The following is a 57,671-nucleotide window of genomic DNA, read 5'->3' on the forward strand; positions in this document are numbered from 1 at the left end:
CCTGCTGAGAATAAACCATATTGCCGATGAAGTAGCCCGGCGGCCCCACCAGCTGCGGGACGATAAAGTCCCCAAGAGTCAGCGAGAAGGTGAAGATAGACCCCGCCGCAATCCCCGGTATCGCCAGCGGCAGCACGACATGGCGGAAAGTCTGACGCGGCAATGCGCCGAGGTCAGCGGATGCCTGCAACAACGAGCCGGGGATCCGCTCCAGCGCAGCCTGTACCGGCAGGATCATAAACGGCAGCCAGATGTATACAAACACCAGAAAGCGCCCCAGACCGGAGGTCGACAGCGTATTTCCGCCAACGCCCGGCACGCTCAGTATCGCCGCCAGCAGCGGCTGTAGACCCAGGTGATTTAAAAACCACTGGGCTACACCGTCTTTGGCCAGCAGCAGCGTCCAGGCGTAGGCTTTGACAATATAACTGGCCCACATCGGCAGCATGACCGCCACGTAGAAGAAGGCCTTTTTCTTGCCGTGGGTATAGCGCGCCATATACCACGCCATCGGAAACGCCAGCAGCGCGCTGGCGACCGTCACTGCCAGCGCCATCACCAGCGTACGGACAATAATGTCGTAGTTAGCCGGGTTAAAAAGGGCGTACAGGTTTGCCAGCGTCAGCGTCGGGGTAACCGACATGGTGAAATCATCAAAGGTGTAAAACCCCTGCCACAGCAGCGTCAGCAGCGAACCGAAATAGACAATACCGAACCACATCAGCGGCCCGAGCAGCAGCAGAAAAAGCCCCAGCGTCGGCTTACGCCAGAACAGGCTGGCTATCTTTCCGCCGCCGCGGGAGGAAGGTACCGGCGTCATGCTCATCTCCATTTACCTCCCTCCATCCAGCGCGATCATGGCATCGCGCGGCCAGGAGGCCAGAACATCCCGGCCCACCGCAGGTCCTTCCGCATCCAGCCCGACGGCAAAGTTCGCCTAGCTCACCAGTAGCTTATCGCCGCTTTCAAGCAGCAGCTCATAGCGCGTCGCCGCGCCCTGATACTGCACCGCCTGTATCCGCCCTTTCACCTGCACTTCGCCACCTTCATTCAGGCGGATGTGTTCAGGTCGCAGCGCCCAGTTCCCCGTCATGCCGCATAGCGTCTCCGACATCGCCGGGTCGAACACGTTAGAGGTCCCGACAAAGCTGGCGACGAACGGCGTTCGCGGGCGCAGATAAAGCGCACGCGGCGAGTCCACCTGCTCAATGCGACCGTTGTTAAAGACCGCGACACGGTCCGACATCGATAGCGCCTCGCCCTGATCGTGGGTGACGAAAATAAAAGTGATCCCCAGCGACTGTTGCAGCTTTTTTAATTCGAACTGCATTTGCTCGCGCAACTTCAAATCCAGCGCACCTAGCGGTTCGTCGAGCAGCAGCACCCGGGGTTCATTAACCAGCGCGCGGGCAATCGCCACGCGCTGACGCTGGCCGCCGGAAAGCTGCGACGGCTTGCGCCCGCCGACGAAACCCAGCGCCACTTTCTCCAGCGCCTGCGCCGCCCTGGCCTGACGCTCTTTCTTGCCAACGCCCTTGACCATCAGCCCGTAGGCGACGTTATCAAGCACTGACATGTGCGGAAACAGCGCGTAATCCTGGAAGACGGTGTTAACGTCACGCTCCCACGGCGGCAGTTCGCTGGCGTGACGGCCAAAAATAGAGATAGCGCCGCCGCTCAGTTGTTCAAATCCGGCGATCAGCCGCAGACAGGTGGTTTTGCCGGAGCCAGACGGCCCCAGCATCGAAAAGAACTCGCCGTCATGGATGGCGATACTCACGCCATCCACCGCCCGAACGTCACCATAAAGTCGCGAGACGTCATGAAACTCTACTGCATACGTCATAATGGACTCCTGGGTAATCAACGGCCGCCCATAATGGCGATATAGTCCTGCGTCCAGCGGCTGTAAGGCACATACTTGCCGCCCTCGGCAATCGGCGTTTTCCAGAAGGCAATTTTGTCAAAGAAGCTGTAGCCGTTGGTTTCACAACCTTTGTCGCCCAACAGCGCGCTGGCTTTACACCCTTCAGCCACCACCGGCAGTGAGCCAAACCACGCCGCCACATCACCCTGCACCTTCGGCGTCAGCGACCAGTTCATCCACTTGTAGGCGCAAACCGGATGCTTCGCTTCGGCGTGCAGCATGGTGGTATCCGCCCAACCGGTAACGCCCTCTTTCGGGAAGACGGTCGCAATCGGCTGACCTTCACCTTTCAGGCCGTTGGCCTGGTATGGCCAGGCGCTGGACGCCACCACGCCTTCATTTTTGAAGTCGCTCATTTGTACGGTCGTGTCATGCCAGTAGCGATGAATCAGGCTATGCTGATCGCGCAAGACCTTCAGTACCGCCTGGTACTGTTCTTCGGTCAGCTGGTACGGGTCGCTAATGCCGAGCTGCGGCTGTGTCGCTTTCACAAACAGCGCCGCGTCCGCGATGTAGATTGGGCCATCGTAGGCCTGCACGCGGCCCTGATTGGTTTTGCCGTCCGGCAGATCCTGTTTCACAAAGACCACGTTCCAGGAATCCGGCGGCACAGGGAAGGTTTTAGTGTTGTACATCAGAAGGTTAGGTCCCCACTGATACGGGGTGCCATACACTTTGCCGTCGACGTTAAACCATGCACCTTTCTCAAGTCGCGGGTCGAGGGTTTTCCAGTTTTCGATAAGTGCGGTATTAATCGGCTGCACGCGCTTACCCATGATCAAACGCAGCGAGGCATCGCCGGAAGCCGTCACCAGATCGTAGCCGCCTTTCGCCATCAGGCTAACCATTTCGTCAGACGTCGCCGCCGTTTTGACGTTCACCTGGCAGCCGCTCTCTTTCTCAAACTGCGTGACCCAGTCGTACTGCTTGTCGGTCTGACCGCGTTCGATATAACCCGGCCAGGCAATAATATCCAGTCGTCCTTCGCCTTTTCCCAATGACGTTGGCGGCTCGGCGGCATTGGCGGTGGCAACCGTCATCACCAGCGCGCACAGGCTGCTGCGGGCAAATGTCTTGCTCATAAAGTTTTACTCCTGTCACAATGAATTTGAGCGGCAGCCGTGCCGTTAAAAATATCTCCCTGTTTAAAAATAGACGGCGCCATGACAACCACCGTTGCGGCAGATAAAAATTTGCACAGGTTGTGACAAAGTGCGCATTCCGCAAAAAAGCAATAATCAATGCAGATAATATGGATTATAGACAAGGAGTTACTGGCCGCAGGTGCTATGCGAATTTCCTATGACCAGCCAAAATGAAAAGCCCCCGAATAACCGGGGGAATAATTAAATACAGAAGCTGAAAATAAGCGTTGGTGATTAACTCAGCATTTGTCGAATAAGTTGCCCCAGGGTTTCGACCGCTTTATCTTCTCTTTCCCCCCAGCCCCACGCGGTATTAAAGCGGAAAAATGACGACCAGCTGTCGGTCGTCGAAAACATTTTGCCTGGAGCAATACTAATGTGGTGTTCCAGCGCTTTCGCACTCAGCGTGCCCGCATCCATCCCGGCCGGCAGCTCCAGCCAGAGAAAATAGCCGCTATCGTTATGGTGTATGCGCACCTCAGGCGGCAGCGAACGCAGCAGCGACTGCCACGCCAATTGCTTACGTTCGGCCAGCTGGCGGCGCAAGCGGCGCAGGTGAGCGTCGTAGCGCTTCGTTGCCAGATAGTCGACCAAAGCGAGCTGCATCGGCGAACTGGTCGACAGCGTGCTCATCAGCTGCAAATGCTGAATGCGACGCGCATGTTTACCGGCCGCCACCCAGCCAATACGGAACCCAGGAACCAGGCATTTGGAAAACGAACTGCAGTGCAGCGTCATATCCTGCTTATCCCACGCCTTCGCGGGCAGCGGCTTCTCTCGGCCAAAATAGAGCTCGCTGTAAACATCGTCTTCAATCAGGGTCACATTGTGGGCGGTAAGGATCTGAATAAGCTTCGCTTTCTTTTCCGGCGTCAGCGTAAAACCCAGCGGGTTCTGGCTGTTAGTCATCAGCCAGCAGGCTTTCACCGGATAGTTCTGTAGCGCCTGCACCAATGCGTCGAGATCAATCCCATCCTTCACGTCGGTGGCAACCGACAGCGCTCTCAGCTTCAGGCGTTCCAGCGCCTGAAGCGCCCCGTAAAAACAGGGGTTCTCCACGATCACCCAATCGCCCGGCTCCGTTACCGCCTGAAGGCTCAGGTTCAGCGCTTCCAGCGCACCGGCGGTAATCACAATCTCATCAGGGGATATCGTCATACCCTGTAACGCATAGCGGCGGGCAATAGCATGACGCAGCTCATCGTTACCCGGCGGCAGGTTTTCAATCACGCTCATGGCCGTGGCGGTTTTACTCACCTGTGCCAGCGAACGGTTCAGCTGCGGCAGCGGGAACAGTTTAGGGTCGGGAAACGCCGAGGCAAACGGCAGCACCGCCGCGTTGCGGCTGGCCTGCAGTACCTCAAAGATGTAGGTATTGATATCGACGGCGTTATCCGGCATTACCTGTGCGGGGGCCGCCGCGCGCGGTGCTACCGGATGCGGCGCCACGTAATAACCGGACTGCGGGCGTGCAACAATCCGCCCCTGGCTTTCCAGCAGCTGATACGCATGGCTGACGGTCATAAAGCTCATACCGCTATTGGCCACCTGCTCGCGCAGCGACGGCAGCTTATCACCCGGCTGCCACACCCCGTGGGCGATCTGTTCCGTCATCTGCTCGGCAAGCCGCTGGTACTTTTTCATGGTCGATCCCAATCGCGCAAACTGTGCGAATATATTATATCAGCGTTACAATTTTTGCATTTTTATGTAACTGATATATTCACTCTATCGCCATGATTGAATTAGCTTTGTCGGAAAAACGGGCAAATAAAAAAGCAAAACTGTTATCATTTAAAAGGCGGCGACTGTTTCTGCAACCCATTCACGCCGCTGCGTAAAATCACCGGGAGTTATTCTATTTTCCGGAGTCTGCATGTTCGGTCTTGATGCGTTTCACCTCGCACGAATTCAGTTTGCCTTTACCGTGTCGTTTCACATTATCTTCCCTGCTATCACTATTGGGCTGGCAAGTTACCTGGCGGTGCTGGAAGGTCTATGGCTAAAAACCCATAACCCGCTCTGGCGTTCGCTGTATCAGTTCTGGTCGAAGATTTTCGCCGTCAATTTTGGCATGGGCGTCGTCTCCGGCCTGGTGATGGCCTACCAGTTTGGCACCAACTGGAGCGGTTTCTCGCAGTTTGCCGGCAGCATTACCGGCCCGCTGCTGACCTACGAAGTGCTGACCGCCTTCTTCCTCGAAGCCGGTTTTCTCGGGGTGATGCTGTTTGGCTGGAACCGCGTTGGGCCAGGGTTGCACTTTTTCGCCACCTGCATGGTGGCCCTCGGCACGCTGATCTCAACGTTCTGGATCCTCGCTTCCAACAGCTGGATGCAAACGCCGCAGGGCTACGAAATCGTCAATGGTCAAGTGGTGCCGGTAGACTGGTTTGCGGTGGTATTTAACCCATCATTCCCTTACCGCCTGCTGCATATGTGCATCGCTGCGTTTCTGAGCAGCGCGCTGTTTGTCGGCGCTTCGGCAGCCTGGCATTTACTGCGTGGCAACCCCTCACCGGCAGTACGCGTGATGTTCTCCATGTCGCTGTGGATGACCCTGATTGTCGCCCCTATTCAGGCGATGGTAGGCGATATGCACGGGCTGAATACGCTGAAGCATCAGCCTGCAAAGATTGCAGCGATTGAAGGCCACTGGGAAAATCCGCCGGGAGAACCGACGCCGCTGCTGCTGTTTGGCTGGCCGGACATGAACCAGGAGCGTACCCGCTACGGGTTGGAAATCCCGGCGCTGGGCAGCCTGATCCTCACCCACAGTCTGGATAAACAGGTGCCTGCACTCAAAGACTTTGCCAAAGAAGACCGGCCAAACTCGACGATCGTTTTCTGGTCGTTCCGCATTATGGCCGGATTAGGCATGCTGATGCTGTTGCTAGGCGTCGTCGCGCTGTGGCTACGCAAAAAACAGACGCTTTATACTTCACGCCCGTTCCTGTGGTTCGCGCTGCTGATGGGGCCATCGGGGCTCATCGCCATTCTCGCGGGATGGGTGACCACCGAAGTCGGTCGTCAGCCGTGGGTGGTCTACGGCTTGCAGCGTACGGCGGAAGCCGTCTCGGCCCACGGCGATCTGCATATGAGCATCAGCCTGCTGGCCTTCTTTGTGGTGTACAGCGCGGTCTTCGGCGTCGGCTACAGCTACATGGTACGACTGATTCGCCAAGGGCCTCAGCCGTTTAATCCACCGCCGCACGGTACGCCGTCGCGTCCACTTTCCGCCGCGATCACCGCACAGTCGTCCCAGGAGAAGCGAGCATGAATGTCGATCTGTCTATTGTCTGGTTTGTGATTATTGTCTTTGCCACCCTGATGTATATCGTCATGGACGGCTTTGATTTAGGTATTGGCATCCTGTTTCCCTTTACCCGCAGCGCACAGGAGCGTGACGTAATGGTCAACAGCGTCGCTCCGGTATGGGACGGCAATGAAACCTGGCTGGTACTCGGCGGTGCAGCACTCTTTGGCGCGTTCCCGCTGGCCTACGCGGTCATTATTGATGCGTTGACGATTCCGCTTTCGCTGATGCTTATCGGGCTGATTTTCCGCGGCGTCGCCTTCGAGTTTCGCTTCAATGCCACGCCTTCACATCGCCCGTTCTGGGATAACGCCTTTATGGGCGGCTCGATGCTGGCCACCTTCTGCCAGGGCGTAGTTGTCGGAGCCGTCATTAACGGTTTTCCCGTCAGCCAGCGCGCCTTCAGTGGTGGCCCATTCGACTGGCTGACGCCATTCTCGCTCTTCTGCGGCGTAGGGCTGGTCATCGCCTATGCGCTGCTGGGCGCAACCTGGCTGGTCATGAAAAGCGAAGCCGCTCTGCAAAGCCGTATGCGCCGCGCTGCGCGTGGACTGCTGCTCGCGCTGCTGGCGGTGATGGCGATTATCAGCGCGTGGACGCCGCTTCAGCATGCCGCAATCGCAGCGCGCTGGTTTAGCCTGCCCAATCTCTACTCTCTGCTGCCGGTCCCGCTGCTGGTGCTGGCCGCAAGCGGCGCGCTATGGCATCAACTGGCGCTGCGTGAAAGCCATGTGCCGCCGTTTATTCTGACGCTCGCGCTGGTATTCCTGGGCTTTAGCGGGTTGGGTATCAGCATCTGGCCCGCGATTATTCCACCGTCTATCACGCTGTGGCAGGCCGCCGCGCCGCAACAAAGCCAGGAGTTTATGCTGATTGGCGCCATCTTTATTATTCCCGTCATTCTGGCGTACACCTTCTGGAGCTATTACGTGTTTCGCGGCAAAGTGCCGCAAAATGAGGGATATCACTGATGAAAAGCCGCTGGATATCACGCCTGTTCTGGTTAATTGCGCTGTGGGGCGGCAGCGTGCTGGCGCTGGCAACGGTGGGCGGCTTATTTCGCATGCTGATGACCGCTGCCGGTTTTAAAGCCTGAAAGAACAGCTGCCTGGGTATTGAATCGTACTGGCCAAGAGAAATCCTAATTGCTCTGGCCTTCACATTTCCTCCACTTTTTGTTGGTGAACTAACGCCATTGCACCAAAGCAATGTCTGGAGTACATGATGAAAAAACGTATTGCACTGTCTGCGATTCTGGCGCTGGGCCTGTGTTCAACCGCCTTTGCCGCCGATCGTCAGGATCCGCCGAAAAAGCCGCCTGTAGAACAACAGCATCAGGGTCAGCACGATAACAAAGGCCCGCAGCACGATGGCAAAGGCCAGCCGCCGCGTGATGAAAAAGGTCAGCAGCACGATGGCAAAGGCCAACCGCCGCGCGACAACAAAGGTCAGCAGCATGATGGCAAAGGCCAACCGCCGCGCGATAACAAGGGTCAGCAGCACGATGGTAAAGGTCAGCCGCCAAAACATGACGGCGACAACAAACTGCCACCGCCGAATGACCAGCGTAATTAATTAAAAAAGGCCGGAGAGCACACTCGCTTTCCGGCCTTTTACTTTATATGCCCCCGCGCTGGCGAGTGGCATTAGCGTCAAGCTTTCCGCTTAGGCAGCGTTTTCAGCAATTCGTCCGGGCTTACCGAGGCCACCACGCTCCCCGGTAGCGGCATCTTCAGTATGTGATTTTTAATCTTGCCAATCACGTGCATTTCGCACGGACGACAGTCAAACTTCAGCGTCAGGACTTCATCACCGTTGATGAGCTGCATCGGCGTCGCTTTCCAGCTTTTAATCGACCCTTTCGCCTGCTTCGGGCACAGATTGAAGGCAAAGCGCAGGCAGTGCTTGGTGATCATCACCGGCACGTCGCCCTTCTCTTCGTGCGCTTCATAGGCTGCATCAATCAGCTGAACGCCATAACGGTGGTAAAATTCACGCGCTTTATGGTTATAAACGTTAGCCAGGAAACTCAGATGGCTTTCGGGGTACACCGGCGCCGGTTCGGCAACCGCTTTACGACTGCCGCGAACATAGGCATCCAGCCGCGCCTGGTCGAGCAACGCCACGGTTTCACGACGCAGCTGGTTAAGCAGACTGTTCGGAACAAACAGCGCTTCCGGCAGCAGCACTTCAACGTTGCGTGCGTAGTACAGCGTTTGCCCCAGTTTAGCGATCCCGTCTTGCAGCTGGCTCAGCGCTTTCTCTGCGTTATTCGCCGCTGCAAATTCCCCGTCTAAAGTGTGGGTCACCGCCACGCCGTCTTCGCTGGCTAGCGTCAGCACCAGCTGTTCCTGCCAGCCAGACAGCTCGATATCCACGGCGATGCGGCGCTCGCTGGAGGTTTTCAACAGCGCCTGCTGCCAGTTGTGATCGAGGTTCCGGTTGAGCACCTGATGCGGACGCACCTTATGCAGGTCAGCCGGCATCTCGTTTGGCCAAACGCGGTAGCGATTTTCAGCAATCTTCTCCACCGTATTGGCACGAAAACCGACAACTTCGCGTTTGATGAGCACGTTGAGACCGTCGCCGTTGGCCAGCGGCTCGCTCACTTCAACATCCAGCGTCTCTTTGTTAACCTTCAGCACTTCCCCTACCGGCAGACCGACGAACTTCGGCGAGTCAAACGCACCAATGTTCATCTGACGCTGATTGACGAAATAATCCGTGCTGCCGCGGTGGAAGGTTTTATCGGTCGACGGCACAAAGAAATGCTCAGTACGGCCAGCGGAAGCCCGGGCCAAATCGCCGCGTTCTTCAATAATGGCGTCCAGCATCTGGCGATAGTGTGCAGTGATATTTTTCACATAGCTCATATCTTTATAGCGCCCCTCAATTTTGAAGGAGCGCACGCCTGCATCAATCAACGCGCCAAGGTTGGCGGTTTGATCGTTGTCTTTCATCGACAGCAGGTGCTTTTCAAACGCGACCACGCGTCCCCGATCGTCTTTCAGCGTATACGGCAGGCGACAGGCCTGGGAGCAGTCACCGCGGTTGGCGCTGCGCCCGGTTTGCGCATGAGAGATATTACACTGGCCGGAATAGGCCACGCACAGCGCACCGTGAATAAAGAATTCAATGGTGGCGTCGGCAGCATCGTGAATCGCTTTGATCTGCTGCAAATTCAGCTCACGCGCCAGAACGATCTGGCTAAAACCAACGTCAGAGAGGAATTTAGCTTTCTCCACGCTGCGAATATCGCATTGGGTGCTGGCATGCAGCTCTATCGGTGGGATATCAAGCTTCAGGATGCCCATATCCTGCACGATCAGCGCATCCACGCCGGCATCATACAGTTGGGTGATCAGCTTCTGCGCCGGCGCCAGCTCATCGTCATGCAGGATGGTATTGAGCGTGATAAAAATCTTCGCGCCGTAGCGGTGAGCAAACGGCACCAGCGCGGCAATGTCCTGAAGACTGTTGCTGGCGTTATGGCGTGCGCCAAAACCCGGGCCGCCGATATAAACGGCATCGGCACCGTGAAGTATCGCTTCCCGGGCTATCGCCGTGTCGCGGGCCGGGCTGAGGAGTTCGAGAAGAGCGTTCTGCTGGCGCATACGGTCTGAGTTATCCAGTAGAGTCACAAAATGGCGGCTATTGTAGCCAGAAGCGGCGAGAGACGAAAACAGTTTCCACCGCTTCTGCGCCACCGTTAGCTTAATTTCGAAAACCGATTGCCAGAATTCTCAGTTCCGAAGCCGGGAGCAACGCGTTACAGTCGCTAGCGTGTTCGGGATTTCCTCGTAACGGCCACATCAGGATTGATTGTCGCGATTTGCCGCAGGGTTTCCTGCGGCTTTTTCTTTGGGATAGTGAATCAGCGAGTGAAAATGCACGGTCTGCTCTGCGCTGTTGCGATATGCATGCGCAAGATCGCCAGCGAACCGTAGCCCTTCCCCTGCCGACAGCGTGCGCCATTCGTCCATCACGTGCATATCCAAACGCCCTTCAATCACCACCACATGTTCAATCACCCCTTTTTCGTGCGGAGTCGATTCGCTCAGCGCGCCGGGTGCCAGCGTAATGGAAAAATGGTCAAAACACAGTTCCGGATCCCACGGAAACACCGGCGTGACCACCATCGCCTGCTGCTGAGGATCGAACGCCTGTTCAAGACCGGGCGACGGCGGCGTGATAAACACCGAGAACGGCACGTTCAGGCCCGTGGCAATTTTCCACAGCGTTGCCACCGTCGGGCTGGACTCATTACGTTCAATCTGCCCGAGCATTGCCTTGGAAACGCCCGTCTCTTCGGCGAGCTTAGACAGGCTCCATGCCCGCTGCTGACGCAGGTGTTTTAGCGTTGTCGCCAGGTGTTGTGCAATATTCATTCAGCCTCCATGTCGTTGCCTTTTCGCAGTATACCCCAGCCAGCGCGTGTTTTCGCCCGTCGCACGCCACTTGTGCGCTATAGCGCACAATGATACATTCAATGTACGTTATAACGCACAAAGGTCTACAATGCGATCCTATCTTATTCCTTTCCCCTCGCTGCTGGCGGGGTTTGTAGCCGTTCTGGTCGGCTATGCCAGCTCGGCGGCAATTATCTGGCAGGCCGCCGCTGCTGCGGGTGCAAGCCCGCAGCAAATTTCCGGCTGGATGACGGCGTTAGGGTTGGCCATGGGCCTCAGCACGCTGGTTCTGACGCTGTGGCGTAAAGTCCCTATTCTGACCGCGTGGTCAACGCCCGGCGCGGCGCTGCTGGTTGGTGGCCTGCAGGGCGCGACGCTCAACGAAGCCGTAGGCATTTTTATTTTCGCTAACGCGCTGATTGTCATCTGCGGCCTGACCGGCTGGTTCGCCCGTCTGATGAGGCTGATCCCGCATTCACTGGCCGCGGCGATGCTGGCGGGGATTTTATTGCGTTTCGGCCTTCAGGCGTTTGCCACCCTACAGGGGCAACTGCTGCTATGCGGCAGTATGCTGATGGGCTGGCTGCTGTGTAAAGCGCTGGCGCCACGCTATGCGGTGGTGGCCGCCATGGCCGTGGGGATCGCGGTGGCATGGCTTAAAGGTGACGTTGTCACGAAATCACTTAACCTGGCTTTCGTTGCACCTCAGTTTGTCACGCCTCATTTTTCACTCACCGCGTTACTGAGCGTAGGCATTCCCTTTTTCCTCGTCACGATGGCCTCGCAAAATGCGCCCGGCCTTGCCACGCTACAGGCGTCGGGCTATCGGGTGCCGGTCTCGCCGCTGATGGTGATCAGCGGCGCCTTTGGCCTGCTGCTGGCGCCGTTTGGCGTTTATTCGGTGTGCATTGCCGCCATTACCGCCGCCATTTGCCAAAGCCCGGATGCCCACCCCGATCCGCAAAAACGCTGGTTGGCCGCAGCGGCGGCAGGCGTGTTTTATCTTCTGGCAGGCATCTTCGGTGGTTCGATCACCGCGCTGATGGCAGCGCTTCCCGTCGCGTGGATTCAAATGCTGGCGGGGCTGGCGCTGCTCGGTACGTTGGGCGGAAGTCTGTTTCAGGCTCTGAATGCGGAACGTGAACGCGACGCCGCGCTGGTCACTTTCCTGGTGACCGCCAGCGGCATAACCCTCGCGGGTATCGGCTCCGCATTCTGGGGCTTAGTGCTGGGTGGGGTGAGCTTCGCGCTGTTAGCCAGCAAGGCTCGCGCGTAGCTGCGATGGCGTCACGCCGATTGCCGTTTTGAAACGGTTGCTGAAGTGGCTCGCGGAGCTAAAACCGCAGCGTAGCGCAATGTCGGTTAATGGCAATGCGCTATAGCGCACCATCTGCTGAGCCGTATCCATCCGCTGCTGCATCACGTACTGATGCGGCGCCAGGCCCACGGACTGACGGAACATGCGCGCAAAGTGATACTCGCTCAACGATGCCTGCGCGGCGAGGTCGGCCAGCGTTAACGGCTCGCTGAGATGCGCGTCAATATAATCCAGCGTATTTCGTAACACCCCCGGTGCCAGCCCACCGGTGACCGTCGGCAGACGCCACTGGACGTTGGCATAATTTTGTAGCAAATGGGTCAGCAGCAGCGTGCTGGCGCTGCTTAACGTCAGTTGATTCGCCGGCTGCTGCCAGTCACAGCCGAGCAAAAACTGGCGGTAGAGCAGCGTAATTTTCGGGTCATCGCCAAAGATTTGTTCATCCAGCGTCACGCTAGCCGGACTACGATCCCACACCTGCTCCCCAACGTGGCGCAGGTGTTCATCGGTGCAGTAAAGATGCACGAACGACAGATCGCCACGAATATCCCACGTCGATTCACTGTCCTCCGGCATCAGGCAAAAACGGTTAGGCCCGCCGCCGTTTTTCCAGCCGTGTGGCGTTTTCTGGTAGCTTTCATAGCCGTCGGCGACGTACAGGCTTAGGGTATGATGATCGCTTTGCACCGTCAGCGTATCGAGTTTGTTGTACCACGCGGCAAGCTGAATGCCGGAATTGAGCGCGACGGTTTCCCGCAGAATAGCTTTCTGACTCCGTAGTCTTTCAAACGTCGCGTAGGTGTGGGTCATTACGATTTCTGTCACGATTAACGATAGCCCTAGTCTAGGGGCTGTCGCGGGTGGATGCTACTTTTCTGCGCCGCTATACGGCAAAAAACCGCAAGAATATGCAAGTCATCCGCAACCTTCTGCAAGCGGCGACGACACGCGTGCGGCAGACTGGATCTCTGTCGCGATAACCGTTGTGAGGAAAAATGAACGCGCTGCTCTATGCTTTAGTTGTCGTTATTTGGGGTACCACCTGGATTGCCATCTTTTTACAGCAGGGTCCGGTGCCCGAAGCCGTCTCTATTTTCTGGCGCTTCGCCATCGCCAGCACCACCATGCTGACCATTCTGCTGTGCCTGCGCCGCCTGCGGCCGCTAGCGCTGCGTGACCACCTGTTCTGCATGGTACAAGGCTGCTGCGTATTTGGTTTTAACTTCCTCTGTTTTTACACCGCCGCGAAATGGATCAATACCGGTCTGGAATCGGTTATTTTCTCGATGGCGGTTCTGTTTAACGCGATTAATAGCTTTATTTTCTTCCGCCAGACGCCGCCCAAACGCTTTTACGCGGCGGCGCTGTTGGGGTTGGCCGGGATTGTGACGCTCTTCTGGGACGATCTGCAGGCCGTGGGGATGAGCAGTACGTTGCTGGCCGGTATTCTCCTCAGCGCGCTGGGCACCTACGGTTTCTCACTGGGCAATATGCTCAGTCTGCGTCACCAGCGCCGCGGGCTAGAGACGCTCACCACTAACGCCTGCGCGATGCTCTACGGCACGATAGTCATTGGCCTTGTCGCCCTGCTGCGCGGCGATGATTTCACACCGCAGTGGACCCTCAGCTATATGGGCGCGCTGTTCTATCTGGCGCTGTTCGGCTCGGTCATTGCCTTCGGCGTCTATTTCACGCTGGTTGGCCGCATCGGCGCCAGCAATGCCGCCTACAGTACCCTGCTGTTTCCGCTGGTTGCGCTGACGCTGTCAACGGTCTACGAAGGATACCAATGGCACGCAAACGCCGTCGTCGGGCTGGTGCTGATTCTGCTGGGCAATCTGGTGATGTTCGCCAAACCGCTGGCCTGGCGTCTGCCGTTTCTCAGCCGCGCCTAGTCCTTCACGCAATGTGCTGTGGAAAATAAATCAACCGTGCCGTTCGAGAGTAAAAGTCATGACGCGAACATGCTGACGGCACGATATTTTCTCTGACAGGGAAAATAAGCGGCCACAAAATCGGAATAATGTATTCATCAAAAATATAATACCATCATAAATAAAGGGGCTACCTTATCGGTGCCCCTTTATTCATGATGGGATATTTTTTATTTCTGCGACGGATCGAATTTCACCGCATCAATCGCCATATCATCAATCACCTGTTTCAGCGTATCCAGCGTCAGCTTCGCATCTGAGTTCGACAGGTCTTTGCCTTCCCCTTTACGCACCACTTTGATAACCGGTTTGTTGGTGGCCGCATCAATCAGTTCGCCTTCAAAATACAGGTTGGTGTTCATGGTGCGATGGCCGGTGGCCGCCTGCGTACCGGCAACGACCATCGCAATCGGGATCACCTCGTAGAACTGCAGCCCTTCTTTGCTGGAGTCAACAGCAGTAATCGCACCGCGGAAAATCAGGCTATGCGGACCGGCGGTGGTCGCCAGCGGCTTGCGCTCGCTGATGGCTTTTTTCAGCTCGGTATTGGTATAGGCCAGAATGTCGTTCAGCGCTTTTTCACCCACCTGCGTGGTCGGTTTCGGCACCGGATAATAGGTAACAGGGTTATAAACAACGTTCGCGTAGTTGGCCGGTTTGTAGTCCGGAGAGATCCAACGCAGCTCGGTTTTCCCGGACGCCGTTGTCGTTTGTTTGAGGCCAGAATAATCTTTCAAAAAGCCGGAATACTGCTCGGGCGTGGTGGTCTTAGATGCACAACCGGCAAGAGCCAGAACGCCGACAAGAACCGCCGCTTTAAAAAACGTTTGAGTACGCATGAGATAATCCCTGAGAAATGCACAGATGCCAGTAAGTTATAGCAAAGGAATCAGGAGATTGTCGCGACAAAAATAGAGGAGACACGCAATATTAATAAAAAGAATTCACCATATAACGGGCTCTTCGCCCGTTATATAAATACTAATTATGATTTCTTACGCGCCAGCAGGGTGGCAAAGCGCAATTTAATTCGATTACCCTGCTCGTCCGTACGGTGAAGCTCGCCAACGTCTTCGTTATATTTCAGCAGATCCCACCCCGCATAATATGCCTTCAACTCGCCGGCCTTAAACGCGAACGGGAAACCCACCGTGCACGGAAAATCATCGGTATCCATCGCCGCAACGATCAGGTTATAGCCCCCTGCAACGGTGCAGCGCTGCATGTTGGCAATCAGACGCGGGATCGTCCCCGGCTCAAGGAACATCATCACCACGGTAGACAAAATAAAGTCGTACGCGCCATCAAAGCTCAGCGTATTAAGGTCCTTGACCGCCGCCTGCAAAGAGGTCAGCCCTTCAGCCTCGCGAATCGACAACAGATTCTGGATGCTCATCGGGTTTTTATCCCACGCCGTTACGTCATAACCGTTCGCCGCCAGATAAAGACTGTTACGCCCGTTACCGCAGCCCAGATCGAGTGCCTTACCCGGCTTAACGATCGTCGCCGCATGCACGACATCGGAATGGGTACGGGTCAGGCCGTATTTTTCGGTGAAGTAGTTTTCATCACGCATGGTCATTAGTCATCCTTCGGTTTCATCAGTGTCGACGCAGCAGCTCGCGTCAAAAATTTACCCTGAAGCAGCAACAGCAGCGTTTTAATCAGCAGCAGGCCGATCACGATATTCGTGAAGATAAACAGCGGCAGCGCCAGGTAGTGGAAAAAGCCGGAGCCGCTGGCATGCCCGAGATGCAGCCCGGTAGAGGCCAGCGCGGAGATACCGAACGAGAAGCTCCAGAACGAGGCGTTAAACGCCTGGCGCAGATACCACGGCATCAAACGCAGCATAAACAGCAGCTGAAGCAGCCCATAGCCAAACAGCATTTTGGCGAACACGTCCGCGTGGCCGCCGTTGACGCTCAGCCATGCGTTACAGGCCACCAGCGCGGGGGCCAGCTGAATGCCGAGCGAAGTACGCAGCGGAATCGATAGCGCGCCGCCGCTACGCAGGCGCTGTACAATCGCGGGTTCCAGCGTTATCCAGGAAATCACCCCGGCCCCCAGGAACACCAGCCCGGCGTCGTTAAAGCCCAGAGCACCGCAGGCCATGGCGCTGATAAAGTTATTCGCCACCGTCGGCAGATACAGCCCCGGCGTGGTGGCGTCTGCCGGATGTTCGCCGCGCCACAGCCCGGCGGTTTGCCAGGCAGCATAGCTCAGTTGAAGCACAACCCCGATGATAAACAGCGCCAACGCCAGCGGCCGCAGCCACGGCGTTACGCCAATCGCGACCAGCATGGTGGTCGCCGGGAACAGGCTCACAAAGCTGCTGGCGATAGGATGGCGCATTTCCAGCCAGACGCTATACGGAAAGCGGACTGCGCGCACAATAAACGCCAGCGCCAGCAGCGCCCACATCACAATTGCCAGTATCACCAGCCCGTCGCCGATGGCGTGGCTCAGCGGCCAGATAGTGCTGGCGTAGCGCCAGGCGAAGCCCATCCCGATGGTGCCGAGAACCATGCCAAAATAGCCGGCGGGCAAATTCAGCACCTGGCGTTCGTCGTTTTTATTATGCATTTTGTTTATTTATTCAAATTTATTTAAGTTGCATTTTAAATGATTCTTTAGCGCGGCGCTAGCGTGAAAAAGAAGTATAGATAAGCTTCACGCCCAGCGGCCCCAAAATGGTCGCCGAGACCCTGTCTACCGCCCCTTTCATACGCAGATAAACACGACGCGGCTTCTCCGCCGACAGCAGCAGCGCCACCAGCGCGTACCAACCGGCGTCAATAACAAAGCTCATCAAGGGGATCAGGTAATAAAACACGGTAGGAATATGCGCGGGCAGCAGCGCAGTGAAAATTGAGGCAAAAACAATAGCCGTTTTCGGGTTGCTGAGCTGGGTGAACAGCCCATCGCGAAACGCGTTCCACAGTGAAATAGAGACCGTTTCTCCCCCCACGGCAATCGCCATCGGCTGACGTGCGCCGCGAAAAATTTTAATACCTATCCAGATAAGATAAGCACCGCCCGCCAGCTTCAGGCCGATAAACAGTTCCGGTACCGCATTCAGCACCTTTTGCAGCCCCAGCATCGCCATCAGCGCAAACGTCGCGGCTCCTGCCCCGGTGCCCAGCGCGGTCACCAGGCCGTGGGCGCGGGAGTGCACGACGGCCGTTCGCGCCACGTAGATAAAGCTGGGGCCGGGGCTCATTACCCCCATAATCAGCACGGCAGCAATGGCAAGCAGACTCGATAACAGCATATTTTCTCCTGAAGATGGACGTTAGCTAAGGTAAACGGTCTTTCCGTTATACGGCATTTTTCTGTCTTGCATAGAGATAAGCGGTAGCGCGCGAGATCCCAAGATGTTGGGCCACGGTGTCCATCGATTTACGTACTTCCAGCAGCCCTTCCTGACCCAGGGCCTGTATCAGCGCTTTGCGGTCGTCAACGCTCAGCGCTCGTGCGGTAGTCGCCCTTGTTGCCGCATAGCGGTCGATATAACGACGGATAGCCTCCAGGCCAGCAGGCTCAAGGTGCTCGACCAGGGGCGCGCTGGCCACTGCGGTAAACTGAGATAACGCGCTTTGCATACCGCGAAACAGCGTCATATCAACGTTAAGGCACAGTGCTGCGACGTATTCGCCATTGGCGTCTTTAATACCGATGGAGGTGCTTTTTACCGGGCGGCCATCGGCAAACTGATTGGCGTAATTCGCCACAATTTGCGGAAATTCCGCCGATGCAATGCGCGCCAGCCCCATTTCCGTGGCCGGCTGCCCTACCGTTCTGCCGGATAAATTGTTGTGTATCGCCAGAATGGCGTGATCCGGGTGCGTAAGGTCGTGAACCACCACCTCACAAAAGGGTGACAACGTTGCGCTCACCCCTTTCGCGATGTTATCGAGCTGCCGGAGCAGCGTATTATCATCCTGCATCAACTTTCCCTTTCACCGGCCAGAAAACGGGCATAGCGGTGGATATCCACATTACCGCCGCTGATAATCACACCGACCTTTTTGCCCCGCAGCGAGGATTTTCTTGCCCGCGCCGCGGCAAAGCCGAGGCATCCGGTCGGCTCGACGACCATTTTCATACGCTCGGCAAAAAACGTCATCGCCGCGATCAGCTCATCATCACTCACGGTCAGAATATCCTCCACCGTATGCTGGATAATGGGAAACGTGTAGTGGCCCAGATGCTGAGTCTGTGCACCGTCGGCGATGGTTTTCGGCGTCTCAATGTGGACAATTTGACCGCTGCGCAGCGACTGCTGCCCATCATTGCCCGCCTCGGGCTCAACGCCGTAGATAGCGCACCGCGGCGAAAGATGCCGCGCGGCCAGCGCCGAACCCGACAGCAAACCGCCGCCGCCCAGGCACACAAACAGCGCGTCCAGCGGCCCCACGTCCTCAATCAGCTCTTTCGCCGCCGTGCCCTGACCGGCGATCACCTGCGGATGATCGTAAGGCGGAATCAGCGTCAGCCCCTCTTTTTGCGCCAGCTCACGGCCAATCTGCTCCCGGTCTTCGGTATAGCGATCGTAGGTCACAACGCGGCCACCGTAACCTTTAGTGGCCGCCACCTTGGCCGCCGGGGCATCGAGCGGCATGATGATCGTTGCCGGAATCGACAGCAGCTTAGCCGCCAGCGCCACCGCCTGCGCATGGTTGCCAGAGGAAAAAGCCACGACGCCAGCGGCGCGCTGCTCGGGCGTAAACTGCAACAGCGCGTTCATCGCGCCGCGAAACTTAAACGCCCCCATACGCTGAAAATTCTCGCACTTGAAATACACTTCGGCACCAAAATCAGCGTTGACGGTGCGCGAGGTCATCACCGGCGTACGGTGAGCATAGTTGGCAATACGTTCCGCCGCGGCGGCGACATCGCCATAGTCTGGTAATTTTCGTTCTGTCATTTTTTCACCACTAATACATTTAGTGTTAATTAATATTTTTTGTATTATTCGTTATACGCCTCATCCCCGCTTATGCCCAGCGTAATTTGCTACATTTAAGGTATCCGCCAGGTCAGAGGCCACCATGAAAAAGTACCGTCTCAGTGAGAATTCCCGTCGCGTGCAAATTGGCGAGCCTGGTGCTCGGGAGAGCGTACAGGTGTGGCAAATCATTGCCCTGCGTGATTTTGCCGATGTCGCCGCCGGCAGCCTGGGGGGGTGGATTGCGGATGAGCAGGCGTTAAGTCACGAAGGCGATTGCTGGATTTACGATGAAAATAGCCTCGTTTATGCGGGCGCAACCGTCGCCGGCAACGCGCGGCTGACGCAGATCTGCGAAGTCAGCCATCAGGCAGCCATTGGCGGCAACGTACGGGTATGTGCCAGTCGTATCAGCCACGGCGCGCGGCTGAGCGAGAACGTCATCGTTAAAGGGGCCAGGGTTCACGGCCACTGCCATCTGTTTGGCAGTGCCTACATAGGCGAACAGTGCCAGATTGTCGGCGCGAAGGGCCTGACCGCTGACAGCGATCTGCCGCTGCAAATCTACGATCGCGCCCGTTTAACCGACTGCCGGGTTGTGCACCAGGCGCAAATCTACGGTGATGCGTCGCTGTGTCACGCCTTTATCGAACACCGGGCAGAGATCTATGACCGCGCACGGTTAGAGGGCAATGAGGCGAACAACATCTGGGTGTGCGACTGCGCCAGGGTTTACGGCAACGCGCGTATCATCGCCGGACACGGTGAGGATGCGATCCCCACTCTTCGCTACAGTGCGCAGGTGGCAGAAAACGCGGTCATCGAGGGCAACTGCGTGCTGAAGCATCATGTCAGGGTCGGCGGAAATGCCCGGCTCCGCGGCGGGCCGATTCTGCTGGACGATCACGTCGTGATTCAGGGCGACGCGCGTATCGAGGGCGATGTGCTGATCGAGTATCACATTGATATTGGCGACAGCGTGGTGGTAGAAGCGCTGCCGGGTGAGGCCATCCACCTGCGCGGGCGTAAAGCGATTAGCGGCGCGCAGCGTATCACCCGCACCCCGCTGTTCGGTGCGCTATAAATCAGACTGTTCGATAATTCGCGCGTAGAGGTTTTGATCGTAGAAGACATCGTTAAGAAACTCGGCCTGACGTAAACATCCTTCCAGCTGGAAACCGTTACGCTGTGCCACCTGATTGCTGCGCAGATTATCAACCCGGCATTTGATCACGAAGCGGCGGATTTCGCCGCGGTCCACGTAATAGCGAATAAACGCCTGTAACGACGCCGACAGAATCCCCTTACCCTGCGCGGCTTCATCGAGCCAGTAGCCGATATACCCGGTCTTATTCGACGGTTCAATCTGGTTAAATGACAGCACGCCCGCCATTTTGCCGTCGACAAAAATCAGAAACATTTTCGCGATGCCGCGCTGGTGCAGCATCATATTGCCCTGCACGTTCTGGCGGGTGTCCTGCTCGCTGTTCACAAACTGCGGCCAGTTCAGCGTCTGCTGCAGCCAGTCACGGTTGCGCAGCACCATCTGGTGAAGATCGGTAATATGGCCTTCATTAACGGCCTGAAGGGTGATGGCGTCCGATACCACGATCGTTTCAACGCGGGTCATGTTAGGTTCTCACTCGGGAAGAAAACCCGGCCAGGCAAAGCTCGGCCGGGCCAGGGGCGTTATTTCATAATGCGGTCGTCAACGTACTGACGCTTATCTGGCGCTGGCGGGAAGTACTGATACAGCCAGGTTTCGCTGATCGCTTCGCCGCGGCAGCGCAGGAACAGGCGCATATCCACCGGTTCGGTTGAATCGGAAGTCGGGTACCAGTCGAACAGAATCCGGTAACCGTCAAACGGTTCTACGTACAGGATTTCAACCTGTTTCGCCTCACCGCTGGACAGCGTGATCACCGGTTCAATCCCCTTCGGCGCGGCGGCTTTCAAATCACCGCCGACGAAATCAATGGCGAAACGACGGGACCATTTGTCCGGGTAGTGTTCCCCCGGCGCCCAACCTTCCGGGAAGCTGCCCATCCCGGTACGCGTGGCCAGCACGCGCGCCAGCGGCGAACGAACCGGCGGCATCGCGCTCCAGTACAGGCGATAGCTAAAGTTGAGCTGGTCGCCCGCCTTCATCGGCTTTTCCGGCTGCCAGAAGCAGACGATGTTATCCAGCGTTTCGCCGGTAGTCGGAATTTCCATCAGACTGACGGCCCCTTTTCCCCACTGATTGCGCGGCTCAACCCACAGACTCGGGCGTTTGTTGTACCAGCCCATGACATCCTGATAGTGGGTAAAGTCGCGATCCAGCTGCAGCAGACCAAAACCTTTCGGGTTTTTGTCCTGATAGGCGTTGAACTGCAGCTTCTGTGGGTTATTCAACGGACGGCAGATCCACTCGCCGTTGCCCAACCACATCGCCAGACGGTCGGAGTCATGAATCTGTGGGTGGATGGTGTCACAGACGCGGCGCTCGTTATTACCGCAGCTGAACATACTGGTCATCGGCGCGATACCTAACTGTTTGATATCTTTTCGCGCATAGAGGTGGTTTTCCACGTCCATGATCACCTGCGCCTTCTCGCAGTGCACGACGAATTTATACGCGCCGGTGATGCTGGCGCTGTCGAGCAGCGCATAGACGGTGAAGGTGGTATCGCCCGGTTTCGCGGTTTCAAACCAGAAGGAGGTAAAGTCAGGGAACTCTTCCAGCGAATCCGTGTAGGTGTCGATTGCCAGACCACGCGCGGAAAGACCGTACTGATAGGTGCTGTCTACGGCGCGGAAATAGCTTGCCCCCAGGAAAGCGACGATATCGCGGCGCGCCAGCTCCGGCGCTTTAAACACGCGGAACCCGGCAAAGCCGAGATCGGTTTGCCCTTCCAGCTGTTTCGTGTCGACACCGGCGTCGTGATACTGGAACAGCTCAGGGCGGAAATGAATTTCACGCGCCTGCTGGCTGGCCGGATCGAGTGAGAACATGCGCACGCGACGACGGAAACCCATTCCAACGTGGAAGAACTGGATATCCAGCTGGCGATCGTTGACGTTATTCCACAGAGAGTGCTGCGCATCGTACTGAATGCTGTTGTAAGCCTGCGGCGTCAGGTTGGCCAGGGTTTCCGGCAGCGCGCGCGGCGCGCCAACCCAGGGCTGACGGGAAAGATCGTGGGCCATCGATTGCAGCACGCCGAAATCAAAGCGACGCGTCTGGCCGTCGGCAATATCGGACTCCTGCGCCAGCGCGGCCTGAGAGAAAAGCGATGCAAAACCGGAAGTACCGCACACGGCGGCAACAGCCATTGAAGATTTGAGAAAGTGTCTGCGGTTCATGCCTGGCAAAGCGTCCTTTTTATCATCGGAATGCAGCAAAAAAATGCGCGTGTTAACTGCCGCCCACTCTAGACAAAATTCACTGATAATCCAATTGGTCAGGCAATAAAATCTGCTAATCCAGGTTCACATGGTGTTTCATTACGCGTTTGAACAGCGCCAGTCGCGCGCGCATAAAGCGGTTTTCAACGCGAAATCCGGCGCGCTTATGCAGCCCAATGCGCAACAGGCGATCCCGGCCGCGCACCGCTGCAGGCCAACGTACCGGCCCCGCCAGCACAACGTGCGCGGCGCTGGCTTCACGCGCGAAGCGTACCCAGTAGTCGGCAACCTGCGCGGCGAAGGCCAGATCGTCTTGCGTGGCATAGTCACAGGAGGGGGAAATGTGCCCTAACGTATCAAACACGTAAGGCACCTCGTTACCATGCCAGGCGCCGTGGGGATAAGTGGCGTGTTCAGCCTCGGCAACATAGTCAAACCAGTAGCGCCAGCACGGTTGATTAATCCGCTGCTGCGCCTGCATCACAACGTAACCCAGGGTGGTAAAGGCCATGTCCCGGCACACCTCACGGCCTAGGGCTTCATCCGCCTTCACGCCCGGATACAGTAGCCGAATCAATCCCAGCCCCAGGCGGCGCTCGCGGCGTAGTTTTTGGATTTCACCGGCAAGATCGACGCCGAACACCGCCATAACGCTGGCTTCATCGCTATTGGAGCCAACCAGTACCGGCATCGCGTGCTGTTTACCGGCGAAGAACACGTCAAGCATCGGCTGCGGCAGCACCGCATCGCCCGCAATGGGCGCGGGGCCGGTGGTATGCGGCGCGGCTAGCGGCCAGAACGCCTCGGCGGGAATTTCACGCAGTCTGTCGGCGGACGCATTGGCGAGATTAAAATGTTCCGCCAGCCTTTCACCGCGAGCCAATGCGGCTTCACGCGGCACATCCGGCAACGTGTAGCCGCTCTGAATGATGGCTTTATGGAAGAGCCCTTCAGCTTTGGGTGAGGTCATCAGCGATAGCACGCTGCGGGCGCCAGCGGATTCGCCGAATAACGTGACGTTGTCACCGTCACCGCCGAACGCGGCGATATTCTCCTGTACCCAGCGCAGCGCGGCGATTTGATCGAGCAGGCCAAAATTATACAGCCGCTCGCCGTCTTCGCCTTCCAGCGCCGGATGCGCAAAAAAGCCCAGATGCCCAAGCCGGTAATTCAGGGTCACCACCACCGCGCCGCGTCTGGACAGCGCTTTACCGTCGTATGGCGGCAGCCCGCCAGAACCGATGGTAAATCCGCCGCCGTGCAGCCAGACCATCACCGGCAGCGGGCCGGAACGTTCTACGGGTGCCCAAACGTTGAGATAGAGACAATCTTCCGAGAAACGCCCCGGATCGCCGCCCCCCAGTTCCTGGCAGTATTCCCCATTTTGCCAACTGGCGGCAGAAAAAGTCTCGGCCGGGCGAACGCCCTGCCACGGCGCAACCGGCCGGGGCGCTCGCCAGCGAAGCGCCCCCACGGGCGGCGCGGCATAGGGAATACCGCACCACACATGAATATCGTCATCCACTCGTCCTGATAGCCATCCTTGACGGGTCTCTACGCGCGTTGCGGCATTCTGCATCGGTGTTCATCCTTTTTACATTATTCCTTTGCAGATTAACCGTTTCAGAGCAAACCGCAACGCCGTTTGCTGCGCATCTCCGCCTCTTCGTACAGGCTGAACTCGTTAAGTACCGGCCTTCCCAGCGCCGTTTCAAAGGCGCCGCGGCTGGCGTTGCCATGGCTGTGCGTCTGCGATTCACCGCCGAGATTGGACTGGAAAATACCGGCGGCGCTGACCGGCAGAAAATCTTCATAGGTGATGGGCTGTGCGATAACCCAGCCGCGTTCAATAAACGGCTGCGGATCGTCGCCGGGACGAATGGCCTGGCGATGCGCATCGCCGCTGGGGGTCAGACGATAGCGGAACCAGGCCAGCCCCTGCTGGCGCAGCAGAAATTCGCTGTCCGGGAACGCTTTGAATACGGCCTGTAGATGCTGCTGATGGCTAAGGTTGTCTTTTCCCACACCCGCCTCGCTCAACAGCCGGTCGTACAATGCCCGTCCCTTAGGTGTCAGCGCCACGCCGCGTTGCTCTATTTCCCCAAAGCGCGCCGTGTGCGTGCCGCTGGCGTCACCGGCGAAGGAAACGGGTTCTTCCAGGGCTTTAAAGCTGGTCTGGCGCAGCAGCAGCGGCACCGCGCGACGCGGCGGCCCTTCGATCACCGCTTTCGGTTCGATGCCGTATTTCGCCATCAGCGACTGTACCTGGTCAATATCCAGGGTACGCGGCGTCAGATGGTTAATATGACAGCCGGGAAAACACACCACATCGGCAATCAGCCGATGCTGTTGATGCAGCGCCTGATACGTTTCTTTATCGACCGTCGTGTGGTGATGCCAGCGAAAGGTTTCCAGCGCTTCACGGACAAATTCCTGCCCCTGTGCCGGGGTCAAGCCACCCTGCTCGTCGTGAAGGGCCATCAGCGCCCGACAGCGCGGCGTGAAGATATCGCGTCGGGCAAGAATACGCGCCGCTTTGTCACGCAGCGCCGGGTCGTCAATCAACTCCAAACGCAGCAGCGAGGTAAAAATACGAAAAGGATTACGCTGGAGCGCCGCGTCATCAACCGGACGAAAAGCGGTGGAGTGCACCGGCACGCCCGCCACGGAAAGATCGTAATACCCCACCGGGTACATCCCCATGATGGCAAACATGCGGCACAGCGTCGCCAGCTCTTGCGCCGTTCCCACCCTGATAGCCCCGTGACGCTCCACGTTCAGGCGCGCCAGTTCATCGGCGTTGGCCAGCTGTTCATGTAAGCGCGGATTATTTTCCAGCACCGCCAGATTTACGTCAGCAACAAGCGCTAACAAAGTGCCATATTGCGGGACTTCCTGCTGGTACATTGCCGACATTGCTTGCGAAAAATCTTCCCGAATATCATCTGCTGAAAGGGTATGCGCCATGTTATCTCGCCTCCTGTGACTCTATTTGCAGTGTAGGTAAGCGCATAACGCCGTGCGGTAAGAATTTACAAAGTGTGATCCCGGCGACTGCATAAATTCCACCGTTAACTCTGGCGTTGCCATAACCAGAGGTTATTTAAAACACACCTTAAATTCACTATTAATTAACAATGCATTTACACACACTGAGTGCGGCAATAATAAAATACCCTACACGGAGCCACCTATGAGCACAAAATGGTCACCGCAAGAAGTGATTCATCGTGATTACAACAATCACCCGCCGGCCTATGCGCCAGGCTATAAAACCAGCGTATTGCGTTCACCGCGTAACGCGCTTATTTCCCTGCAAAATTCGCTGTCAGAAATCACCGGCCCGGTCTTTTCTCAGCAGGATATAGGCCCGTTGGATAACGACCTGATCCTCAACTACGCCAAAGATGGCTTGCCGATCGGCGAGCGTATTATCGTGCACGGCTATGTCCGCGACGGCTTTGGTCGCCCGCTGAAAAATACGCTGGTTGAAGTGTGGCAGGCCAACGCCGGCGGACGCTATCGGCATAAGAAAGATCAGTATCTGGCGCCGATTGATCCAAATTTTGGCGGCTGCGGGCGCGTGTTGACCGATGAAAATGGCTACTACTTCTTCCGCACCATCAAGCCGGGCCCGTACCCGTGGCGTAATCAGGTCAGCGACTGGCGTCCTTCACATATTCACTTTTCGATCTTCGGCGAGGCGTACGCCCAGCGACTGATCACGCAGATGTACTTTGAAGGCGACCCGCTCATCAAGCAGTGCCCCATCGTCAAAACCATTAACAACGATGACGCCGTACGCACGCTGATTGCTGAACTTGATACCCATGCCGCCGTGCCGCTCGACTGCCTGGCGTACCGTTTTGATCTGGTGCTACGCGGCCAGCGCGCCACGCTGTTTGAGAATCGTACCCAGGGGGCTGCACGATGAAAGACTATTTACCGGAAACCGCTTCGCAAACCGCCGGGCCATACGTTCATATTGGCCTTGCGCCGGACGCTGCCGGCTTTCATATTTTCGAGAAAAACTTTGGTCCCACGCTGACCAACAGCCACACGCCGGGCGAACGCATTGCCATTGAAGGACGCGTCTTCGACGGCTCAGGCACCCCGGTGCGCGACGTGCTGATTGAGATCTGGCAGGCCAACGCCAACGGGCGTTATAACCATGTCGCCGACCATCAGGAAGGCAAAGCGCTGGACGCCGATTTTCGCGGCTGGGGCCGCGCCTGCTCCAATTTTGACAGCGGCGTCTGGCGTTTTGACACCATCAAGCCGGGTCAGGCGGTCGGCCGCGATGGACGCATGATGGCACCGCACGTCAATCTGTGGATCGTGGCGCGCGGCATTAACATTGGCCTGAATACGCGCATGTACTTCTCTGACGAACAAGAAGCGAACGCCAGCGATCCGGTGCTCAACCTGATCGAATGGGAGGTTCGCCGTCAGACCTTGATTGGCCGAAAAGAGATCCGTGGCAACGAAACGGTCTATCACTTTGATATTTATCTGCAGGGTGAAAAAGAAACCGTCTTCTTTGACGTCTGATGGCGGAGCCCTTCGCCGCGATTGCGCGCGGGTGAGCAATAGGCCGACACGATCGCACCCGGCGAGGATCGCCACGCCGGGTTTCCTTTCTTCCTGCAACAAAACGCTTGTCTGTTAAACCGCACAAATGTTAATAATAATTTGCTAGCAAGTTATCAAAATTAAACAACATTACTTGTCACCCATGCTGCTCTGTTTTAAACATCGCTTATGGAAAAAAATGCTCTCTTTAGTCAGCGCATTCGTCTGCGCCATCTGCACACTTTCGTGGCCGTCGCCCAGCAAGGAACATTGGGGCGAGCGGCTGAAACCCTTAATCTTAGCCAGCCTGCGCTTTCTAAGACCTTAAATGAACTCGAACAGCTTACCGGTACCCGCCTGTTTGAACGCGGCCGCCTCGGCGCGCAGCTGACCTTAGTGGGCGAACAATTTCTGACCCATGCGGTGAAAGTGCTCGACGCGCTGAACACCGCCGGACAGGCGCTGGTACGTAAAGAAGGTGTTAATAATGATGTGGTGCGCATTGGCGCGCTACCCACTGCGGCTCTGGGCGTGCTGCCTGCGGTAATCGGCCCATTTCACCAGCAGCAAAAAGACGTCACGCTGCAGGTGGCGACCATGAACAACACCATGCTGCTGGCGGCGCTGAAGTCCGGCGATATTGACCTCGGCATTGGCCGTATGTCCGATCCTGAACTGATGACCGGGCTGAACTACGAACTGCTGTTTCTTGAATCGCTGAAGCTGGTGGTTCGCCCGGATCATCCGATTTTGCATGAAAACATCACCCTGAGTCGGGTGCTGGAGTGGCCGGTCGTTGTGTCACCTAAAGGCACCGTGCCGCGCCAGAACGCCGAGACCCTGCTACAAAGCCAGGGCTGCAAAATGCCTGCTGGCTGTATTGAAACGCTGTCTGCATCGCTGTCCCGCCAGCTCACGGTTGACTACAACTACATCTGGTTTGTTCCTTCGGGTGCGGTAAAAGACGACCTGCGACGCGGTTCGCTCACCGCCTTGCCGATTGCGACCCAGGGCCAGGGCGAGCCCATTGGCATTCTGACCCGCGTAGATACGCCGCTTTCCTCCGGCGCACAGACGCTGCTGAGCGCGGTGCGAAAGGCCGTTCCCTCCTGATCGGCCTCCGCTGGCCTGCTCCCGGCAGGCCACGCGCTCAGCGTCTCTTTATCACCGTTTCCCAGGATTGTCGGGGAAAAACCGTCACCGCGCTCTCCGTCGATAAATTCACTACATTAATATCATGTTTATCACAATAGGAATGTGCGGCAGTAAAAGCCCGGGTTATTTTATCAAAATCGCGCTGCAGGCGCGTTGATAATATATTATCAGCCTGCTCATAAAAACGAGGCGAATGAAAACTGTTCATATCCAGCCCGGCAAAATAAATATGCTTATAGCCTAAGGCGCAGGCTATTTGTAGCGCGGGATAAGCGACCGTACCATAATCAAATACCGCACGAGATAAATGAGCAGAGAATCCTGTTTCATTAAACCAGTGATATTCGCCATCGTTCGGTTCTACCGGGTAGGCCTTCCCCAGAAAGGTTTCACACATTGCATTGGTGATCGTTTCAATAATTTTAAACTGACAGCGAATGCGCGAAGGCGGAATCAACGAGCAGATAGCCTCCAGACATTTACACGGGCAGAACAACACCAGATCGGACACGCCAACAATTTCCCTAATAAAATCAAGTTTATTGATAATGAAACTGCGATCGATAATCACATACCAACGAAAGTTTATCGGCGTCAGGGCACAGGCGCCGTTAACGCCCATATAGTCGAAATAATCATCATAAAACTCCCCCCGGATACGATTGACCGACGGCCCGGAGGCCATAATCAGCAGTGGTTTATTTCTGGCTCGCGCCTCAATATCAATGTGGTTCAATCGACTATTTTTAAAATAAACGTTTTGAATCATTCCGCAGGGCTTACGCTGGACTTTAAAATAGGGCCAAAGATTTTTATTGTGATCGTATTTTTCAGAATGCGTCAGTCGGTAAAATGTTTTACAGACCCATCTGGAAAAAATATTTATCCCGCTCATATCATTCACACCATGAATATTATTAAATTATTTTTCATCCGGCGGGATTAATAATATTTACACATTTTTATTTCTACGTTTTGAATGCGGCGATTGGGTTCATAGACGGACTTTTCTGCACAACGCTTTTCGCGGCCCGTGTCTGTGGGGTAGACAATATCCGCTTGGTCGTCTGCGGTCGTGCGCATCACCGAACCAAGACCAATACGCAAATAATGCGAAATCTTTTATTAACAATTGCGCAATGCATTTTAACAGATCTATCATAGCCACCAGTTAACCAAATGGTTCACAACTGATTTCACCTGTGAACTAAAACCCTCACTTAGAAACAAGTATTCGCTTCATTCAAAATGAAAACACGGAACTCATACCCCATGTGGTTCAGCCGTGTGCAATATCTGCTGTCGTAAGGAGAACAGTATGTCTACTGGCAACGTGCCGCGAGGATTCCCGCGAATCCTGCAGTGGCTTCTTATTGGGCTGATGGCGATCGTCGGTCTGGCAATCGGCGCGCTGGGGGCGAAACTCGCCGCCGTGGGTGGCTCGGTCTTCTTTGCCCTGATGGGGCTGGTCATGCTCGTCAGCGCTGTGCTGATCGCGCGCCAGCGCCGCGCCGGGATTATGCTTTACGCACTGGCGTTTATCGTGGCAATTATCTGGTCAATTGGCGATGCGGGCTGGGATTTCTGGCCGCTGTTTTCCCGCCTCTTTACCTTTGGCGTACTGGCGCTGCTTTGCGCGCTGGTGTGGCCGTTTATGGCCACGACGGCACCTGCACGTAAAGGGCCCGCGTTTGGCCTGGCGGCCGTGCTCGCCGTTGCCCTGCTGGCAAGCGTAGGCGGTATGTTCAAACCGCAGACGCTGGTATCCGCCACCGAGGCGGTACCGGTGAAACCGGTGGCAGCGGGTGAAGCGCAGAAAAACTGGGCACACTGGGGCAATACCACTCACGGCGATCGTTTTGCTGCGTTGGATCAGATTAACAAGCAAAACGTTAATCAACTGAAGGTAGCCTGGACGGCCCATACCGGCGATATTCCGCTAAGCAACGGTTCCGGCGCGGAAGATCAGAATACGCCGCTGCAAATCGGCGATACGCTATTCGTCTGCACGCCGTACAGCAAGGTACTGGCGCTGGACGTCGATAGCGGTAAAGAAAAGTGGCGCTATGATGCGAAAGCCACCGCGCCGAACTGGCAGCGCTGCCGTGGACTGGGTTACTTTGAAGACACGACCGCACTCACCTCACCTCAGTCTTCTGCGCAACCCGCCGCCTGTCAACGCCGCTTGTTCCTGCCGACCACCGATGCCAGGCTGATCGCCATCAACGCCGATAACGGCCAGCTGTGCGAAGACTTCGGCGACCACGGCACCGTGGACCTGAGCGTCGGGATGGGTGAAATCAAACCGGGCTACTACCAGCAAACCTCGACGCCGCTGGTGGCGGGAAATGTGGTGGTGGTTGGCGGCCGCGTTGCCGACAACTTCTCTACCGGTGAACCGCCGGGCGTCGTACGCGCTTATGATGTACGCACCGGCAAACTGGCGTGGGCGTGGGATCCGGGCAACCCGAATCTGACCGGCCTGCCGCCGGAAGGCCAAACCTACACGCGCGGGACGCCGAACGTTTGGTCCGCGATGTCCTATGACGCGAAGCTAAACCTGGTGTATCTGCCCACCGGTAATGCGACGCCGGACTTCTGGGCAGGTGAACGTACCGCGCTGGACGATAAGTACAGCTCGTCAATCGTTGCCGTTGATGCCACGACCGGTAAAGTTCGCTGGCACTACCAGACAACTCACCACGATCTGTGGGACTTCGACCTGCCGTCTCAGCCGCTGCTGTACGACCTGCCGAACAGCAAAGGTGGTACTACGCCGGTACTGGTGCAAACCAGCAAACAGGGCATGATCTTTATGCTCAACCGAGAAACCGGCGAACCGGTCGCGAAAGTCGAAGAGCGCCCGGTACCGGCAGGCAATGTGCAGGGAGAGCGTTACTCGCCCACCCAACCGTACTCTGTGGGTATGCCGATGATCGGTAATGACACGTTGAAAGAGTCCGATATGTGGGGCGCTACCCCGGTCGATCTGCTGCTGTGCCGCATCCAGTTTAAAGAAATGCGCCATCAGGGCATCTTCACCCCGCCGGGCGTTGACCGCTCGCTGCAGTATCCGGGATCCCTCGGCGGTATGAACTGGGGCAGCGTATCGGTTGATCCAAACAATAGTCTGATGTTCGTCAACGATATGCGCCTGGGTCTGGCAAACTATATGGTGCCGCGCGCCAACGTTGCTAAAGACGCCAGCGGGATTGAGATGGGGATTGTGCCTATGGATGGCACGCCATACGGTGCGATGCGCGAACGTTTCCTGTCACCGCTGGGGATCCCATGCCAGAAACCACCATTTGGCACCCTGTCCGCGGTGGACCTGAAGTCCGGTAAGATTGTCTGGCAGGTTCCAGTGGGGACCGTAGAGGACACCGGCCCGCTGGGTATTCGTATGCACATGCCAATCCCCATTGGCATGCCGACGCTGGGCGCCTCGCTGTCGACACAGTCTGGTCTGCTGTTCTTCGCCGGTACCCAGGATTTCTACCTGCGCGCGTTTGATACCGCAACCGGGAAAGAAATCTGGAAAGATCGTCTGCCGGTGGGGAGCCAGTCCGGCCCGATGACCTACGTGTCGCCGAAAACCGGTAAGCAGTACATCGTGATTAACGCCGGGGGCGCTCGTCAGTCGCCGGATCGCGGTGACTATATCATTGCTTACGCCCTGCCGGATTCACAATAATCCACAGCCCCGTAGCCACAAGGCTACGGGGATTTTTCCTCGTCAGAACGTTTCCCAGTTATCGGCTCCGGCCGTCGCTACCGCTGGGCGCGTCGGCGTAAACGTTGCTTTTACGCTTGCCTTCTCGTGCTCAACGCTTTCGCCACGCCCAATGCGGAACGTGCCTACTGCCTGAGTTAAGCGCGCCGCCTGCTCTTCCAGCGAGGCCGCCGCCGCCGAGGCTTCTTCCACCAGCGAGGCGTTCTGTTGGGTGACGTTGTCCATTTCGGTCACCGCCTGACTTACCTGCTGAATACCCCGATTTTGCTCATCGGAGGCCGCCGCAATTTCCAGCATGATGTCCGTCACGCGTTTAACCGCATCCACAATATCAGTCATCGTCGACCCGGCGCGGACAACCTCATCCGAACCGCGTTCGATAAGCGTAACCGACTCGCTGATCAGCCCTTCTATCTCTTTTGCCGCCTGTGCGCTGCGGCTGGCCAGCGTCCGCACTTCGCTCGCAACCACCGCAAACCCGCGCCCCTGTTCGCCCGCTCGCGCCGCTTCGACCGCCGCGTTCAGCGCCAGAATGTTGGTCTGGAAGGCAATGCTGTTAATTACCGAGGTGATTTCGGAGATTTTCTTCGAACTGGTGGAGATGCTGCCCATGGTGGACACCACGCCGGACACCAGTTGCCCGCCGCGCGTCGCTTTGCCGGAGGCATCCTCTGCCAGCTTGCTGGCATGGTGCGCGTTGTCGGCGTTCTGTTTCACCGTTGCCGTCAGCTGTTCCATGCTGGCGGCGGTCTGTTCAATTGCCGCCGCCTGCTGCTCGGTACGCGAGGAAAGATCGGTGTTGCCCATAGAGATTTCACTGGTGCCGCGATAGATCTCTTCCGCCCCCTGGCGCACCGTACCCACGGTCTTCACCAGCGAGTGCTGCATTTTTTGCAGGTTGGCGTTAAGTTGGCCTATCTCACTACGCCCCGCGGGCTCATCAGCCATGGTCAGGTCGCCGCTGGCGATCTGCGCGATACGCGCTCCGGCACGCTGCAGCGGCAGAATGACCACCCGGCGCAGAGTCGTAAAGGTCAGCAGCGTCATCGCCACCGCCATGACAAAAGCGCCAATCATAAACATCACGCCCAATCGGGTGCGGTCGTGCGCCAGATCGGCCAGCTGGTTCGCGCGTGCGGTACGAATATCAATCACTTTCAAACGAACATCGTTGTAGGCGTCATCCAACGCACGGGCCTGCTCGCTCTCATAGTTGATGATGGCCTCAAACATACCGTTCTTGGCATATTTCAGCATTGGCTTCATCCCCTCAAGATAGGCGGTATAACGCTGATTCATCTCGTTATCCAACGCCCGATCGGCCGGGGTTTTGACGCTGCGATCGGTATAAACCTTGAAACCGTCCTGTGAACGTTCAATCCAGTGGCTGGCCGCCGCGAGGTTCTTCTTCATGCTGTCCATTTCGGCGATACGGCTATCGGCACCGGCGTGGATCATCATTAAACGCGCTTCGCGCAGGTAGTTGGCGCTGTCGGACAGCCCCACACGAACCTGCAGTTCTCGGGTCACATCACGCTGATCGTTATCGGCTTTCCACATAAAGTAGCCCGCCAGTCCAGAGCTCAGGGCAAACAGCAGCAGAATACCGCCCAGAACGGAACTAAAAAACGGCACCAGCCGGATATGGTGTAAGAAACCGATCTTTTGCGCACGGCTCGGCGCAGCCTTGTTATCCATGAGTAAGCTCTCTTGTACTTGAGGTAAGTACTAGAGTCATCGGCTATAGCCGCTAATTTCTTATCAGCAAAGGCGTAAAACGTAAGGCGGGTCACACTTCAGAAAACCAGCGGGAAAACACCCGCTGGTTGATGGCGTTATTTATCGCCGAAATGAATAACGGTACGAATAGATTTACCTTCATGCATCAAGTCAAACGCTTCGTTGATGTGATCCAGCGGCAGGCGGTGTGTGATGAACGGATCGAGCTGAATCTTGCCCGCCATCGCCTCTTCAACCATGCCCGGCAGCTGGGTACGGCCCTTCACGCCGCCGAAGGCAGAACCGCGCCACACGCGGCCGGTAACAAGCTGGAACGGACGGGTTTTAATTTCCTGCCCGGCACCGGCTACCCCGATGATAATGCTTTCACCCCAGCCTTTATGGCAGCACTCAAGCGCGGAGCGCATAACGTTCACGTTGCCGATACACTCAAAGCTGAAGTCCACGCCGCCGTCGGTCAGTTCCACAATCACGTCCTGAACCGGCTTGTCGTAGTCTTTCGGGTTGATAAAGTCGGTGGCCCCCATTTCCCCGGCCAGCTTGAACTTCTCCGGGTTGGTGTCAACGGCCAGGATGCGCCCGGCTTTCGCCTGCACCGCGCCTTGGATCACCGCCAGGCCAATACCGCCAAGGCCAAAGACCGCTACGGTGTCGCCCTCTTTGACCTTCGCCGTGTTGTGCACCGCACCGATACCGGTGGTCACGCCGCAGCCTAACAGGCACACTTTGTCCAGCGGAGCCTGTGGGTTCACCTTCGCCAGCGAAATTTCCGCTACCACGGTGTATTCGCTGAAGGTGCTGGTGCCCATATAGTGGTAAATAGGTTCGCCGTTGTAAGAAAATCGTGTCGTGCCGTCCGGCATCAGCCCTTTCCCCTGCGTCGCACGTACGGCCTGGCACAGGTTGGTTTTACCGGATTTACAGAATTTGCACTCGCCGCATTCGGCGGTATACAGCGGAATAACGTGGTCGCCCGGCTTCAGGCTCGTCACGCCTTCACCCACTTCCACCACCACGCCGCCGCCTTCATGGCCCAGCACCGCCGGGAAGACACCTTCCGGATCGTCCCCGGAGAGCGTAAATGCATCGGTATGGCAAACGCCGGTATGGGTGATTTTGACCAGCACTTCCCCTTTTTTCGGCGGTGCGACGTCAATTTCAACAATTTTCAGCGGCTGACCGGGGCCAAACGCAACTGCAGCACGTGATTTCATAGCTGTCTCTTCCGTTGTGATGATTATTTTAAATAGGATCGTAGCAGATGACCGACCTCAGCCATGCGCACCGCACGCTGATCCGGGGTGGTTTCTCCGCTGACTAGTTCGTCTTTGAGATGCATCTCAACCATTTCGCCCATCAGGCCGTTGGCGGCCCCGCGAATAGAGGCGATCTGTTGCAGTATGGTCAGGCAGGAATCGCCGGACTCCAGCGCGCGCTCCAGCGCTTCAACCTGCCCTTTAATACGGCGAACCCGGGTAAGCGCGCGTTTTTTATCTTCGGGTGAATGTGGCATAGCCCCTCCGGTGATATAGGGGGGTATACTATCATTTTTTATGTGATTGTAAAAAAATGATTTCATTAACGTCAAAAAGATCGGGTTGAGGCGGTAAAACAGGCCCGAGGACAACGAATCTAACGCGGGATAAAGATCGGGTGCGTTGAGGATACCGGACAACAGGAAGAATGGCGGGGATTTCTCCCCGCCTGGCTCTTACCTGGTTTCGTAAGCCATGTGAACCACTATCTCCGTTTCGCCGCTTCGGAAGCGAACATCACAGAGGTTTTTATTGTTAAACAGCAAAGCGCACAAAAGCGTTATACCGATAACGATTAGCGCCAGAAGCGCTGATTTTCGTGGTTCCATAGCCCACTACTCCTTGACCCGAAGGTCTGTAAGAGGCTAGTCTCTATGTTGTAGGGCATAGATGTGGCCTCGGTAAATGTTAAGCGTCCTGCAAGACGCATAATGTTTCCGGGGCTTTCTTCTATCTGCCTTTCGGTCAATGCCTGAGACAAATAGCCTCAAGCACCCGCCAACATTCTACACCCGCCAATGACGTTCCCTACCGCGATTCAACCAGACGTACTTTTTTCGGAAAATGCCAGGGCTGCGGGCGTAGCAGGTCACGCGGGTGATTTTACGCGCGGTGAGAGTAATATCAGGAAGGCCGGCCGGGTGAGCGTCACGCAACCCGGCACAAGGGAATCAGGACTGGAGCGTAGCCAGGCGTGCGGCAAAACCAACAAACACCAGGCCAATCAGGCTGTTGCCAATTTTTGCCAGCTTTTTACGGGTTTTCACGTAGCGCGTCACCAGCGAGCCAGAAACAATCAGGAAGCTCAGGTAGGTAAAGCTGACCAGCTCAAGCGTCAGCGCCAGAATAAAGAACGCCAGCCCCGGAGTTGCCGCGTGCACATCAATAAACTGCACGAAAAACGAGACATAGAACAGGATAGCCTTTGGATTCGTCAGGCTCAGGGTCAGCGCGCGTTTAAAGATAGCGTGCCCCGGTTCCGCATGCGCGTCCTGCCCCGCCGCCTTTCGCTTCAGCGTGCTGTAAAGCATCTTGCCGCCAAGATACAGCAGATAAAATGCGCCAAGGTAGCGGACGATGTTAAACAGCAGCGGCGTGGTTTTGATCAGCGTCGCCACGCCAGCAAAGGAGAGGAACATCAGCACGGCATCGCCAATAAAGACCGCCAGCGCCGCCATGTAACCTTTGCGAATACCGTGCGCGACGCCGGTTTTCAACACAAAGAGGGTATTTGGCCCCGGCACCAGAATAATAAAAATGGCCCCGAGCAAATACGTCCAGTAATTCAGCACGCCAAAATCTGCGAACACCCTGTTCTCCCTGACTCATACGTTTAAAAGATGACGTATGGTAACGCGAAGCCCAGAGAGTTTAAAGCCTTGTTAACGCTTGCGCGGCATCATGCGCAGCAGCGTATTGTCCTTCCAGAAATAGTGATGCGCCAGCGCAGCCAGAGCATGCAGCCCTATCAGCCAGTAGCCGAGATTAGCAAGCAGAACGTGATATTGCTTAAGCGTATCGGCCAGATCGAAATTCGCCTCAGCGGCATGCGGCATCACCATGCCAAACGCCAGCCACGGGTTCCCACGATTGTACATCATGACTAATCCGATAAGCGGCAAGGCAATAAACAGCAGATAGATAGCCAGATGCCCCAGGTGCGACAAACCGGTGATCATCGGCTTTGGTTTCGGCACAATCGGCGGCGCCGGTCGCTTGAGACGAATCAACAGGCGCGCCACCATCAGCAGCAGAATGCTGATGCCACAGGAAACGTGAATCATATTGATGATTGGGCGATCGCTACGCGGGAAAAAACCGCGCAACTCCATGGCGGCGTAGGCCACAACCACCAGCAGGAACACCAACCAGTGGATCGTAATTTGCAAGCGGGAGTATTTGTCGTTCATTGTTGATGACACGCTAAAAATTCACATAAAGACAAAAATAGCCGCCATTCATTAAAAATTCATTAACTTTTTCATATCACTACAAATTATTTTATCACGCTTACATTGCCCTTCAGCCCTGGCTGAACTAAGCCTGGACAGGTGAAACATATCATCCACACTTATTTATCAGCGATTGTTAAGTACCGATATTGGGTAAAGGCCCATCACTGACAGGAGAGTAACATGAGTAAAATTGGCATTAACGGGTTTGGGCGCATCGGCCGTCTGGTGCTGCGCCGGTTACTGGAAGTATCCAGCAGTCATGAAGTGGTGGCGATTAACGACCTGACGTCGCCAAAAGTACTGGCTTATCTTTTAAAGCATGATTCGAACTACGGCCCCTTCCCATGGAGCGTCGATTTCACCGACAACGCGCTGATCGTCAACGGCAAAACCATCACCGTTTATGCCGAAAAAGAGGCCAAAAATATCCCGTGGACGGCCCAGGGCGCCGAGCTTATCGTAGAGTGCACCGGCTTCTACACCTCAACCGAAAAATCACAGGCGCACCTTGATGCCGGGGCTAAAAAAGTGCTGGTCTCCGCGCCAGCCGGAGAGATGAAAACCCTGGTCTTTAACGTCAACGACGACACGCTGAACGCCAGTGATAAGATTATTTCCGTCGCCTCGTGCACCACCAACTGCCTGGCGCCGATGGCTAAAGCGCTCAACGATGCATTCGGCATTGAAGTGGGTACCATGACGACCATTCACGCCTACACCGGCACCCAGTCGCTGGTCGACGGGCCGCGCGGCAAAGACCTGCGCGCGTCGCGCGCGGCGGCGGAGAATATCATTCCGCATACCACCGGCGCGGCCAAAGCGATCGGTCTGGTTATCCCGGCGCTGAGCGGCAAGCTCAAAGGTCATGCTCAACGCGTGCCGACCAAAACCGGATCGGTAACGGAACTGGTGTCGATTCTCGGCAAAAAAGTGACCGCCGATGAAGTTAATCAGGTGATGAAAAAAGCGGCCGAAAACAATGAATCGTTCGGCTACACCGAAGAAGAAATTGTCTCTTCCGATATCATCGGCACCCATTTTGGTTCCGTGTTTGACGCCACGCAAACGGAGGTCACCGAAGCCGGCGGCCTGCAGCTGGTTAAAACCGTCTCCTGGTACGATAACGAATACGGTTTTGTGACGCAGCTGATTCGCGTGCTGGAGAAATTCGCCAAAATGTAACCCCTCCGGCGGGTGCTTAGCGCCCGCCTTTTCTCACAAAATGGTCGTCCAATTTTCGGTTGTGAGCAGGGTTGCCGTAGCGGCACACTCCGTCTGCACACACAACCGGAGACACTCATGGATTTCACTGCCCAACATTATCAACAAAAACCCTTAGTTATCGCCAACGTCTGGGACGTGCCCAGCGCGCAGGCTGCGCAGCGAGCCGGTTATCAGGCGATAGGCACCTCGAGCGCTGCCGTTGCCGCCATGCTCGGGTATCCCGATGGCGAAGCCCTGCCATTTGACGCCCTGCTGTTGATCGTACGCCGCATCCGCGCCGTCTGTTCGCTGCCCCTCAGCGTAGACGTTGAAGCAGGCTACGCCACGACCGCCGAAGATATGACTCTCCATTTGCGCCAGCTGGCTGAGATGGGCGTTGTCGGCATCAATCTGGAGGACAGTCGGGTCATTGATGGCGTGCGTAAGCTTGAAGATCCTGACCTCTTCAGCCAGCGCCTGCAGGCGGTTCGTACGGCGCTGGTCTTCCATCGCTGCTCGCTGTTTATCAATGTGCGCAGCGATGCTTTTTTACTCGGTCTTACCGACGCCCTTGATGTGACACTGTCACGAATAACACGTTATGCTGCCTGCGGCGCGGACGGTCTCTTCATTCCCTGCGTCATCGAAGCACAGGATATTGCGGCGCTGGTTCAGCACACCCGACTGCCGTTGAACGTCATGGCCATTCCCGGGCTCAGCGACTTTACCACGCTGGCAAAACTTGGCGTACGCCGCATTTCGATGGGGAATGCGCTACATAGTGCAATACAACATCGGCTAAACGATCTACTGTTAACCGTTCAGCAGCAGCAGTCATTCGCAGGAGTCTTTAACGATGAAAATTACCGATAGCGCGCAGTGTGATCGCTGGTACCAGGCGCTGCTGGCGCGTGCGTCAGAATATACCGGGGTATTTTTCGTCGGCGTAAAAACGACCGGGGTGTTTTGCATTGCCGTGTGCCGGGCGCGGAAGCCCAAACGAGAAAACGTTGAATTTTACAGTGACTTCAAATCGGCGCTCGATGCCGGTTTTCGTCCCTGCAAAGTGTGCCGCCCCACGGAAAATGCCTGTACCGCACCGCCTTATATTGAGCAGGCGCTGGCGCTGGTGCGTCTGACGCCCAAAGCGCGGATTAGCGATAGTCAGCTGCGCGAGCATCGCATCAGCCCCGAGCGCGTTCGCCGCTGGTTTTTGCAGCATCATGGCATCACCTTTCAGGCGTTCCAGCGGATGCAGCGAGTGAATGTCGCGCTGCAAGAGTTGAGAGGCGGCCGCAGTGCCACTGATGTCGCCTTCGACAATGGCTACGACTCGCTGAGCGGTTTTGGTTATACCTGTAAAAAACTCACCGGCCACTCACCGGCCGCTCGGCAGCAAACGATCGTTATCCACCGCTTTACCACCCCGCTCGGGCCAATGTTCGTTTGCGCTACCGAGCGCGGCGTCTGTCTGCTGGAGTTTGTCGACCGTCGTATGCTGGAAACCGAATTCAGCGATCTTCAGCGTCTGCTGCGCGCGCAGATTATCGCCGGTCAGAACGCGCATACCCGCCTGGCAGAGCGAGAAATCGGTGAATATTTTGCCGGCACGCGCCGCGCTTTTACTCTGGCACTCGATACGCCCGGTAGCGATTTTCAGCGCCGCGTGTGGGCCGCGCTGCGCCAGTTGCCCAGCGGTGAAACCACCCATTACCAGGCGCTGGCGGAGAGTCTGAATCACCCCACCGCCGCACGCGCGGTCGCAGCCGCCAACGGCGCGAACCGTATTGCTATCGTTATTCCCTGCCACCGGGTTATCGGCAAAGACGGCAGTATGACCGGCTATGGCGGCGGCGTTGCGCGTAAAGCCTGGCTGCTGGCGCACGAAAAAACCTGCCGCTGAGGACGGTAACCGCCATAAACACCACACCAAGGAGGAGAAAATGCACGTTGTCACCCAGGAAGATTTGCTGGCGCGGATGGATAAAGCCGCCCGCGCGGCCACCACGTTTTCACTATGGCCCGAAGGCGATGCGCCCGGTGCACGCAATAGCCATGCGGTCCCCGCGCTGGAGGCCGATCACACCGGCCCCAGCGAATGGGATCGTGCGGTAACCGGCATCCGCGCGCCGCACATTACGGTGTTTGAACCCGAACGACCAAACGGCGTGGGTATTCTGGTCACGCCCGGCGGCTCCTACCGCCGCGTCGTGCTGGACAAAGAAGGCACAGCGCTGGCCCCGGAGTTTACCGCGCGAGGCTATACGCTTTTCGTGATGACCTACCGCCTGCCCGACGATGGGCACCTCGAGGGGGCGAATGCGCCGCTGGCCGACGTGCAGCGAGCCATGCGCACGATCCGCAGCCGGGCGGCTGACTGGGGCCTACAGCCCGATAAACTCGGGGTACTGGGATTTTCCTCTGGCGGTCACGTCGCCGCTAGCCTCGGCACCCGATACGAGGAAACCGTATACCCTTCACAAGACACCATTGACGACCTTTGCGCACGCCCTGATTTTATGGCGCTGGTTTACCCGGTTATCAGTATGGACGACGCGTTTGGCCACGCAGGCTCTCGCCAGGCACTGATCGGCCATATGCCGAGCGCTGCGCAACGCGCACATTACTCGCTGGAAAAAAGAGTGACGCCGGAAGCACCGCCCACCTTTATTTTGCATGCTGTGGATGACCCGGCGGTCAAAGTGGAGAACAGCATCGCGCTGTTTAACGCCCTGCATGCTCAGGGCGTACCGGTCGAAATGCACCTGTTTGAGCAGGGGCGGCACGGCTTTGGTATTCGCGATGCGCAGGGTCTGCCCGTCGCGGTATGGCCGCAGCTGATGATGAACTGGATAGCCACTAAAGCCTAGCGACATCTGCCATCCGGCGCAGCAGGTGCCGGATGGCACTCGATTTACGCCCCCTGCGATTGCAGGTAAACCACCTGGGTCTGCAAATATTCGTTCAGACCGTGACGGCCGTCGGCACCACCAATACCCGACTTACGCCAGCCCGCATGAAAACCCTGCATCGCTTCAAAGTTTTCGCGATTAATGTAAGTCTCACCAAACTTCAGCCCGCGGATCGCTTTCATCGCCAGGTTGAGGTCGCGGGTATACACCGACGACGTCAGGCCGTAGTCGCTGTCGTTAGCCATCTTTAGCGCCTCATCGAGCGTATCAAACATCACCACCGGCAGCACCGGGCCGAAGGTTTCTTCATGCATGATGCTCATATCCTGACGCACGTTCAGCAGCAGGGTTGGCGGGTAGAAATAGCCCGGGCCTTGCACCGCTTTGCCGCCGAGCACCACGTTTGCCCCTTCAGCAACGGCCTTCGCCACCTTTTGCTCAACGCGCGCCAATGCCGCAGCATTAATCAACGGCCCCATGGCGATATCATTACGCTCCGTCGGATCGCCGAATGAGACCGCCTTCATCGCTTCGCCCAGTTGACTCACGAAGCTATCGTAAATGCCTTTCTGCACGTACACGCGTTCCGCGCAGTTGCACACCTGCCCGCTATTGATCACGCGGGAATCAACAATTGCCTTCACCGCCAGCGCAATGTCGGCATCATCCAGCACAATGGCCGGGGCCTTGCCGCCCAGTTCAAGGCAAACTTTGGTGATATTTTTGGCCGCCGCCGTCATAATCTTCTCGCCCGCCGTTACGCTACCGGTCATGCTAACCATCGCGACCTTCGGATTGCCCGCCAGTTCCTGGCCCACGGTCTCACCGCGCCCCAGCACCAGGTTAAAGACCCCTTTAGGCAGCCCGATATCGTGAACAATTTCGGCAAAAGCAACGGCGTTATTTGGCGTAAACTCGCTCGGCTTAATCACAATGGTATTGCCGGTAATCAATGCAGGCGCCAGCTTACGGGCTATCAGGAAGAACGGAAAATTCCACGGCAGGATCCCGGTGGTTACGCCCAGCGCACGTTTAAAGACAAAAATATTTTCACCGGCACGGTCGCTTTGCAGGATCTCGCCGTCATAACGACGCGCCCATTCAGCCATATACTCAATGTAATCTGCGGTAAAATTCACTTCCACCTCAGCCAACTGCTGTATTTTTCCGCCTTCGGCGACGATCAGCTTGCTGATTTCCGATGAACGCGCGCGGATGCCGGCGGCAATTTTGCGCAACCACCCTGCGCGTTCAATCGCAGGCAACGCCTCCCATCCAGGCTGGGCGCGTTCGGCAGCATCAATCGCCCTTTTCGCCTGTTCAGCGTCGCCATCGGGGATGCGTGAAAGGCACACCTCCGTTGCCGGGTTAATCACATCAATCCAGCCTTCGCCCTGCCAGTTGACAAACTGGCCATCGATATACATCGGATGTTGTACGGGTGACATCATGAGCTGCTCCTTTCTGCGTGAGTGTTTAACAGGTAAAGATATTGTTAAACACATATACAATTTGGCAACTTTCCCCAACCGGTTCACGCCGTTTATGTGAGGTCACGCGTAAAGATAACGCCGATACGGCACAAATAATAAACTACCGTTCCAGCTTGGTTGAACCTTTGTTTATTACGCAGAGTGTATGATGAAGGATATTATTTTACTTTTGAGTTCTTTCTGAGTTTTATCATGCGTAAAATCGCCAATGCGCTGGTATTTATGTCAGCAATGACGCCAGCTGCGTCGAGCATCGCGAGTGAGTTAAATCTGTATTCCGTGAATACCGGGTCATTCGTTTATCATATGACCGGGAATCACGGGCAATATAATGAGAATTTCAACAACCAATTCTTCTCCGTCGAGCGTAAATTCTCCGCCGAGTCAAAATACAGCGTCCTCGTTGGAACCATGAAAAACAGCTTTGCCGATCGCTGCCTGACGCTGGGCGTGCGCCGCGACTGGTTAAACGGCACGAACAGCAATAAAGGCTGGACCTTTAAAGGCGTATACGCCTATACGGGAGAGTTCTTTTTTGATGCCTTTAAACACTGCGGCGATGAAGGGGCTTACCATACGGCGAAGAAAATCACCGGTGTAGGCTTTTCACCGTATATTTACCACGGGCTGCAGTATAATTTTACCGACAACTTCGGGATTGAAAGCGGCGTGATTTTACCGTCGATATTTGTCGTGAGCATGCAGTGGAGTTTCCGCTAAGCGGTATGCCCCTCCGGCGTCGCTGCGCCTGGCCGGAGAGACTCATTATGCCATACGGCGGCTCGCTAATATTTGCTGTAGCTGCGGGTCGGCGGTTAACCGCTGCCACGCGGCCTCAACGTCCTGCGGAATATCGACATGGGCGATAAATCCCTTTCCTTGTGGACCATAGCCGTCTGCATTGTCGCGCAAACGCGGCAATTCGCCCAAAATCAACGATAAATAGCGCGCTAGCGGCCAGACGCCATTGTCCGGCTGCCGCCAGAGAATGCCCTGCGGGGTATAATCCACCACGGGAAGGTAACCCGGGTAGCTTAGCCAGCGCGGCGCGTACTCAACGCCCTGCCAGACACGGGCAAAGGTCGCCATGGTACGGCGCTGCATCGTTGGGTCCTGCACCACCGTGGCACTGGCTACGCGGATGCCCTTTTCTTCCATCACCTGGCGGGTAAACTCCGCGTTCTCACCGCAGTTGGTCGACTGCGCCTCAACCACAATCCGCGATCGCGGGATTTGCCAGAAACGCTGGGCGATTTCCGCCAGCAGCACCGCCTCCGGTTCGCCCTGGGTGGCAATGCTGCAATAGCGCGGATGATGGACGATGGCGTCATAAAGAAACGACGTTGAGTGGCCAATGCCGCCGCTAATCAGCAGCGTTCCGCCATGTTCGCTGACCAGCCGACAGGCGGCGTCAATGGTTGGCATAACCGCGTTACCCGCCAATACGACCAGTTGACTCTCCGCAGCACAGGGGCGTGCGGAGAAATCATCCTGCGCCAGCCATCCGCCGAGAAGGTTGGCATCCTCAACCGAGGTTTCCGATAAATGTAACAGACTCATCGCGCGCACAACTCCTTTTAATACAGGCTCACAGAGTGCGGAAAAGCGCCTCATCGCAGCCAATTTGTAACAATAATGAAATAACCAGAAACGTCTAAAAACAATGCGGTTGCACCTGAATAATCCGCTATTAAATCAGATTTTTTCAGTATTTAAACCCAACAAATCCGCAAGCCACAGTTCCAATTAATGAAAATGACTCTCATTTTTACTCACAAATTTCAATACCGCGCTTGCCAAAAATAACGCACATATCTAATTTGCTTAACAAACACACAACCTTTTTCACAATCCAGGTTGCACCCACAACATCAAAAAGGTGACACCTGATTTTAACCCAATGTGGCGGGAGTTATTCTTCATGACAATACAAGAAAGCAGCACCACAATCCTGAAAAAGAATAAAAGGGTTTTGATTGCTAGCCTGACGGGCAGTTCCATTGAATGGTTTGATTATTTTCTTTACGGCACGGCTGCCGCATTGGTGTTCAACAAGATCTTTTTCCCGATGGTTGACCCGGTCATTGGCCTGATTCTCTCGTATCTCTCTTTCTCCCTGACGTTCTTTATTCGCCCGATCGGCGGCGTGATTTTTGCCCACATTGGCGACCGTATTGGCCGTAAAAAAACGCTGGTGTTAACCCTGTCGCTAATGGGCAGCGCAACCGTGATGATAGGCCTGCTGCCCACCTACGATCAGATTGGTATCTGGGCACCTATTCTGCTGATTCTGATGCGTATCATTCAGGGGATGGGCATTGGCGGCGAATGGGGCGGCGCGCTGCTGCTGGCCTACGAATACGCGCCGGAAAAACGTAAAGGTTTCTTCGGTAGTATTCCACAGGCGGGCGTCACCATCGGTATGCTGATGGCAACGTTTATCGTCTCGCTGATGACGCTGTTCAGCGAAGAACAGTTCCTCTCCTGGGGATGGCGTATCCCATTCCTGATGAGCGCGGTACTGGTGCTGATTGGCCTGTGGATCCGTAAAGATATCGATGAAACGCCGGAGTTCAAAAAAGTGAAAGCCTCCGGTAACGTCGCCAAAGCGCCGCTGCGCGAGACCTTAACTCATCACTGGCGTGAAGTGGTTATTGCCGCCGGGCTCAAGGTGGTAGAGACCGCGCCGTTCTATATTTTCTCAACCTTCGTTGTCAGCTATGCCACCACCACCTTGACCTACCAAAAATCACAGGTGCTGGAAGCGGTGACCCTCGGAGCCCTGGTCTCCACGGTCATGATTCCGCTGATGGGCCTGCTTTCCGATAAAATCGGCCGTCAGCGAATGTATGCTATCAGCGTCGTGCTGCTGGGCCTGTTTATCGTGCCATGGTTTATGCTGCTCAATACCGGCACCACCTGGGGGATTATCGTGGCAACGGTGATCACCTTTGGGGTGCTGTGGTCGCCGATCACCGCCGTACTGGGTACGCTGTGTTCGGAGATTTTCAGCGCTAACGTCCGCTATACGGGCATTACGCTCGGTTATCAAATTGGCGCTGCGCTGGCCGGCGGTACCGCGCCGTTAATCGCCACCGGTTTGCTGGCGAAATACAACGGCGATTGGGTGCCGGTTGCCTGGTATCTGGGTGCGACCGTGGCTATCTCGCTGACGGCGATTTTCTTCGCCAGCCGTCGTAAACGCCAATCCGAAACGGTTAACGCACAAACCAGTCAAATCTAATGCGGTCCCCGGGCGACGCCATTGCGTTCGCCCGGGCTACCCACAAATAGCAACGTTCTACTAACTTTTATTTTTCACATTCTCTTGAATTATGGGTTCCGGCGAATCTAAAATCATTAGAGCTCTAATGATTTTAACGATGATGCCATGGATAACCGCCAGCTGAATTTCTCCCATCTGCTCTATTTGACCGCTCACCACTGGCGGCTTGCCGTCGACCGTCGGCTGAAAGCGCTCGGCATGAGCCAGGCCAGTTGGGTTGCCGTTGCCAGCATAGCCCGTAATGAACGGCCGCTCTCGCAAACGGAACTAGCGCAAGAGCTCGGCGTGGAAACGGCTACCGTGGTGCCGCTTATTAACCGATTGGTCGCCCAGGGGCTGGTCGAACGCGTCCTCACCGAGCAGGACAAACGCAAACGCCTGCTGATTGCGACCGAGCAAGGGCTCGCGCTGTATCACCAGGTCAAAGCCGTCGCGGATGCGTTACGAGAAGAAATTCTGACCGTCCTCACGCCGCAAGAGCAGGCACAGACGTTCGATGTGCTGCTCAAGCTGCTGCGTGAAGTGGAGAAGAAATAATGGCTCCTCCGCGCCGCGATCCCTACGCCCCTCGCGACTGGGCACCGCACGAAAAACCGGCCATTCTCGGTTCCCCCTCAACCCCAATTCACAGCACGCCCAGGCGTATTGCCTACGGCATCGTTGGCCTGCTGGTGTGCCTGACCGGTGCGTTGGGAAATGCGGTCGTCACCGCTAATTTGCAGAATTTACAGGGCTCGTTCTCCGCCTGGTCAAACGAAATCGCCTGGCTACCGGCGGTGTACGTGATGACCAACGTCTCCATTAATCTTCTGCTGGTGAAGTTCCGCCAGCAGTTTGGCCTGCGGGCGTTCACCGAAGGCTTTCTGGTGCTGTATGTACTGGTCACCTTTTTCCATTTATTCGTTAACGATCTCAGCTCCGCGCTGATGGTGCGAGCCGCACACGGCATGGTGGCTGCCGCGCTTAGCTCGTTAGGTATTTACTATCAGGTGCAGGCATGGCCGGCAAAGCATCGCCTGAAGGCGTTGACGATCGGCATTACCGGTTCGTCGCTGGCGATCCCCCTCGCCCGGCTGTTCTCAACCGAACTGCTACAAATTGACGAATGGCGCGGGCTGTATTTCTTTGAACTGGGTCTGGCGCTGGTCTCGCTGGCCTGCGTGATTGCCCTGAAGCTGCCGCCCAGCGATCGTAAAAAGGTCTTTGAGAAAAAAGACTTCATTACCTTTCTGCTGCTGGCCCCCGGAATGGCGCTGGTCTGCGCGGTGCTCTCACTTGGCCGCCTCGACTGGTGGTTTGAAGCGCCGTGGATCGGCTGGTCGCTGGCTGGCGCTATCGTCCTTATCGTCAGCGCTATTGCGTTCGAACACAACCGCAGTAATCCGCTGCTGAATACGCGCTGGCTCTCCAGCGGCAGTATTCTGCGTCTGGGGCTGATTATGGTGCTCATCCGTATTGTGCTGGCAGAGCAAAACACCGGCGTCATCGGCTGGCTCCAGTATGTTGGCTTGCAAAACGAACAGATGACCACGCTGGCCTGGTCGATTTTCGCCGGTATCATCTGCGGCATTGTCGCCAGTTGCCTGACGCTCAACCCGCGCCGCCTCTACTGGCCAACCGCCACCGCGCTGGCGCTTATCATGGCGGCTTCGCTGCTCGACAGCCAATCCAACAGCCTGACCCGGCCGGATCAACTGATGCTCAGTCAGTTCCTGCTCGGTTTCGGCAGCGCGTTTTTCCTTGCCCCGGCCATGCTGGCGGGCATCGGCGGCGTGGTGGCTGACCAGCGCAATCTGGTCAGTTTCTCGGTGCTGTTCGGCATGAGTCAAAACGTTGGCGGCCTGCTGGGCTCGGCTATTCTCGGCACATTCCAGACCTGGCGTGAAAAATTTCACTCCAGTCAGCTTGCCGATCAGTTAACCACGCTGAACCCGATTATTAACGAACGTTTGCAGCAGTATGCCCAGCAGTATCAAAGCCAGATAGGCGACAGCGCACTGCTTAACGTACAGGCCAGCTCACTGCTACAAACCGCCTCAACGCTGGAGGCCAATATCCTCGCCTACAATGACACCTATATGCTGACGGCCGCCATTTCCGCCGCCACATTATTGTGGGTGTTCTGGCGTTTGCTAAGACTGAAAATCACTGCCCATATCGCGCTCAAGCGCGCCACGGGCGGCAAGTTACCTTAAGAGAGATCGGAGTCGTCATGAGTCAGCAGGATGCCGCCAGGCAGCAGGCCAACACCCGCAACAACATCCGCGTGGTGTCCATTTTTACCGCTGCGGCCATTGGCCTTGTCGGCGTACTGGTCGTCCTGTACGCCTGGCAACTGCCGCCCTTCACCCGCCACAGCCAGTTTACCGATAACGCCTACGTACGCGGCCTGACGACCTTTATCAGCCCGCAGGTCAGCGGCTACGTGACCCAGGTCAACGTGCAGGATTTTAACCGCGTCAAACGGGGGCAAGTCCTCTTTCAGATTGACGATCGCATCTATAAGCAGCGAGTTCACCAGGCGCAGGCGCAGCTGGCGATGAAAGAGGCCGCGCTGAAAAATAACCTCCAGCAGCGAAAAAGCGCCGAAGCGGTGATTACCCGCAACGACGCGGCGCTGCAAAACGCCCGCGCGCAGAATCTCAAATCACAGGCCGACTTAGCGCGCGTGCAGGAGCTGACCGCCGACGGTTCGCTGTCGGTACGCGAGCGTGACGCCGCACGCGCCAGCGCCGCGCAGAGCGCGGCCGATATTGAGCAGGCGAAGGCCACGCTGGAAATGTCGCGCCAGGATTTACAGTCGACCATCGTCAATCGCGCATCGCTGGAGGCCGACGTGGCGAACGCTAAAGCGGCGCTGGAACTGGCGGAGATCGATCTACAGAATACGCGTATCATCGCGCCTACCGACGGTCAGTTAGGACAAGTGGCCGTGCGCCTCGGCGCGTACGTCACGGCAGGTACCCACCTTGCCCCGCTGGTACCGCCGCAGCACTGGGTCATCGCCAACCTGAAAGAGACGCAGCTGGCAAGCGTGCGCGTCGGCCAGGCCGTAACCTTTAGCGTCGATGCGCTGAACAGCGAAAAATTCCACGGCACCGTACAAAGTATTTCGCCCGCCACCGGGGTTGAGTTTAGCGCCATCTCGCCGGACAACGCTACCGGTAACTTCGTCAAGATCGCCCAGCGTATTCCCGTGCGTATTGCCGTGAACGCGGGGCAGAAAAATCTCGAGCGTCTGCGTCCGGGGATGTCGGTGCAAGTGACGATTGATACGCATGCGGAGGCGGATAAATGATCCGGCCAGCGGTCGTTGCATTAGCGCTCGCCTTAGTGGGCTGCCAGTCGGCAGACGTTCAGCAGGCGCAGCCAACGCTGGCAATCCCTACGGCCTGGCGCGCTGATATCGGCCCCGCCAGCGCCGTCGAAGGTGTCTGGTGGCGTCACTTCCATGACGACGCGCTGAACCAGTACGTTGACCTGGCATTGCGCCATAACAGCGATGTGCTCATCGCCCGCGAACGAGTCAACGAATATCAGGCCCGCGCCTACGCTGCCGACAGCAGCCTGTTCCCGTCGCTTGATGCCAGCCTGGGCGGTACCCGCGCCCGCGCGCAGTCGGCTGCGACCGGGCTGCCGGTCCACAGCACGGTGTACAAAGGCGGGCTGACCGCCAGCTACGACGTCGATTTATGGGGCGTAAACCGTCGCGCCGCCGATGCCGCGCAGGCGAGCCTGGAGGCGCAAAAAGCCGCCGCTGCCGCGGCGGATCTGACGGTGGCCACCGCCGTCGCTTCCGGTTATCTCTCACTACTTTCGCTGGACGAGCAGCTACGGGTCACCGAACAAACGCTGAAATCACGTGAAGACGCCTGGACTCTGGCAAAGCGGCAGTTTGAAACCGGCTATACCTCGCGGCTCGAACTGATGCAGGCCGATTCAGAACTGCGCGCGACGCGCGCTCAGGTGCCAGTGTTACGTCATCAGATTGCTCAGCAGGAGAATGCCCTGAGTGTGCTGCTGGGTAAAAACCCCGGCGACGTTATGCGTCATGAGTTTGCCCAGTTGACGCCGCTGGTGTTACCTTCTCAGCTACCATCATCGCTGCTCAACCGGCGCCCGGATATCGTTCAGGCACAGCGCCAGCTGCTGGCCGCCGATGCCACGCTGGCGTCTTCAAAAGCACAGCTGCTGCCGTCCATCAACCTGACCGCTACCGGTAGCTTACAGGACCGCACCCTGCCCGATTTACTGGATAACCCGCTGCGGCTGTGGAGCCTCGGCGGCAGTATTCTGGCTCCACTGTTGAATCGGCAGGCGTTAAACGCCCAGGTCGATGTTTCGATAGCCCAGCGCAATCAGGCGCTGTACGGCTATGAGAAAACCGTGCGCAACGCCTTTAAAGAGGTGAATGATAGTCTTGATGCTATCGCCCGCTACGGCGAACAGCTCAGCGAACTCCAGGGGCAAGAGACGGTGGCACAGGAAACGCTGCGCATTGCGCAAAACCGCTATCGGAACGGCTACTCCTCCTACCTTGACGTACTGGACGCGCAGCGCACCCTGTTCTCGACGCAGCTTAGCGAAGTACAGGTGAAAAATAATCTGCTGCTGGCGCAGATCGATCTTTACCGGTCGCTGGGAGGCGGCTGGTCTTCATCGTCAGGCTGACAAAACCATGAGAGCATCGCAATGCAAAAACGGTGGACCGATGTTGATAACTATCTGATTGAAAAACTGATTGGCGAAGATGCCATCCTGTCTCAGGTGCTGGAAAATAACCTCCGCGCGGGGCTGCCCGCCCACGACGTCGCCGCCAATCAGGGGCAGTTGCTGGCGCTGTTTGTACGAATGTCAGGCGCGAAAAAAATACTGGAAATCGGCACGCTCGGTGCTTATAGCGCTATCTGGATGGCGCGTGAACTGCCCGCCAGTGGGCATCTGATAACGCTGGAAGCTGACCCGAACCACGCCCGAATCGCGCGGCAAAACATTGCGCTGGCAGGTCTTAACGATCGCGTGACGCTGCATGAAGGCCCGGCGCTGGATTCACTGGCCATGCTCGGCGATGCCGCGCCGTTCGATCTGATTTTCATCGACGCGGACAAACCCAATAATCCTTATTACCTGCAATGGGCGCTGAAATATTCACGCCCGGGTACGTTGATTATTGGCGACAACGTCGTGCGCGACGGTGAGGTGACGGATCCTGACAGCACCGACGAACGCGTGCAGGGCGTACGCCGGTTCATTGACATGATACATAACAACCCGCGCTTAACGTCAACGGCGTTGCAAACCGTAGGGATAAAGGGCTGGGACGGGTTTACGCTCACCTGGGTCAACGCATGATGCTGCGGGTTTGGCGGGACAACCCGCTTTTTCTCATCACGGGTGAAGGCCTGACATACAGCGTTTAATACCGCAAGCGTAGCCAGGAACGAGACGCCCACGCCTTCTGGTTTGTGCCATGACTGCGTCAATCTGATGGTGAACGGATATCGTCACCATAAAAGCATGCGCCGAACCGGGCCGCAGGGTAAACCTTACGCCCCGGTTCGTTGCCATCAGCAGCGTGGGTCACGCTTACGCCACTATCTGCTCCATCGCCTGCAATATTCGCTTATCGGAAATCGGATACGGCGTCCCGAGCTGCTGCGCAAAGAAGCTGACACGCAGCTCCTCGATCATCCAGCGGATCTCTTTCACGTCGTCATCTTCCCGGCGCGCTGGCGGCAGCTTATTCAGCCACTGCTGCCACGCCTGCTGAACGCTCTCCACTTTGAGCATCTGCGCGCGATCGCGGTGCGGGTCGACGGCCATTTTCTCCAGCCGTTTTTCGATAGCCTGCAAATAACGCAGGGTGTCGCCCAGACGACGGAAGCCGTTGCCAGTGACGAAGCCGCGGTACACCAGACCGTTCATCTGCGCTTTGATGTCCGACAGCCCCAGAGCCATCGTCATGTCGACGCGCCCTTTCAGGCGTTTGTTAACGTTGAATACCGCCGTCAGGATTTGCTCAACCTGCTTAGCAATGTCAACCACCGTCTCATTGAGCTCCGCGCGCACTTTATCATGCAACGCGTTAAAGCCTGCTTCCGTCCACACCGGGCCACCCGCTTCATCAATTAGCTTATCCACGCCGCAGGAGATGCAGTCGTCAATCAGATCCAGTACTTTGCCGTACGGGTTAAAGTACAGGCCCAGCTTGGCTTTGTTCGGCAGCTTCTCGTGCAGATACTTGATCGGCGACGGGATATTCAGCAGCAGCAGACGACGCAGACCGCGCCACATGGCCTGTTGCTGTTCCAGCTCGTTATCGAACAGCTTGATCGCCACGCTGTCGCGTTCATCCACCAGCGCCGGCCAGGCCTTCACCTTATAGTTGCCGCGCTTCTGCTCGTAGCGGTCCGGCAGGTCGCCAAAGCTCCAGATATGCAGCCCGGCTTGTTCGATGCCGTCGTCGGCCACCGACGAAAGCGTCTCCTGTACTTTGCCCTTCAGCGCGTCCTTCAGTTCCTGCAGCGAGCGGCCTTCCTGAAGCTTCTTGTTTTTATCGTCAACGACGCGGAAGGTAATTTTCAGGTGATCGGGCACCTGATCCCACTGCCAGGACTCACGGTCAACGGTCACGCCGGTCATCCGGCGCAGCTCGCGCTCCATCGCATCGAGCAGCGGTTGTTCAAACGGCGTGACGCGGCCTAACAGCGCTTCCGCGTAGTTCGGCGCAGGCACAAAGTTGCGGCGCACCGGCTTCGGCAGTGATTTAATCAGCGCGATAATCAGCTCACGGCGCAGGCCCGGGATCTGCCATTCAAACCCGGCGTCATCCACCTGATTGAGCAGCGGCAGCGGAATATGCACCGTCACGCCGTCGGCGTCAGCACCGGGTTCAAACTGATAAGAGAGGCGCAGCTTCAGGTTGCCCTGGTGCCAGAAGTTCGGGTAGTCCAGCTTGCTGACCTGCTCCGCCCCCTCTTTAATCAGCATGCTCTTCTCAAAATTGAGCAGATCCGGCGTTTCACGGCTGGCCTGTTTCCACCACTTATCAAAGTGGCGCGCGGAAATCACCTCATGGCTGATGCGCTGGTCGTAAAATTCAAACATCGTCTCGTCATCCACCAGGATGTCGCGACGGCGCGATTTATGCTCCAGCTCTTCAATTTCGGTACGCAGCTTCAGGTTATCGCGGAAGAAAGCGTGGCGTGTCTGCCAATCCCCCTCCACCAGCGCATGGCGAATAAACAGCTCACGACACAGCGCCGGATCGATCTGGCTGTAGTTGACCTTACGCGCAGCGACAATCGGCAGGCCGTAGACGGTCACCTTCTCCGTCGCCATCACCGCGCCCTGCGCGCGTTCCCAGTGCGGTTCACTGTAAGAGCGTTTGATCAAATGCTGCGCAACCGGCTCCACCCATTCCGGATCGATTCGCGCGGCAATACGCCCCCACAGGCGGCTGGTTTCCACCAGTTCGGCAACCATGGTCCATTTAGGCGGCTTCTTGAACAGCCCGGAGCCCGGAAAGATAGAGAAGCGCGCGTTGCGTGCGCCGGTGAATTCCTGCTTGTCGGCATCTTTCATACCGATGTGCGAAAGCAAACCGGTAAGCAGCGCGATATGTATCTCACGGTACTCCGCCGGTTCGCTGTTAACCGGAATGCCCAGCTCTTTCACCACCTGGCGCAGCTGGGTGTAGATATCCTGCCATTCCCGTACGCGCAGATAGTTAAGAAAATCCTGCTTACACTGGCGGCGGAACTGATTTGACGACAACGCTTTCTGCTGTTCACCAAGGTAATTCCACAGGTTGACGAACGCCAGGAAGTCGGACTCCTTATCATGGAAACGGCGATGTTTTTCATCGGACGCCTGCTGTTTGTCCATCGGCCGCTCGCGCGGATCCTGAATAGACAGCGCGGAGGTGATAATCATCGCCTCGCGCACGCAGCCGTGTTTCTGCGCTTCCAGCACCATACGCGCCAGACGTGGGTCAACCGGCAGTTGGCTAAGCTGACGCCCCAGCGGCGTCAGCTTGTAAGCGGTTTGCTGCTCGTCGGTGGTGATGGCGCTCAGCTCTTCCAGCAGACGTACACCATCCTGAATGTTGCGTTTATCGGGCGCTTCAACAAACGGAAACGCGGCGATATCACCCAGCCCCAGCGCGGTCATTTGCAGAATGACCGATGCCAGGTTGGTGCGCAGAATTTCCGGGTCGGTAAACTCCGGGCGCGACAGGAAGTCGTCTTCAGAATACAGACGAATACAGATCCCTTCCGACACACGGCCACAGCGGCCTTTACGCTGGTTGGCGGAGGCCTGTGAGACCGGCTCAATAGGCAGACGCTGAACCTTGGTGCGGTAGCTGTAGCGACTGATACGCGCCGTGCCCGGGTCAATAACGTACTTGATGCCCGGTACGGTGAGCGACGTTTCCGCCACGTTGGTCGCCAGCACAATGCGACGCCCGCTGTGCGGCTGGAACACGCGGTTCTGTTCGCTGTTCGACAACCGCGCGTACAGCGGCAAAATTTCGGTGTGGCGCAGGTCGCGTTTGTTGAGCGCATCGGCGGTATCCCGAATTTCACGTTCACCGCTCATAAAGATCAGGATGTCGCCAGGGCTTTCCTGACCCAGTTCATCAACCGCGTCAAAAATCGCCTGTAGCTGATCGCGCTCAGTATCGTCCGCCTCTTCCACGATGGGTCGATAACGCACTTCTACCGGATAAGTCCGGCCGGAGACTTCAATGATCGGCGCGTTATTAAAGTGACGGGAGAAGCGCTCCGGGTCGATCGTTGCGGACGTGATAATGACTTTCAGATCGGGGCGACGCGGCAAGAGCTCTTTCAGGTAGCCGAGCAGGAAGTCGATGTTCAGACTACGTTCGTGCGCTTCATCGATAATAATGGTGTCGTACTGCATCAGCAGACGGTCCTGCTGAATTTCCGCCAGCAGAATACCGTCGGTCATCAGCTTGACCATCGTGTTATCGCTGACGTGGTCGCTGAAACGCACTTTATAACCGATGCAGCCGCCCGGCTCGGTTTTTAACTCTTCTGCAATACGGTTAGCCACGGTGCGCGCCGCCAGACGACGCGGCTGGGTATGGCCAATCAGGCCTTTAATCCCGCGTCCCAGCTCCATACAGATTTTTGGCAGCTGGGTGGTTTTACCCGAACCTGTTTCACCGGCAACGATCACCACCTGGTGGTCGCGAACGGCGTTAAGGATATCCTGTTTCTTCTGGCTGACGGGCAGGTTTTCCGGGTATTCAATCGCCGGACGTGACGCTTCGCGTAGCACAACCTTACCTGCCGCCTGTTCAATTTCCTGCGCCATCTCCTGGTAAATGGCCTGTTGAGCATCAGGATTTTTAACCTTCTTCACGCCGTGCAGACGGCGGGCAAAACGCTGTTTATCCCGCAGCGTCAGCGCGTCAAGGCGCTGGCTGAGCGTGGCGAAGGTGATTTTTTGTTGTTCTGTCATAGTGTTATCGGGCAGCGGAGTGCCTGTAAAAAACGCTTATAAAGTATGGTCCTAGAGTACCACATTTGCGCATTTGTTGCCTTGTTCAAAAAAACTGAATATAGAATTCGATATATTGCGCTATCCCTGCGGCAGGAATGTGAATAGAGTGTCAGCAAGCAACAGGGCACAGCCCGTCAATCAAATATAAGGAATCACCCAATGAGCAAAGTATTAGTTCTGAAATCCAGCATCCTGGCAGGCTACTCTCAATCAGGTCAGCTGTCCGATTATTTCGTTGAACAGTGGCGCGAAAAGCACTCCGCTGACGAAATCACCGTGCGTGACCTGGCCGCCAACCCGATTCCGGTACTGGATGGTGAACTGGTAGGTGCGCTGCGTCCGAGCGATTCCCCGCTGACCCCGCGCCAGCAGGAAGCGCTGACGCTGTCTGATGAGCTGATTGCTGAACTGAAAGCGCACGACGTGATTGTTATTGCTGCGCCGATGTACAACTTCAACATCCCAACTCAGTTGAAAAACTATTTTGACCTGATTGCCCGTGCCGGCGTGACCTTCCGTTACACCGAGAAAGGTCCAGAAGGCCTGGTGACCGGTAAACGCGCTATCGTACTGACCAGCCGCGGCGGCATCCATAAAGATACCCCGACCGACCTGATCACCCCGTACCTGAACGTGTTCCTGGGCTTCATCGGCATCACCGACGTGAACGTGGTCTTCGCTGAAGGCATCGCTTACGGTCCGGAAATGGCGGCAAAAGCGTCTGCTGACGCGAAAGCGGCGATTGATAGCCTGGTGGCTTAATTGCCCTGAAATTGACAAGCCCTGCTCAAAGCAGGGCTTTTTTTTATTCCGACTTTATACCTTCGTAGCGTAAATACCCGACTACCCCGCCGCTGCCGCCATCTTTGGTGTGATTCGCACCATCAACGACCTCTACGCAGGCAAAATCAAACGGCGATACGCCTTCAATGCACGCAACGTTAACGCCATATTGCTGCGGATTAGAACGACGCTGGTGGAAGGTATAGATTCCGCATACCGAACAGAAAAAATGCACCGCTTCGCCGGTATTAAAGCGGTATTCAGTCAGCTTATCTCGCCCGCGCAGCACCTTAATCCCCGCCAACGGTGCAGACACGGCCACCGCGCCGCGCATCCGGCAATAGGAACAGTTACAGCGCCGTGCGGTGTTAAAACCCTCGCTCAGCGTAACGGTGAACGCGACCGCGCCGCAGTGGCACCGGGCCGAGAGCGTTTGCGTCATGTGACCTCCCGTTAGCCTTTAGCAGCAATCCCGTCAAGCGTCGCCTGCGCCTCGGGCGGCAGCGGCAGCTGCGCCGCAGCCATGTTTTCCCTCAGGTGCGCCACTGACGACGTACCAGGGATCAGCAAAATATTTGGCGAGCGGTGCAACAGCCAGGCCAGAGCCACCTGCATTGGCGTCGCGCCCAGATCGGCGGCAACGCGATTGAGCGTGGTGGATTGCAGCGGTGAGAAACCGCCAAGCGGGAAGAACGGCACGTAGGCAATACCGTCGTGCGCCAGTGCGTCAATCAGCGCATCGTCGGCGCGGTGAGCAATATTGTATTCGTTCTGAACGCAAACAATCGGCACAATTTGACGCGCCTGCGCGACCTGCGCCGGGGTGACGTTGCTCAGGCCAATATGCTTCACCAACCCCTGCTGCTGCAGTTCTGCCAGTACGCTAATGCTGGCCTCAATATCGCCTTCTCGCGGCCCATGTCCGTCGCCAATCATCACCCGCATATTGACCACATCAAGCACGTCGAGGCCCAGATTGCGTAGATTATCATGCACCGCCTGCTTGAGTTCTGCGGCGGAAAATGCCGGTAGCCAGGACGCGTCATCGCCGCGGCGGGCGCCGATTTTAGTGACAATGGTCAGATCGTCGGCGTACGGGTGCAGCGCTTCACGGATAATCTGATTGGTGATATGCGGGCCGTAAAAGTCGCTGGTATCAATGTGATTGACGCCCAGTTCAAGAGCTTCGCGTAACACGGAAATCGCCGCGTGGCGGTCTTTTGGCGGGCCAAAGACACCGGGACCGGCCAGCTGCATCGCCCCGTATCCGAGACGATTAACAAATTGAGAACCAAGGGAAAACGTACTGTACTGGGTCATAACGTCCTGCCTGTCGCATCGTGAAGTGTCATTCTATTCTTAACCATCGCGCAAAGGCGCTCAACAAGAATA

At 56.6% G+C, this 57,671-nt stretch carries 51 protein-coding genes and 1 pseudogene (1 of these 52 running past the window's edge); 23 read left to right on the top strand and 29 right to left on the bottom strand.

All coding sequences use genetic code 11. From position 1 onward, the window contains the following. The 4 genes and pseudogenes from V6942_RS10295 to V6942_RS10310 form a co-directional block, all read right to left on the bottom strand. Positions 1–820: the 5' portion of an ABC transporter permease gene (locus V6942_RS10295; RefSeq protein WP_374956752.1), read on the bottom strand. The gene continues 110 nt to the left of window position 1, outside the view; 820 of the gene's 930 nt are visible here — the first part of the coding sequence; the start codon lies at positions 818–820; its stop codon lies off the left edge, out of view. A 12-nt stretch (positions 821–832) separates the two neighbouring features. After that, a pseudogene (locus tag V6942_RS10300) lies at positions 833–1,846 on the bottom strand (ABC transporter ATP-binding protein). A gap of 17 nt (positions 1,847–1,863) precedes the next feature. After that, entirely contained in the window at positions 1,864–3,009 is a 1,146-nt protein-coding gene (gene ydcS, locus V6942_RS10305) for a putative ABC transporter substrate-binding protein YdcS (RefSeq protein WP_106929093.1), read from the bottom strand. 297 nt (positions 3,010–3,306) lie between these two features. Beyond that, a complete protein-coding gene (locus tag V6942_RS10310) occupies positions 3,307–4,716 on the bottom strand; it encodes a PLP-dependent aminotransferase family protein (protein WP_106929095.1) in 1,410 nt (469 codons plus the stop codon). 232 nt (positions 4,717–4,948) lie between these two features. Here V6942_RS10310 and V6942_RS10315 point away from each other — a divergent pair, with 232 nt between their 5' ends. The 4 genes from V6942_RS10315 (at position 4,949) to V6942_RS10330 (ending at position 7,960) form a co-directional block, all read left to right on the top strand. Next, complete coding sequence (locus V6942_RS10315; RefSeq protein WP_333501217.1) at positions 4,949–6,349, top strand: cytochrome ubiquinol oxidase subunit I; 1,401 nt, start codon at positions 4,949–4,951, stop codon at positions 6,347–6,349. After that, positions 6,346–7,356 (top strand): cytochrome d ubiquinol oxidase subunit II, encoded by a 1,011-nt coding sequence (gene cydB, locus V6942_RS10320; protein ID WP_106929098.1) that lies wholly within the window; start codon positions 6,346–6,348, stop codon positions 7,354–7,356. Before V6942_RS10315 ends, cydB begins: the two co-directional genes overlap by 4 nt. Next, positions 7,356–7,481 (top strand): DUF2474 domain-containing protein, encoded by a 126-nt coding sequence (locus V6942_RS10325; protein ID WP_181358025.1) that lies wholly within the window; start codon positions 7,356–7,358, stop codon positions 7,479–7,481. The genes cydB and V6942_RS10325 overlap by 1 nt, the downstream gene beginning before the upstream one ends. A gap of 128 nt (positions 7,482–7,609) precedes the next feature. Then, positions 7,610–7,960: a hypothetical protein gene (locus V6942_RS10330; protein ID WP_182928955.1), complete on the top strand. Its 351-nt coding sequence runs from the start codon at positions 7,610–7,612 to the stop codon at positions 7,958–7,960. A 77-nt stretch (positions 7,961–8,037) separates the two neighbouring features. On the opposite strand, the gene V6942_RS10335 is transcribed toward V6942_RS10330, so the two are convergent. Both V6942_RS10335 and V6942_RS10340 read right to left on the bottom strand, forming a co-directional pair. Beyond that, positions 8,038–9,999, bottom strand: a complete 1,962-nt coding sequence (locus tag V6942_RS10335) for a U32 family peptidase (protein WP_333501218.1) — start codon at positions 9,997–9,999, stop codon at positions 8,038–8,040. Between the two features lie 198 nt (positions 10,000–10,197). Further along, positions 10,198–10,773, bottom strand: coding sequence for a helix-turn-helix domain-containing protein (locus tag V6942_RS10340; RefSeq protein WP_106929105.1), 576 nt, complete (start codon positions 10,771–10,773; stop codon positions 10,198–10,200). 130 nt (positions 10,774–10,903) lie between these two features. Here V6942_RS10340 and V6942_RS10345 point away from each other — a divergent pair, with 130 nt between their 5' ends. Then, positions 10,904–12,070, top strand: a complete 1,167-nt coding sequence (locus V6942_RS10345; protein ID WP_106929107.1) for a benzoate/H(+) symporter BenE family transporter — start codon at positions 10,904–10,906, stop codon at positions 12,068–12,070. On the opposite strand, the gene V6942_RS10350 is transcribed toward V6942_RS10345, so the two are convergent. Continuing rightward, positions 12,047–12,922, bottom strand: coding sequence for a helix-turn-helix domain-containing protein (locus V6942_RS10350; protein WP_333501219.1), 876 nt, complete (start codon positions 12,920–12,922; stop codon positions 12,047–12,049). The genes V6942_RS10345 and V6942_RS10350 overlap by 24 nt on opposite strands. 185 nt (positions 12,923–13,107) lie before the next feature. On the opposite strand from V6942_RS10350, the gene V6942_RS10355 reads away from it, so the two are divergent. Next, a complete protein-coding gene (locus V6942_RS10355; RefSeq protein WP_333501220.1) occupies positions 13,108–14,007 on the top strand; it encodes a DMT family transporter in 900 nt (299 codons plus the stop codon). 209 nt (positions 14,008–14,216) lie between these two features. On the opposite strand, the gene V6942_RS10360 is transcribed toward V6942_RS10355, so the two are convergent. The 6 genes from V6942_RS10360 to V6942_RS10385 form a co-directional block, all read right to left on the bottom strand. After that, complete coding sequence (locus V6942_RS10360; protein WP_106929111.1) at positions 14,217–14,885, bottom strand: DUF3313 domain-containing protein; 669 nt, start codon at positions 14,883–14,885, stop codon at positions 14,217–14,219. Between the two features lie 146 nt (positions 14,886–15,031). After that, on the bottom strand, positions 15,032–15,628 hold the full coding sequence (tehB, locus tag V6942_RS10365; protein WP_106929113.1) for a tellurite resistance methyltransferase TehB: 597 nt from the start codon (positions 15,626–15,628) through the stop codon (positions 15,032–15,034). Next, positions 15,628–16,629, bottom strand: coding sequence for a dicarboxylate transporter/tellurite-resistance protein TehA (gene tehA / locus V6942_RS10370; protein ID WP_106929114.1), 1,002 nt, complete (start codon positions 16,627–16,629; stop codon positions 15,628–15,630). Before tehA ends, tehB begins: the two co-directional genes overlap by 1 nt. Before the next feature lie 58 nt (positions 16,630–16,687). After that, the gene (locus V6942_RS10375; RefSeq protein WP_333501221.1) at positions 16,688–17,317 is read right to left on the bottom strand and encodes a LysE family translocator; all 630 of its coding nucleotides are present in this window, start codon (positions 17,315–17,317) and stop codon (positions 16,688–16,690) included. A 46-nt stretch (positions 17,318–17,363) separates the two neighbouring features. After that, positions 17,364–17,993, bottom strand: a complete 630-nt coding sequence (locus V6942_RS10380) for a helix-turn-helix transcriptional regulator (protein ID WP_106929118.1) — start codon at positions 17,991–17,993, stop codon at positions 17,364–17,366. Next, a complete protein-coding gene (locus tag V6942_RS10385; protein WP_106929119.1) occupies positions 17,993–18,973 on the bottom strand; it encodes a threo-3-hydroxy-L-aspartate ammonia-lyase in 981 nt (326 codons plus the stop codon). Before V6942_RS10385 ends, V6942_RS10380 begins: the two co-directional genes overlap by 1 nt. A 124-nt stretch (positions 18,974–19,097) precedes the next feature. Between V6942_RS10385 and ydcK the strand changes: the two genes are divergently transcribed. Next, the gene (gene ydcK / locus V6942_RS10390) at positions 19,098–20,078 is read left to right on the top strand and encodes a YdcK family protein (protein ID WP_106929121.1); all 981 of its coding nucleotides are present in this window, start codon (positions 19,098–19,100) and stop codon (positions 20,076–20,078) included. Here the strand turns inward: ydcK and rimL are convergent. From rimL to V6942_RS10410, 4 genes are all read right to left on the bottom strand, one after another. Next, the gene (gene rimL / locus V6942_RS10395) at positions 20,073–20,624 is read right to left on the bottom strand and encodes a 50S ribosomal protein L7/L12-serine acetyltransferase (protein WP_106929123.1); all 552 of its coding nucleotides are present in this window, start codon (positions 20,622–20,624) and stop codon (positions 20,073–20,075) included. The genes ydcK and rimL overlap by 6 nt on opposite strands. A 59-nt stretch (positions 20,625–20,683) precedes the next feature. Beyond that, the gene (locus V6942_RS10400; RefSeq protein ID WP_106929124.1) at positions 20,684–22,339 is read right to left on the bottom strand and encodes a glucan biosynthesis protein D; all 1,656 of its coding nucleotides are present in this window, start codon (positions 22,337–22,339) and stop codon (positions 20,684–20,686) included. Between the two features lie 115 nt (positions 22,340–22,454). Beyond that, on the bottom strand, positions 22,455–23,960 hold the full coding sequence (locus V6942_RS10405; RefSeq protein WP_106929126.1) for a carboxylesterase/lipase family protein: 1,506 nt from the start codon (positions 23,958–23,960) through the stop codon (positions 22,455–22,457). A gap of 44 nt (positions 23,961–24,004) precedes the next feature. After that, positions 24,005–25,348 carry a VOC family protein gene (locus V6942_RS10410; RefSeq protein WP_106929128.1) on the bottom strand — a complete coding sequence of 448 codons (1,344 nt, stop codon included), beginning with the start codon at positions 25,346–25,348 and terminating at the stop codon, positions 24,005–24,007. A 226-nt stretch (positions 25,349–25,574) separates the two neighbouring features. Here V6942_RS10410 and pcaH point away from each other — a divergent pair, with 226 nt between their 5' ends. The 3 genes from pcaH (at position 25,575) to V6942_RS10425 (ending at position 28,066) form a co-directional block, all read left to right on the top strand. Continuing rightward, positions 25,575–26,315 carry a protocatechuate 3,4-dioxygenase subunit beta gene (pcaH, locus tag V6942_RS10415; RefSeq protein ID WP_333501222.1) on the top strand — a complete coding sequence of 247 codons (741 nt, stop codon included), beginning with the start codon at positions 25,575–25,577 and terminating at the stop codon, positions 26,313–26,315. Further along, the gene (gene pcaG, locus V6942_RS10420) at positions 26,312–26,932 is read left to right on the top strand and encodes a protocatechuate 3,4-dioxygenase subunit alpha (RefSeq protein ID WP_333501223.1); all 621 of its coding nucleotides are present in this window, start codon (positions 26,312–26,314) and stop codon (positions 26,930–26,932) included. The genes pcaH and pcaG overlap by 4 nt, the downstream gene beginning before the upstream one ends. Positions 26,933–27,142: 210 nt before the next feature. Further along, positions 27,143–28,066: a LysR substrate-binding domain-containing protein gene (locus tag V6942_RS10425; protein ID WP_333501224.1), complete on the top strand. Its 924-nt coding sequence runs from the start codon at positions 27,143–27,145 to the stop codon at positions 28,064–28,066. A 37-nt stretch (positions 28,067–28,103) separates the two neighbouring features. On the opposite strand, the gene V6942_RS10430 is transcribed toward V6942_RS10425, so the two are convergent. After that, a complete protein-coding gene (locus tag V6942_RS10430) occupies positions 28,104–29,003 on the bottom strand; it encodes a lipopolysaccharide core biosynthesis protein RfaZ (protein WP_182965289.1) in 900 nt (299 codons plus the stop codon). 423 nt (positions 29,004–29,426) lie between these two features. On the opposite strand from V6942_RS10430, the gene V6942_RS10435 reads away from it, so the two are divergent. After that, positions 29,427–31,802 (top strand): glucose/quinate/shikimate family membrane-bound PQQ-dependent dehydrogenase, encoded by a 2,376-nt coding sequence (locus V6942_RS10435; protein WP_333501225.1) that lies wholly within the window; start codon positions 29,427–29,429, stop codon positions 31,800–31,802. 42 nt (positions 31,803–31,844) lie between these two features. On the opposite strand, the gene V6942_RS10440 is transcribed toward V6942_RS10435, so the two are convergent. The 6 genes from V6942_RS10440 to cybB form a co-directional block, all read right to left on the bottom strand. Further along, positions 31,845–33,539, bottom strand: a complete 1,695-nt coding sequence (locus V6942_RS10440; RefSeq protein WP_333501226.1) for a methyl-accepting chemotaxis protein — start codon at positions 33,537–33,539, stop codon at positions 31,845–31,847. Between the two features lie 137 nt (positions 33,540–33,676). Then, positions 33,677–34,795, bottom strand: coding sequence for an S-(hydroxymethyl)glutathione dehydrogenase/class III alcohol dehydrogenase (locus V6942_RS10445; protein WP_182928965.1), 1,119 nt, complete (start codon positions 34,793–34,795; stop codon positions 33,677–33,679). Between the two features lie 23 nt (positions 34,796–34,818). Further along, positions 34,819–35,094: a metal/formaldehyde-sensitive transcriptional repressor gene (locus V6942_RS10450; protein WP_106929140.1), complete on the bottom strand. Its 276-nt coding sequence runs from the start codon at positions 35,092–35,094 to the stop codon at positions 34,819–34,821. A 198-nt stretch (positions 35,095–35,292) separates the two neighbouring features. Continuing rightward, positions 35,293–35,445, bottom strand: a complete 153-nt coding sequence (locus V6942_RS10455) for a Hok/Gef family protein (protein WP_106929142.1) — start codon at positions 35,443–35,445, stop codon at positions 35,293–35,295. 342 nt (positions 35,446–35,787) lie between these two features. Then, a complete protein-coding gene (gene leuE / locus V6942_RS10460) occupies positions 35,788–36,426 on the bottom strand; it encodes a leucine efflux protein LeuE (RefSeq protein WP_106929143.1) in 639 nt (212 codons plus the stop codon). Between the two features lie 72 nt (positions 36,427–36,498). Next, positions 36,499–37,026 carry a cytochrome b561 gene (cybB, locus tag V6942_RS10465; protein WP_182965295.1) on the bottom strand — a complete coding sequence of 176 codons (528 nt, stop codon included), beginning with the start codon at positions 37,024–37,026 and terminating at the stop codon, positions 36,499–36,501. A 225-nt stretch (positions 37,027–37,251) separates the two neighbouring features. Here cybB and gap point away from each other — a divergent pair, with 225 nt between their 5' ends. From gap to V6942_RS10485, 4 genes are all read left to right on the top strand, one after another. Then, complete coding sequence (gene gap, locus V6942_RS10470; RefSeq protein ID WP_064545194.1) at positions 37,252–38,253, top strand: type I glyceraldehyde-3-phosphate dehydrogenase; 1,002 nt, start codon at positions 37,252–37,254, stop codon at positions 38,251–38,253. Positions 38,254–38,370: 117 nt separating this feature from the next. Then, positions 38,371–39,147: an isocitrate lyase/PEP mutase family protein gene (locus V6942_RS10475; RefSeq protein WP_182928975.1), complete on the top strand. Its 777-nt coding sequence runs from the start codon at positions 38,371–38,373 to the stop codon at positions 39,145–39,147. Next, complete coding sequence (locus V6942_RS10480) at positions 39,131–40,177, top strand: bifunctional transcriptional activator/DNA repair enzyme AdaA (protein WP_106929149.1); 1,047 nt, start codon at positions 39,131–39,133, stop codon at positions 40,175–40,177. Before V6942_RS10475 ends, V6942_RS10480 begins: the two co-directional genes overlap by 17 nt. A gap of 40 nt (positions 40,178–40,217) precedes the next feature. Then, positions 40,218–41,144 carry an alpha/beta hydrolase gene (locus tag V6942_RS10485; protein WP_182928976.1) on the top strand — a complete coding sequence of 309 codons (927 nt, stop codon included), beginning with the start codon at positions 40,218–40,220 and terminating at the stop codon, positions 41,142–41,144. A 44-nt stretch (positions 41,145–41,188) separates the two neighbouring features. Here V6942_RS10485 and aldA read toward each other — a convergent pair whose 3' ends face one another. Beyond that, complete coding sequence (aldA, locus tag V6942_RS10490; RefSeq protein ID WP_333501227.1) at positions 41,189–42,637, bottom strand: aldehyde dehydrogenase; 1,449 nt, start codon at positions 42,635–42,637, stop codon at positions 41,189–41,191. Positions 42,638–42,910: 273 nt separating this feature from the next. On the opposite strand from aldA, the gene V6942_RS10495 reads away from it, so the two are divergent. Next, positions 42,911–43,399 (top strand): hypothetical protein, encoded by a 489-nt coding sequence (locus V6942_RS10495; RefSeq protein ID WP_181358027.1) that lies wholly within the window; start codon positions 42,911–42,913, stop codon positions 43,397–43,399. A 45-nt stretch (positions 43,400–43,444) separates the two neighbouring features. Here the strand turns inward: V6942_RS10495 and V6942_RS10500 are convergent, their stop codons facing one another. Then, the gene (locus tag V6942_RS10500; protein WP_182928978.1) at positions 43,445–44,239 is read right to left on the bottom strand and encodes a YdcF family protein; all 795 of its coding nucleotides are present in this window, start codon (positions 44,237–44,239) and stop codon (positions 43,445–43,447) included. Between the two features lie 361 nt (positions 44,240–44,600). On the opposite strand from V6942_RS10500, the gene V6942_RS10505 reads away from it, so the two are divergent. The 6 genes from V6942_RS10505 (at position 44,601) to V6942_RS10530 (ending at position 51,317) form a co-directional block, all read left to right on the top strand. Further along, complete coding sequence (locus tag V6942_RS10505; RefSeq protein ID WP_182928979.1) at positions 44,601–45,923, top strand: MFS transporter; 1,323 nt, start codon at positions 44,601–44,603, stop codon at positions 45,921–45,923. A 147-nt stretch (positions 45,924–46,070) separates the two neighbouring features. Then, complete coding sequence (locus V6942_RS10510; protein ID WP_333501228.1) at positions 46,071–46,502, top strand: MarR family winged helix-turn-helix transcriptional regulator; 432 nt, start codon at positions 46,071–46,073, stop codon at positions 46,500–46,502. Then, complete coding sequence (locus V6942_RS10515) at positions 46,502–48,160, top strand: MFS transporter (protein ID WP_182928981.1); 1,659 nt, start codon at positions 46,502–46,504, stop codon at positions 48,158–48,160. Before V6942_RS10510 ends, V6942_RS10515 begins: the two co-directional genes overlap by 1 nt. Positions 48,161–48,177: 17 nt before the next feature. Further along, entirely contained in the window at positions 48,178–49,263 is a 1,086-nt protein-coding gene (locus V6942_RS10520) for an HlyD family secretion protein (protein WP_333501229.1), read from the top strand. Further along, positions 49,260–50,636 (top strand): efflux transporter outer membrane subunit, encoded by a 1,377-nt coding sequence (locus V6942_RS10525; RefSeq protein WP_333501230.1) that lies wholly within the window; start codon positions 49,260–49,262, stop codon positions 50,634–50,636. Before V6942_RS10520 ends, V6942_RS10525 begins: the two co-directional genes overlap by 4 nt. 21 nt (positions 50,637–50,657) lie before the next feature. Beyond that, positions 50,658–51,317: an O-methyltransferase gene (locus V6942_RS10530; protein ID WP_106929165.1), complete on the top strand. Its 660-nt coding sequence runs from the start codon at positions 50,658–50,660 to the stop codon at positions 51,315–51,317. Between the two features lie 234 nt (positions 51,318–51,551). On the opposite strand, the gene hrpA is transcribed toward V6942_RS10530, so the two are convergent. Further along, positions 51,552–55,454: an ATP-dependent RNA helicase HrpA gene (gene hrpA / locus V6942_RS10535; RefSeq protein WP_106929168.1), complete on the bottom strand. Its 3,903-nt coding sequence runs from the start codon at positions 55,452–55,454 to the stop codon at positions 51,552–51,554. A gap of 201 nt (positions 55,455–55,655) precedes the next feature. Between hrpA and azoR the strand changes: the two genes are divergently transcribed. Continuing rightward, positions 55,656–56,258 carry an FMN-dependent NADH-azoreductase gene (gene azoR, locus V6942_RS10540; RefSeq protein WP_106929170.1) on the top strand — a complete coding sequence of 201 codons (603 nt, stop codon included), beginning with the start codon at positions 55,656–55,658 and terminating at the stop codon, positions 56,256–56,258. Positions 56,259–56,301: 43 nt separating this feature from the next. Here the strand turns inward: azoR and V6942_RS10545 are convergent, their stop codons facing one another. Next, the gene (locus V6942_RS10545; RefSeq protein WP_333501231.1) at positions 56,302–56,721 is read right to left on the bottom strand and encodes a GFA family protein; all 420 of its coding nucleotides are present in this window, start codon (positions 56,719–56,721) and stop codon (positions 56,302–56,304) included. Between the two features lie 11 nt (positions 56,722–56,732). Then, complete coding sequence (locus V6942_RS10550; RefSeq protein ID WP_333501232.1) at positions 56,733–57,599, bottom strand: aldo/keto reductase family oxidoreductase; 867 nt, start codon at positions 57,597–57,599, stop codon at positions 56,733–56,735. Positions 57,600–57,671 lie beyond the last annotated feature (72 nt).

Source organism: Kluyvera genomosp. 2 (assembly GCF_036759865.1).
Lineage (GTDB): Bacteria > Pseudomonadota > Gammaproteobacteria > Enterobacterales > Enterobacteriaceae > Kluyvera > Kluyvera ascorbata_B.

Bases quoted from the DNA above. Each gene is read 5' to 3' on its own strand.
- azoR (WP_106929170.1), top strand. From the start codon at position 55,656: ATGAGCAAAGTATTAGTTCTGAAATCCAGCATCCTGGCAGGCTACTCT.
- V6942_RS10525 (WP_333501230.1), top strand. From the start codon at position 49,260: ATGATCCGGCCAGCGGTCGTTGCATTAGCGCTCGCCTTAGTGGGCTGC.
- ydcS (WP_106929093.1), bottom strand. From the start codon at position 3,009: ATGAGCAAGACATTTGCCCGCAGCAGCCTGTGCGCGCTGGTGATGACG.
- V6942_RS10360 (WP_106929111.1), bottom strand. From the start codon at position 14,885: ATGCGTACTCAAACGTTTTTTAAAGCGGCGGTTCTTGTCGGCGTTCTG.
- V6942_RS10455 (WP_106929142.1), bottom strand. From the start codon at position 35,445: ATGGAACCACGAAAATCAGCGCTTCTGGCGCTAATCGTTATCGGTATA.
- V6942_RS10445 (WP_182928965.1), bottom strand. From the start codon at position 34,795: ATGAAATCACGTGCTGCAGTTGCGTTTGGCCCCGGTCAGCCGCTGAAA.
- V6942_RS10450 (WP_106929140.1), bottom strand. From the start codon at position 35,094: ATGCCACATTCACCCGAAGATAAAAAACGCGCGCTTACCCGGGTTCGC.
- pcaG (WP_333501223.1), top strand. From the start codon at position 26,312: ATGAAAGACTATTTACCGGAAACCGCTTCGCAAACCGCCGGGCCATAC.
- pcaH (WP_333501222.1), top strand. From the start codon at position 25,575: ATGAGCACAAAATGGTCACCGCAAGAAGTGATTCATCGTGATTACAAC.
- gap (WP_064545194.1), top strand. From the start codon at position 37,252: ATGAGTAAAATTGGCATTAACGGGTTTGGGCGCATCGGCCGTCTGGTG.
- V6942_RS10485 (WP_182928976.1), top strand. From the start codon at position 40,218: ATGCACGTTGTCACCCAGGAAGATTTGCTGGCGCGGATGGATAAAGCC.
- tehA (WP_106929114.1), bottom strand. From the start codon at position 16,629: ATGCATAATAAAAACGACGAACGCCAGGTGCTGAATTTGCCCGCCGGC.
- V6942_RS10310 (WP_106929095.1), bottom strand. From the start codon at position 4,716: ATGAAAAAGTACCAGCGGCTTGCCGAGCAGATGACGGAACAGATCGCC.
- V6942_RS10425 (WP_333501224.1), top strand. From the start codon at position 27,143: ATGGAAAAAAATGCTCTCTTTAGTCAGCGCATTCGTCTGCGCCATCTG.
- V6942_RS10550 (WP_333501232.1), bottom strand. From the start codon at position 57,599: ATGACCCAGTACAGTACGTTTTCCCTTGGTTCTCAATTTGTTAATCGT.
- V6942_RS10495 (WP_181358027.1), top strand. From the start codon at position 42,911: ATGACGCCAGCTGCGTCGAGCATCGCGAGTGAGTTAAATCTGTATTCC.
- V6942_RS10380 (WP_106929118.1), bottom strand. From the start codon at position 17,993: ATGCAGGATGATAATACGCTGCTCCGGCAGCTCGATAACATCGCGAAA.
- V6942_RS10385 (WP_106929119.1), bottom strand. From the start codon at position 18,973: ATGACAGAACGAAAATTACCAGACTATGGCGATGTCGCCGCCGCGGCG.
- V6942_RS10315 (WP_333501217.1), top strand. From the start codon at position 4,949: ATGTTCGGTCTTGATGCGTTTCACCTCGCACGAATTCAGTTTGCCTTT.
- V6942_RS10520 (WP_333501229.1), top strand. From the start codon at position 48,178: ATGAGTCAGCAGGATGCCGCCAGGCAGCAGGCCAACACCCGCAACAAC.
- hrpA (WP_106929168.1), bottom strand. From the start codon at position 55,454: ATGACAGAACAACAAAAAATCACCTTCGCCACGCTCAGCCAGCGCCTT.
- V6942_RS10500 (WP_182928978.1), bottom strand. From the start codon at position 44,239: ATGAGTCTGTTACATTTATCGGAAACCTCGGTTGAGGATGCCAACCTT.
- V6942_RS10400 (WP_106929124.1), bottom strand. From the start codon at position 22,339: ATGAACCGCAGACACTTTCTCAAATCTTCAATGGCTGTTGCCGCCGTG.
- tehB (WP_106929113.1), bottom strand. From the start codon at position 15,628: ATGACCATGCGTGATGAAAACTACTTCACCGAAAAATACGGCCTGACC.
- V6942_RS10505 (WP_182928979.1), top strand. From the start codon at position 44,601: ATGACAATACAAGAAAGCAGCACCACAATCCTGAAAAAGAATAAAAGG.
- V6942_RS10440 (WP_333501226.1), bottom strand. From the start codon at position 33,539: ATGGATAACAAGGCTGCGCCGAGCCGTGCGCAAAAGATCGGTTTCTTA.
- V6942_RS10510 (WP_333501228.1), top strand. From the start codon at position 46,071: ATGGATAACCGCCAGCTGAATTTCTCCCATCTGCTCTATTTGACCGCT.
- V6942_RS10340 (WP_106929105.1), bottom strand. From the start codon at position 10,773: ATGAATATTGCACAACACCTGGCGACAACGCTAAAACACCTGCGTCAG.
- cybB (WP_182965295.1), bottom strand. From the start codon at position 37,026: ATGAACGACAAATACTCCCGCTTGCAAATTACGATCCACTGGTTGGTG.
- V6942_RS10335 (WP_333501218.1), bottom strand. From the start codon at position 9,999: ATGCGCCAGCAGAACGCTCTTCTCGAACTCCTCAGCCCGGCCCGCGAC.
- V6942_RS10355 (WP_333501220.1), top strand. From the start codon at position 13,108: ATGAACGCGCTGCTCTATGCTTTAGTTGTCGTTATTTGGGGTACCACC.
- V6942_RS10350 (WP_333501219.1), bottom strand. From the start codon at position 12,922: ATGACCCACACCTACGCGACGTTTGAAAGACTACGGAGTCAGAAAGCT.
- V6942_RS10480 (WP_106929149.1), top strand. From the start codon at position 39,131: ATGAAAATTACCGATAGCGCGCAGTGTGATCGCTGGTACCAGGCGCTG.
- V6942_RS10545 (WP_333501231.1), bottom strand. From the start codon at position 56,721: ATGACGCAAACGCTCTCGGCCCGGTGCCACTGCGGCGCGGTCGCGTTC.
- V6942_RS10330 (WP_182928955.1), top strand. From the start codon at position 7,610: ATGAAAAAACGTATTGCACTGTCTGCGATTCTGGCGCTGGGCCTGTGT.
- V6942_RS10345 (WP_106929107.1), top strand. From the start codon at position 10,904: ATGCGATCCTATCTTATTCCTTTCCCCTCGCTGCTGGCGGGGTTTGTA.
- V6942_RS10430 (WP_182965289.1), bottom strand. From the start codon at position 29,003: ATGAGCGGGATAAATATTTTTTCCAGATGGGTCTGTAAAACATTTTAC.
- V6942_RS10410 (WP_106929128.1), bottom strand. From the start codon at position 25,348: ATGGCGCATACCCTTTCAGCAGATGATATTCGGGAAGATTTTTCGCAA.
- cydB (WP_106929098.1), top strand. From the start codon at position 6,346: ATGAATGTCGATCTGTCTATTGTCTGGTTTGTGATTATTGTCTTTGCC.
- V6942_RS10515 (WP_182928981.1), top strand. From the start codon at position 46,502: ATGGCTCCTCCGCGCCGCGATCCCTACGCCCCTCGCGACTGGGCACCG.
- V6942_RS10375 (WP_333501221.1), bottom strand. From the start codon at position 17,317: ATGCTGTTATCGAGTCTGCTTGCCATTGCTGCCGTGCTGATTATGGGG.
- rimL (WP_106929123.1), bottom strand. From the start codon at position 20,624: ATGACCCGCGTTGAAACGATCGTGGTATCGGACGCCATCACCCTTCAG.
- V6942_RS10530 (WP_106929165.1), top strand. From the start codon at position 50,658: ATGCAAAAACGGTGGACCGATGTTGATAACTATCTGATTGAAAAACTG.
- V6942_RS10405 (WP_106929126.1), bottom strand. From the start codon at position 23,960: ATGCAGAATGCCGCAACGCGCGTAGAGACCCGTCAAGGATGGCTATCA.
- V6942_RS10435 (WP_333501225.1), top strand. From the start codon at position 29,427: ATGTCTACTGGCAACGTGCCGCGAGGATTCCCGCGAATCCTGCAGTGG.
- V6942_RS10475 (WP_182928975.1), top strand. From the start codon at position 38,371: ATGGATTTCACTGCCCAACATTATCAACAAAAACCCTTAGTTATCGCC.
- aldA (WP_333501227.1), bottom strand. From the start codon at position 42,637: ATGATGTCACCCGTACAACATCCGATGTATATCGATGGCCAGTTTGTC.
- V6942_RS10325 (WP_181358025.1), top strand. From the start codon at position 7,356: ATGAAAAGCCGCTGGATATCACGCCTGTTCTGGTTAATTGCGCTGTGG.
- ydcK (WP_106929121.1), top strand. From the start codon at position 19,098: ATGAAAAAGTACCGTCTCAGTGAGAATTCCCGTCGCGTGCAAATTGGC.